At 71.6% G+C, this 56825-nt stretch carries 44 protein-coding genes (2 of these 44 only partly in view); 19 read left to right on the forward strand and 25 right to left on the reverse strand.

The window, feature by feature from the left end:
* The 4 genes from ACIOC1_RS15395 to ACIOC1_RS15410 all read left to right on the forward strand — a co-directional run.
* A protein-coding gene (locus tag ACIOC1_RS15395; RefSeq protein WP_401854572.1) for a serine hydrolase domain-containing protein crosses the window boundary here: on the forward strand, positions 1-22 show its 3' portion. The gene continues 1370 nt to the left of window position 1, outside the view; 22 of the gene's 1392 nt are visible here — the last part of the coding sequence; its start codon lies beyond the left edge, outside the window; its stop codon occupies positions 20-22.
* Between the two features lie 160 nt (positions 23-182).
* Positions 183-2501, forward strand: coding sequence for a transketolase-like TK C-terminal-containing protein (locus ACIOC1_RS15400; protein ID WP_401854573.1), 2319 nt, complete (start codon positions 183-185; stop codon positions 2499-2501).
* A gap of 155 nt (positions 2502-2656) precedes the next feature.
* On the forward strand, positions 2657-3190 hold the full coding sequence (locus ACIOC1_RS15405) for a DUF2231 domain-containing protein (protein WP_401854574.1): 534 nt from the start codon (positions 2657-2659) through the stop codon (positions 3188-3190).
* A 225-nt stretch (positions 3191-3415) separates the two neighbouring features.
* Positions 3416-3982 (forward strand): hypothetical protein, encoded by a 567-nt coding sequence (locus ACIOC1_RS15410; protein ID WP_401854575.1) that lies wholly within the window; start codon positions 3416-3418, stop codon positions 3980-3982.
* A 25-nt stretch (positions 3983-4007) separates the two neighbouring features.
* On the opposite strand, the gene ACIOC1_RS15415 is transcribed toward ACIOC1_RS15410, so the two are convergent.
* The 3 genes from ACIOC1_RS15415 to ACIOC1_RS15425 all read right to left on the reverse strand — a co-directional run bounded on the left by ACIOC1_RS15415 (position 4008) and on the right by ACIOC1_RS15425 (position 6885).
* Positions 4008-4685 carry an HAD-IA family hydrolase gene (locus tag ACIOC1_RS15415; RefSeq protein WP_355335204.1) on the reverse strand — a complete coding sequence of 226 codons (678 nt, stop codon included), beginning with the start codon at positions 4683-4685 and terminating at the stop codon, positions 4008-4010.
* Between the two features lie 10 nt (positions 4686-4695).
* Entirely contained in the window at positions 4696-5745 is a 1050-nt protein-coding gene (locus ACIOC1_RS15420) for an NAD(P)-dependent oxidoreductase (protein WP_391048041.1), read from the reverse strand.
* Between the two features lie 210 nt (positions 5746-5955).
* A complete protein-coding gene (locus tag ACIOC1_RS15425; protein WP_401854578.1) occupies positions 5956-6885 on the reverse strand; it encodes a helix-turn-helix transcriptional regulator in 930 nt (309 codons plus the stop codon).
* Positions 6886-7135: 250 nt separating this feature from the next.
* On the opposite strand from ACIOC1_RS15425, the gene ACIOC1_RS15430 reads away from it, so the two are divergent.
* The 5 genes from ACIOC1_RS15430 to ACIOC1_RS15450 all read left to right on the forward strand — a co-directional run bounded on the left by ACIOC1_RS15430 (position 7136) and on the right by ACIOC1_RS15450 (position 11200).
* Positions 7136-7465 (forward strand): carboxymuconolactone decarboxylase family protein, encoded by a 330-nt coding sequence (locus ACIOC1_RS15430; RefSeq protein ID WP_401854580.1) that lies wholly within the window; start codon positions 7136-7138, stop codon positions 7463-7465.
* Between the two features lie 185 nt (positions 7466-7650).
* The gene (locus tag ACIOC1_RS15435; protein ID WP_355335212.1) at positions 7651-8055 is read left to right on the forward strand and encodes a cupin domain-containing protein; all 405 of its coding nucleotides are present in this window, start codon (positions 7651-7653) and stop codon (positions 8053-8055) included.
* Positions 8056-8263: 208 nt separating this feature from the next.
* Positions 8264-9031 (forward strand): glucose 1-dehydrogenase, encoded by a 768-nt coding sequence (locus ACIOC1_RS15440; protein ID WP_391162780.1) that lies wholly within the window; start codon positions 8264-8266, stop codon positions 9029-9031.
* A gap of 67 nt (positions 9032-9098) precedes the next feature.
* Entirely contained in the window at positions 9099-10190 is a 1092-nt protein-coding gene (locus ACIOC1_RS15445; protein WP_401854583.1) for an aldo/keto reductase, read from the forward strand.
* 38 nt (positions 10191-10228) lie between these two features.
* Positions 10229-11200, forward strand: coding sequence for an aldo/keto reductase (locus tag ACIOC1_RS15450; RefSeq protein ID WP_401854586.1), 972 nt, complete (start codon positions 10229-10231; stop codon positions 11198-11200).
* Between the two features lie 79 nt (positions 11201-11279).
* Here the strand turns inward: ACIOC1_RS15450 and ACIOC1_RS15455 are convergent, their stop codons facing one another.
* Both ACIOC1_RS15455 and ACIOC1_RS15460 read right to left on the reverse strand, forming a co-directional pair.
* On the reverse strand, positions 11280-11642 hold the full coding sequence (locus ACIOC1_RS15455) for a hypothetical protein (protein ID WP_391048055.1): 363 nt from the start codon (positions 11640-11642) through the stop codon (positions 11280-11282).
* 153 nt (positions 11643-11795) lie between these two features.
* A complete protein-coding gene (locus tag ACIOC1_RS15460) occupies positions 11796-12452 on the reverse strand; it encodes a TetR/AcrR family transcriptional regulator (protein ID WP_401854588.1) in 657 nt (218 codons plus the stop codon).
* Between the two features lie 97 nt (positions 12453-12549).
* Between ACIOC1_RS15460 and ACIOC1_RS15465 the strand changes: the two genes are divergently transcribed.
* Entirely contained in the window at positions 12550-13200 is a 651-nt protein-coding gene (locus ACIOC1_RS15465) for a CatB-related O-acetyltransferase (RefSeq protein ID WP_401854589.1), read from the forward strand.
* A 278-nt stretch (positions 13201-13478) separates the two neighbouring features.
* Positions 13479-14612: a phosphatase PAP2 family protein gene (locus tag ACIOC1_RS15470; protein WP_355335228.1), complete on the forward strand. Its 1134-nt coding sequence runs from the start codon at positions 13479-13481 to the stop codon at positions 14610-14612.
* Positions 14613-14708: 96 nt separating this feature from the next.
* On the opposite strand, the gene ACIOC1_RS15475 is transcribed toward ACIOC1_RS15470, so the two are convergent.
* On the reverse strand, positions 14709-15953 hold the full coding sequence (locus ACIOC1_RS15475; RefSeq protein ID WP_401307732.1) for an MFS transporter: 1245 nt from the start codon (positions 15951-15953) through the stop codon (positions 14709-14711).
* A 53-nt stretch (positions 15954-16006) separates the two neighbouring features.
* On the opposite strand from ACIOC1_RS15475, the gene ACIOC1_RS15480 reads away from it, so the two are divergent.
* Complete coding sequence (locus ACIOC1_RS15480) at positions 16007-16831, forward strand: helix-turn-helix domain-containing protein (protein WP_391048064.1); 825 nt, start codon at positions 16007-16009, stop codon at positions 16829-16831.
* On the opposite strand, the gene ACIOC1_RS15485 is transcribed toward ACIOC1_RS15480, so the two are convergent.
* From ACIOC1_RS15485 to ACIOC1_RS15495, 3 genes are all read right to left on the reverse strand, one after another.
* Positions 16784-18313, reverse strand: coding sequence for a GDSL-type esterase/lipase family protein (locus ACIOC1_RS15485; protein ID WP_401854593.1), 1530 nt, complete (start codon positions 18311-18313; stop codon positions 16784-16786). The two genes, ACIOC1_RS15480 and ACIOC1_RS15485, sit on opposite strands and share 48 nt — an antisense overlap.
* 139 nt (positions 18314-18452) lie before the next feature.
* Positions 18453-19598, reverse strand: coding sequence for a permease (locus tag ACIOC1_RS15490; protein ID WP_401854595.1), 1146 nt, complete (start codon positions 19596-19598; stop codon positions 18453-18455).
* Positions 19498-20166, reverse strand: coding sequence for an STAS domain-containing protein (locus ACIOC1_RS15495; protein ID WP_401720154.1), 669 nt, complete (start codon positions 20164-20166; stop codon positions 19498-19500). Before ACIOC1_RS15495 ends, ACIOC1_RS15490 begins: the two co-directional genes overlap by 101 nt.
* Positions 20167-20296: 130 nt before the next feature.
* Between ACIOC1_RS15495 and ACIOC1_RS15500 the strand changes: the two genes are divergently transcribed.
* Complete coding sequence (locus tag ACIOC1_RS15500) at positions 20297-20683, forward strand: helix-turn-helix domain-containing protein (protein ID WP_355335244.1); 387 nt, start codon at positions 20297-20299, stop codon at positions 20681-20683.
* A gap of 167 nt (positions 20684-20850) precedes the next feature.
* Positions 20851-21753: a zinc metalloprotease HtpX gene (gene htpX / locus ACIOC1_RS15505; RefSeq protein WP_401854902.1), complete on the forward strand. Its 903-nt coding sequence runs from the start codon at positions 20851-20853 to the stop codon at positions 21751-21753.
* A 177-nt stretch (positions 21754-21930) separates the two neighbouring features.
* Here htpX and ACIOC1_RS15510 read toward each other — a convergent pair whose 3' ends face one another.
* From ACIOC1_RS15510 to ACIOC1_RS15535, 6 genes are all read right to left on the reverse strand, one after another.
* The gene (locus ACIOC1_RS15510) at positions 21931-27651 is read right to left on the reverse strand and encodes a family 78 glycoside hydrolase catalytic domain (protein ID WP_401854598.1); all 5721 of its coding nucleotides are present in this window, start codon (positions 27649-27651) and stop codon (positions 21931-21933) included.
* A gap of 351 nt (positions 27652-28002) precedes the next feature.
* Positions 28003-29370 carry a sulfatase gene (locus tag ACIOC1_RS15515; protein ID WP_401854600.1) on the reverse strand — a complete coding sequence of 456 codons (1368 nt, stop codon included), beginning with the start codon at positions 29368-29370 and terminating at the stop codon, positions 28003-28005.
* Complete coding sequence (locus ACIOC1_RS15520; protein WP_401854603.1) at positions 29367-30857, reverse strand: sulfatase; 1491 nt, start codon at positions 30855-30857, stop codon at positions 29367-29369. Before ACIOC1_RS15520 ends, ACIOC1_RS15515 begins: the two co-directional genes overlap by 4 nt.
* Positions 30854-31741, reverse strand: coding sequence for a carbohydrate ABC transporter permease (locus ACIOC1_RS15525; protein WP_401854606.1), 888 nt, complete (start codon positions 31739-31741; stop codon positions 30854-30856). Before ACIOC1_RS15525 ends, ACIOC1_RS15520 begins: the two co-directional genes overlap by 4 nt.
* Positions 31742-31755: 14 nt before the next feature.
* Positions 31756-32763 (reverse strand): ABC transporter permease subunit, encoded by a 1008-nt coding sequence (locus ACIOC1_RS15530; RefSeq protein WP_391162796.1) that lies wholly within the window; start codon positions 32761-32763, stop codon positions 31756-31758.
* Entirely contained in the window at positions 32760-34076 is a 1317-nt protein-coding gene (locus ACIOC1_RS15535; protein ID WP_401720134.1) for an ABC transporter substrate-binding protein, read from the reverse strand. The genes ACIOC1_RS15530 and ACIOC1_RS15535 overlap by 4 nt, the downstream gene beginning before the upstream one ends.
* A 246-nt stretch (positions 34077-34322) precedes the next feature.
* On the opposite strand from ACIOC1_RS15535, the gene ACIOC1_RS15540 reads away from it, so the two are divergent.
* Positions 34323-35498: a substrate-binding domain-containing protein gene (locus tag ACIOC1_RS15540; protein ID WP_355335259.1), complete on the forward strand. Its 1176-nt coding sequence runs from the start codon at positions 34323-34325 to the stop codon at positions 35496-35498.
* 21 nt (positions 35499-35519) lie between these two features.
* Complete coding sequence (locus tag ACIOC1_RS15545) at positions 35520-36509, forward strand: Gfo/Idh/MocA family oxidoreductase (protein ID WP_355335262.1); 990 nt, start codon at positions 35520-35522, stop codon at positions 36507-36509.
* 85 nt (positions 36510-36594) lie between these two features.
* On the opposite strand, the gene ACIOC1_RS15550 is transcribed toward ACIOC1_RS15545, so the two are convergent.
* The 3 genes from ACIOC1_RS15550 to ACIOC1_RS15560 all read right to left on the reverse strand — a co-directional run bounded on the left by ACIOC1_RS15550 (position 36595) and on the right by ACIOC1_RS15560 (position 42963).
* On the reverse strand, positions 36595-39813 hold the full coding sequence (locus ACIOC1_RS15550; RefSeq protein ID WP_401854610.1) for a chondroitinase family polysaccharide lyase: 3219 nt from the start codon (positions 39811-39813) through the stop codon (positions 36595-36597).
* 82 nt (positions 39814-39895) lie between these two features.
* Entirely contained in the window at positions 39896-41377 is a 1482-nt protein-coding gene (locus ACIOC1_RS15555) for a sulfatase-like hydrolase/transferase (RefSeq protein WP_401854613.1), read from the reverse strand.
* Positions 41378-41490: 113 nt separating this feature from the next.
* A complete protein-coding gene (locus ACIOC1_RS15560; protein WP_401854615.1) occupies positions 41491-42963 on the reverse strand; it encodes a sulfatase-like hydrolase/transferase in 1473 nt (490 codons plus the stop codon).
* A 249-nt stretch (positions 42964-43212) separates the two neighbouring features.
* Here ACIOC1_RS15560 and ACIOC1_RS15565 point away from each other — a divergent pair, with 249 nt between their 5' ends.
* Positions 43213-44592 carry an ROK family transcriptional regulator gene (locus tag ACIOC1_RS15565; RefSeq protein WP_401854617.1) on the forward strand — a complete coding sequence of 460 codons (1380 nt, stop codon included), beginning with the start codon at positions 43213-43215 and terminating at the stop codon, positions 44590-44592.
* Entirely contained in the window at positions 44589-45578 is a 990-nt protein-coding gene (locus ACIOC1_RS15570; RefSeq protein WP_401854620.1) for a formylglycine-generating enzyme family protein, read from the forward strand. Before ACIOC1_RS15565 ends, ACIOC1_RS15570 begins: the two co-directional genes overlap by 4 nt.
* 182 nt (positions 45579-45760) lie before the next feature.
* On the opposite strand, the gene ACIOC1_RS15575 is transcribed toward ACIOC1_RS15570, so the two are convergent.
* The 6 genes from ACIOC1_RS15575 to ACIOC1_RS15600 all read right to left on the reverse strand — a co-directional run bounded on the left by ACIOC1_RS15575 (position 45761) and on the right by ACIOC1_RS15600 (position 54971).
* Positions 45761-48307 carry a collagenase gene (locus tag ACIOC1_RS15575; protein ID WP_355335781.1) on the reverse strand — a complete coding sequence of 849 codons (2547 nt, stop codon included), beginning with the start codon at positions 48305-48307 and terminating at the stop codon, positions 45761-45763.
* A gap of 564 nt (positions 48308-48871) precedes the next feature.
* On the reverse strand, positions 48872-50011 hold the full coding sequence (locus ACIOC1_RS15580) for an ABC transporter ATP-binding protein (protein WP_401854622.1): 1140 nt from the start codon (positions 50009-50011) through the stop codon (positions 48872-48874).
* Positions 50008-51189, reverse strand: coding sequence for an ABC transporter ATP-binding protein (locus tag ACIOC1_RS15585; protein ID WP_401854624.1), 1182 nt, complete (start codon positions 51187-51189; stop codon positions 50008-50010). The genes ACIOC1_RS15580 and ACIOC1_RS15585 overlap by 4 nt, the downstream gene beginning before the upstream one ends.
* 1 nt (position 51190) lies before the next feature.
* Positions 51191-52177, reverse strand: a complete 987-nt coding sequence (locus ACIOC1_RS15590; protein ID WP_355335283.1) for an ABC transporter permease — start codon at positions 52175-52177, stop codon at positions 51191-51193.
* Positions 52174-53220 carry an ABC transporter permease gene (locus ACIOC1_RS15595; protein WP_401854627.1) on the reverse strand — a complete coding sequence of 349 codons (1047 nt, stop codon included), beginning with the start codon at positions 53218-53220 and terminating at the stop codon, positions 52174-52176. Before ACIOC1_RS15595 ends, ACIOC1_RS15590 begins: the two co-directional genes overlap by 4 nt.
* 14 nt (positions 53221-53234) lie before the next feature.
* Complete coding sequence (locus ACIOC1_RS15600; RefSeq protein ID WP_401854629.1) at positions 53235-54971, reverse strand: ABC transporter substrate-binding protein; 1737 nt, start codon at positions 54969-54971, stop codon at positions 53235-53237.
* A gap of 224 nt (positions 54972-55195) precedes the next feature.
* Here ACIOC1_RS15600 and ACIOC1_RS15605 point away from each other — a divergent pair, with 224 nt between their 5' ends.
* Entirely contained in the window at positions 55196-56650 is a 1455-nt protein-coding gene (locus ACIOC1_RS15605; protein WP_401854631.1) for an aminopeptidase P family protein, read from the forward strand.
* Between the two features lie 126 nt (positions 56651-56776).
* On the opposite strand, the gene ACIOC1_RS15610 is transcribed toward ACIOC1_RS15605, so the two are convergent.
* On the reverse strand, positions 56777-56825 hold the final stretch of the coding sequence (locus ACIOC1_RS15610; RefSeq protein ID WP_355335293.1) for a GntR family transcriptional regulator. It continues 662 nt past the right edge of the window; 49 of the gene's 711 nt are visible here — the last part of the coding sequence; the start codon falls outside the window, past its right edge — the gene reads right to left on this strand; it ends in the stop codon at positions 56777-56779.

The raw sequence follows: 56825 nt of genomic DNA on the forward strand, positions 1-56825 counted from the left end.
GTCGGAAGCCTCTCCGCGGTGACCGCCCCGGTCGGAGTCCTCTGCGCCGTGACGGCCGGCAGTACGTGGGCCGCACCGCGGCCGGGCGGTCCGGCGCGCCCCGGACGTCGTCGTCCGTGTCATCCCACCCCGTCGCGGCGCGTACACCGCGCGCGTCCACCGCATGTCTGCGAGGCAATCCGATGACCGTGACCTCCTCTTCCGTGGCATCGACGGCTCCCGCGGAGGAGGTGCTGCGAGAGATCGCCCGCAAGGTGCTCTGGATCGCCACGTCGATCGTCGACGCGGCGAACCGCGGCCGTCCCAACGCCAGTGGCGTCAAGGTCGGGGGCCATCAATCGTCCAGCGCCTCGATGGTCGACATCATGGTCTCGCTCTGGTTCGCCGAGCTGACCCGGAACGACCGGGTGTCGGTCAAACCGCACGCGTCCCCCGTACTCCACGCGATCAATTACCTCATCGGCGACCTTGACGCCAAGTACCTCACGACACTTCGCTCCAAAGGCGGGTTGCAGTCCTACCCCAGTCGGCTCAAGGATCCCGACACCGTGGATTTCTCCACCGGCTCGGTCGGCATCGGGGCGACTGCCGCGCTCTGGGCGGCCATGTCCCACCGCTATCTGACCTCGCACTTCGACTCCACGCCCGAGGCAGGCCGCTTCATCAGCCTTCTCGGGGACGCCGAGCTCGACGAGGGCGCGGTCTGGGAGGCCGTCGCGGACCCCTCCACGGCGAAGATGGGCGAATTGCTGTGGGTCGTCGACCTGAACCGCCAGTCGCTCGACCGCATCGTGCCCGACGTCCAGATCCACCGCCTCATGGGCATGTTCGAGGCAGCCGGGTGGCAGGTGATCACGCTCAAGTGGGGGCGGAAGGTCAGCGCGCTCTTCGACCGTCCCGGAGGGGACGACCTGCGTACGCGGCTGGAGACGATGCCCAACGAGGAGTACCAGCGCCTCCTGCGTGTCGACGCCGAGCAGGTCGCCGACCGGATTGTCGGCGACGACGGGTCCGAAGCGCTGCGCGAGCTGCTGCGGTCGGTACCCTCCGACCATCTCGCGGTGGCCCTGCGGGACCTGGGCGGGCACGACATCGGCCTGTTGCTCGACACCTTCGCCCACGTGGATCCGGATCGGCCGACGGTCGTCTTCGCCTACACGGTGAAGGGGCGCGGCCTGCCTACGGAAGGGCATCCGAACAACCACTCGGTCTTGCTCACCGACCTCCAGATGGTGGCGCTCGCCGAGTCGGTCGGCGCGAACCCGGCCGACCCGTGGCGACGGTTCCAGGACGGGTCCTTCGCGGCGACGCTGTGCGCGGAGCGCGGGCACGCCCTGCGGCGGCGCGCCGCTGTCACGAATCCTCGGCCCGATGCCGTTCCCGCCGCCTTGTCCCGGAAGCACCGCGCTCCGATCTCGACCCAGGCGGCTCTGGGTCGTTTTCTCACCGATCTGACCCGCGAGGCACCGGAAGTGGCGCGCCGCGTGGTGACCTGTAGTCCGGACGTCGCGTCCTCGACCAACCTCGGCGGCTGGATCAACAAGACGGGGGTCTGGTCGGTCGCGGACCGACCGGACTGGTTCGCCGATGACCCCGAACGGGTTCTCAAATGGTCCGAGGGCGCCGGTGGTCAGCACATCGAGCTCGGTATCGCCGAGGTCAACCTGGTGAGCCTGCTCAGCGAGCTCGGTTCGACCTGGTCGCGGTGGGCCGAGCGGCTGGTCCCGATCGCCACCATCTACGACCCGTTTCTCTCACGAGCCCTGGAACCCTGGTCCTACGGCATCTACGCCGGTGGTCAGTCGATCATCGTCGGCACGCCGTCGGGCGTCACCCTCGCTCCCGAGGGAGGAGCGCACCAGTCGATCACGACTCCGTCGATCGGCTTGCAGCAGCCGGGCTGCGTCGCGTGGGAGCCGGCGTTCGCCCAGGACCTCGAGTGGTGCTTCCTGGACGCGATCGACCACGTGGGTGTCCCCGGCGGGACGTCGGCGTACTTCCGGCTCTCGACCCGCCCGATGGACCAAGCGCTTGCCCGCTTGCCCGAGGACCCTCTCCTGCTGGAGCGCCGCCGACGCCATGCCGTTGCCGGCGGCTACCGCCTGACCGATCATCCCCTCGCGGACGAGCGGGTCACCCTGGTCGGGGTGGGAGCGATCATGCCTGAGGTCGTGGCGGCGGCCGATGCCCTGACCGGGCTCGGTGTGACCGCCGGAATCGTGTGCCTGACGAGCCCGGACCTCATCTTCCGGTCCGCGCAAGGCAAGGGGAGCGATATCGCCTCGGCTCTGTTTCCCTCGGAGAGCCCTGCCCCCTTGCTCACCGTCATGGACGGCCACCCCCACACGCTTGCCTTCCTGGCGGGGCTGCGCGGTGACCGGACCAAAAACCTCGGCGTCACCGAGTTCGGCCAGTCGTCCGCACTCCAAGACGCCTACAGGATTCACGGGATCGACACAGCGACGATCGTCGATGTCGCGCTCAGCCTGACCGGCCGCTGAGCCGGGGACTCCGCTGGGCGGACGGCTGCCAGCGGGCCGTATCTCAGAAGGACTTGAGAAGTTGGCGTGGAAGGCTGCGATCTCCTTCCGAGCAGCGGCGGCCGGGTTGCCCGGTGGGCCCGCTGCGCACGTCCTCGTCTGTGGAGAAGCCCCCCATGAGTCTTACGCATATCAACGGCCTTCCGGCGCACGTCCTGTTCGTGCACTTCGTGGTGGTGCTGGTGCCGCTGACGGCCCTGGCCGCGGTGGTCTGCGCGGTCCAGCCCCGGTATGCCCGCCGCATGGGGCTGTCGCTTCCGCTGCTGGGGCTGGTGACCCTGGCGCTGGTGCCGGTCACGACGCATGCCGGGGAGTGGCTCAAGGCCCGTGTGGGCGACGATCCTCTGGTGCGTAAGCACGCGGAACTGGGCGACGGTCTGCTGCCGTGGGCGATAGGGCTGTTCCTCGTGACGCTCGGGGTCTGGTGGCTGGGGCGCCGGACCGCACGGTCCGGGGACCCGGCCACCGAGAGCCTTCCGTCCGCCGGCGCGCGGCGGAGCCTGCCGACGGCTCTGCGCGCGACCGCCACCGTACTCGCGGTGGTCGTGTCCGCCGGCGCGGTCGTCGACGTGTACCGCATCGGTGATTCCGGCGCGAAGGCGTCCTGGAACGACAACTACGACAAGCACCCGTCGGGACACAACGGCTGACGGGCACTCCGCACCCCGGCGCCGAAGGACTCCGATCGGCTTCCACGGACCTGCCTGTGAGGTCAACGGGACGCCGTCGCGGCCCTTCGGTCACCCGCGCGGGTGAGGTTCGGCGTGGGGCGGTTCGACCGGGCAAGGGGGCGGTGCGCCGGTGCGTAACTTGGTGCCGCGGCCCGCCGTCGGCGCGTCGGTGTCACCACATCCCCCCAGGTCAAGGGGTCTGTCATGAAGCGCGTCATCTCCCTCGTCGTTGGCATGGCCGCCGTTGCGGCCACTGCCTCAGGATGCGGCAGCTCCAGTTCCACCACGTCCCTCACCCCCCATTCCAGCGCAGGCGCCACCACCGCGAGCGCCAGTGCCTCCGCGTCGACCGGCGGCGCCGCCATGGTGAAGACAGCGAACTCGCCGCTCGGTCAGATCCTGGTCGACGGCTCCGGCAGGACCCTGTACCTGTTCAAGGCCGACACCGGGAAGACGTCGACCTGCAACGGATCCTGCACGCGGGCCTGGCCCCCGCAGACCACGACCGGAAAGCCCCACAACAGCGGCGTGACCGCCTCAATGGTCGGAACGAGCACCCGGTCGGACCACTCGACCCAAGTGACCTACAACGGCCACCCGCTGTACTACTTCGCCAAGGACACCAAGCCCGGAGAGACCAACGGCCAGGGCCTCAACGAATTCGGCGCGCTGTGGTACGTGGTCAGCCCCAGCGGCAACGCGGTCACCACCGCGGCCTCCACGTCGGCCTCGCCGTCGACCGGCTCCGCCAGCGGCGGAGGCGGGTACTGAGGCGCGGTCCCGTCCATCACTGCGCTCACCGGCGCAGCAGGTCCGCGGCGGCGAGACTGAGTACGCCGTCGTGCCAGGCGAGGCCGCGCAGGTCGCGGACGACGACGGGGGCGTGGGTGGCCAGTGCGCGCCGCCCGACCCCGACGACGACCGCGCCTGCCGCGGCTCCGGCCGCCGCCCCCGCGGCGCTGTCCTCGAAGACGACCGTCCGGGCCGGGGCGAAGCCCAGTCTCCGGGCCGCGGCGCGGTAGCCGTCAGGGGCTGGTTTGCCGTGGCTGACGTCGTCCGCGGTGATGAGCACGGGCGGAGTGGGCAGTCCCGCCGCCGCGAGGCGGGCCCGTGCCAGGAGGGTGACTCCGGAGGTGACCACCGCCCACCGCTCGCGCGGCAGGCTCGTGAGGAGGCCGAGGGCACCGGGGAGCGCTGTGGTGGTGGCCGCGGCCTCGACCTCCATACGGTCGATCGCGGCGAGTGCCGCCGGCCGTTCGTCCGGGTCGGTCACCAGGAGGGCGACGGTGTCGGCCGACCGGCGGCCGTGCACCATGGCGGTCACCTGTTCCGGCGGCAGGCCGCGGTCACGGGCCCATTGGCTCCATGCCCGGTCGACGCCGTGATCGGAGTCGACCAGGACCCCGTCGTTGTCGAAGAGCAGGCCGTCGCAGGGGATGTCGAGCGCGGAGGCCGGGTGGGGCTGTGCGGTCATGGACGGTCCCTCAGGTCACGGGGCGGTTGCGGTAGCGGCCGACCAGTTCACGGGCGGCGGTCTGCATCCGGGCGGGCGGAAGTCCCTGGGCGATGAGGGTGAGGTCGTCGAGAACCATGTCGCCGATGGTCTCGAAGGCCGCCGGGATGCCGCCCGCGCGGTGTGCGGACAGGACGAGACCGTCGAGGGAGCGGGCCGGGTCGTCGGGGGCGACCGGTTCGTCCGGCCAGACGTCGATGCCGGCCATGAGGCGCCCGCGCGCGACGTGGGAGAGGAGCGCCGGGTAGTCGACGACCGGGGCGCGGCTGACCAGGACGAGCCGGGCGCCGTCCGGGAGCAGGTGGAGCTCGCGCTCGCCGATGAGGTGGCGGCTTTCGTCGGTGACGGTGGCCAGCACGAACACGAAGCGGCTGCGGGACAAGGTCTCGTCCAACGAGGCGGGCAGTACACCGTGTTCGCGTAGGACGCCGGGCGGCAGCCAGGGATCGTACACACGGATGGTGGGCCGGAAGGGGGCGAGGAGGCGGTTGAGGCCGCGGCCGAGGTTGCCGAAACCGACCAGGCCCACGTCGGAGCCTTGCAGCAGTACGGCGTCGGCGTTGCCGTCGGAGACGTACCGCTCCTGTCCCGCGCGGAAGGCGCGGTCCTCCCGGCTGATGCCCCGGGCGAGGTCGAGCGCGAGGGCGAGCGCGTACTCGGCGACGGCCGGGGCGTAGGCGGGGCCGCAGCCCAGGACGTGGATGCCGCGCTCGAAGCAGGTCGCGTAGTCGACGTTGGGGAAGAAGTTGCCTTCGACATTGAGCAGAGCCCGCAACCTGCCCGCGCGGGAGAGCCGTTGGGCCGGAAGGTCGGGCTGTCCGACGATCGCGAAGGCGTCGGGCAGGACCTCCTCCAGCGCTTCCTCGGAGGGCTCCTTCTCCAGGTCCACCACGGTGAAGCGGTCGCGGAGCGACCCCAGGGCGGCGGGGGTGAAGATGCGGTCCGTGCGCTGCGGGGCGGGGCGCAGGACCACAACTGGCCTGGCGGGTGCGGGGGTTGGGTCCGGGGCGGGCGTGCTCATAGGGCTCCTCGCGTACGTACGTCGGAACTTCGGACGACCAGGTCACGGCCCGCCGCCCTTGGCTTGGCGCCAGTGGCCAGGAGGCCGACCAGCGGCGGCGGCCTTGTGGGCACGGCCACGCCCGCCAGCCTGCCATCGCGGACGTCATCATGCGTTCATGAGCGGGGGCGCCGGGCCGGGTCGTCGGCCGGTGTCAGGTGGCGCCGGGGCTCACTGGTGCAGGTGGCCGCCATGCTCCGCGCCGCCGGGGGAATGGTGCTCGGCGCCGACGGAGGGCCGAGGGTCGGGTCCGGTGGGTTCGAGGGTGGCGAACCAGGTGGCGAGCAGTTTCAGCGCGTCGTGGGCGGGGCTGCCCGGCTCGGCGCTGAGCGCGGTGAGGGTGAGGCCGGGGTCCGTGGGGACGGGCAGGGCCTCGAAGGCGAGGTCGAGGTCGCCGACGACGGGGTGGTGGAAGCGTTTGACGCCGGTGTGGTGCAGGCGGACGTTGTGCGCGGCCCACAGCGTACGGAATGCCTCGCTGCGGGTGGACAACTCGCCGATCAGGTCGCTCAGTTCGCGGTTGTAGGGGTCCCTTCCCGCTTCGGTGCGGAGCAGGGCCGCGGCGGAGACGCGCTGCGTGTCGAGTTCGGTCATGTACTGGTCGGCGCCCGGATTGAGGAACTGGTAGCGGGCCATGTTGACCGGGCGGGCGGGGTCCTGGAACAGGGGCCAGTACAGGGCTTTGCCGAGGCGGTTGGTGGCGAGCATGTCGAGGCGGCCGTTGCGGATGAACGCGGGTGCGTCGGTCATCGCGTCCAGCAGTTGCCGCAGACCGGGCCGGACGGGCTGTGCGGTCCGGCGGCGTGCGGGGCGCCGGGTGGAGCTGGCGGTACGGGCCAGATCCATGAGGTGGGCACGCTCGGACTCGTCCAGTTGGAGGGCGCGGGCGAGGGCGTCCAGGACGGCTTCCGAGGTGCCGGAGAGGTTGCCGCGTTCCATGCGGGCGTAGTACTCGGCGCTGACCCCGGCGAGCAACGCGACCTCCTCGCGGCGCAGCCCGGTGACCCGGCGGTGGCCTGCGGCGGGCAGACCGGCCTGCTGGGGGGTGATCCTGGCGCGGCGGCTGGTGAGGAACTCGCGGACCTCGCTGCGGTTGTCCATGCCTTCGAGGCTACGACGATCCCGAGCGGTGAGGGGTGTACTGCCAGTACACGTATCAACGGATCCTTCCGCACGCCTGCGACCTGCCGTTTCATCGTTGGCAGGCCGGTTGACGGGCGTCCGCCGCTCCGCTGGCACCCCCGGTGAGGGCAGGGCGGAATGGAAGCGGACAGACGCCCGCGCCGTCGTTCGAGAGGGCACCCGCGCCGTCGCATGAGAAGGCGCCGGGCCCCCGTGGAAGGAGACCGTGATGCCGGAGGACCAGCAGCCCGGAGGACCGCGTCAGCAGTTCGGGGACATCGCCCCGGCACTGGCCGGATACACCGAGGACGTGCTGTTCGGGCAGGTGTGGGAAGACCCGGACCTGTCCTCGCGCGACCGCAGCCTGGTGACCGTGGCCAGTCTGATCAGCAGCGGCAGCACCGAGCAGCTCGCGTTCCACCTCGGCAGGGCGAGGGAGAACGGGCTGAGCGACAAGGAGCTGATCGCGACGGTCACGCACCTGGCGTTCTACGCCGGATGGCCCAAGGCCATGTCCGCGCTCACGGTCGCCCGGCAGGTATTCGCCGACGGTGCCTGACGCGGGGCCGCCAGGCACACGCGACACCGCGTGACCCGCCGCCCGGCAGGCACTCGCCGACACCGCCTGACGCAGGGCCCGGCAGGCACTCGCCGACACCGCCCGGCCCGGCTTCGCTCCGCGCGCGGCCGTCACCCGCCGCGCGTGAGTCGGCCGCCGCTTTACGGACACAAGGAGAGACGACCATGGAGATCATCCAGCCTCCCGCGACGGCGAAGCTGCCGCCGGAGATGTTCACCGGAGACGCGTGGGCGGACGTGATCCACCGCGGCGAGGACCCGTCCCGCGTGCGGATGAACATGGTGCGCTTCGCGCCCGGCGCCCGTACCGCCTGGCACTCGCACGGCCTGGGCCAGACCCTCTGGATCGTGGAGGGCATCGCCCTGGTCCAGTCCCGCGGCGGCGACATCGTCGAGGCCCGCCCCGGGGACGTCATCGTCACCCCCGCCGGCGAGGAGCACTGGCACGGCGCCGCGCCGGACCGCTTCATGGCGCACATCGCGCTGTGGGAGGGCGACGACGTCGACTGGCTGGAGCACGTCGGCGACGCCGAGTACACCGGCCCCCGGCGCCCCGCCCGCACCTCCTGACCAACGGCCCGCACGGTCACCGCGTACGTCCGCGTGCCCCTCGCCGACGGCGCCCCCCGTACCCGGCCCGGTCGCCGAGGCGCGTCCACGGCCCGCCGCCCTGCCCCCGGACCGCCCTGCGCCGGACGGCCCTGCTCCGCACACCGCCCTCCTCCCCCGCGCCATACGGGCCGCGAATGACACCGGCCCGGAGATTGGAAACCCTCCCGTGAACCCCCGGTACAGCTTCGAGGGGCAGGTCGCCCTGGTCACCGGCGCCGCCTCCGGCATGGGCCTGGCCACCGCCCGCGCCTTCGCCCGGTCGGGCGCCGCGGTCGTCCTGGCCGACGTCGACAAGGACGCCGTGGACAAGGCGGCCAAGGAACTCACCGACGCCGGTCACCAAGCCCTCGGCGTGGTCTGCGACGTCACCGACGAGGCCCAGGCCGCCGCCGCTGTCGACCGCGCGGTGGACGCCTACGGCCGCCTGGACATGGCCTTCAACAACGCCGGCATCCAGGCCCCTCCCACGGACGCCGCCGACGAGAGCGCCGAGAACTTCGACCGCGTCAACGCCGTCAATCTGCGCGGCGTCTGGGCCGCCCAGAAGCACGAACTGCGCCACATGCGCACCCAGGGCTCCGGCGCGATCGTCAACTGCTCCTCGCTCGGCGGCCTGGTGGGCCTGCCCGAGCGCGCCGCGTACCACGCCTCCAAGCACGGCGTCATCGGCCTCACCAAGAGCGCCGCCGTCGAATACGCGCCCCGCGGCATCCGTATCAACGCCGTCTGCCCCGGCACCATCGATACCCCGATGGTCTCCGGCATGCTCGAAAGCCAGGCGGACGCCATGGCCGAGATCCTCAAGCAGCAGCCCATCGGACGGCTCGGCCGCGCCGAGGAGATCGCGCAAGCCGTTCTGTGGCTGTGCAGCCCCGGCGCCAGCTTCGTCATCGGTGCCGCTCTGCCCGTCGACGGCGGCTTCACCACCCACTGACAACCGCCGTCCGACGCGGCGGCGCCGCGCAGCCGCCCGCCCCCGCGCCACGTAAGGAGCCCACGTCATGGAGTACCGCCGTCTCGGCACCAGCGGAACGCTGGTGTCCAACCTGTCCCTCGGCACGATGAACTTCGGCACCCCGCAGACGCCGGAGGACGAGGCGTTCGCGCAGATGGACGCCTTCCTCGACGCCGGGGGCAATCTGCTCGACACCGCCGACGTCTACAACGGCGGAGTGTCCGAGGAGACCGTCGGCCGGTGGCTCGCCGCCCGCCCGGACGAGGTCACCGACCGCGTCGTCCTCGCCACCAAGGGCCGCACGCGCACCGGCACCGACCCCAACGAGGCCGGAACCTCGCGCCGCCACCTGGACCGGGCGCTCACCACGTCCCTGCGCAGGCTGGGAGTCGACACCGTCGACCTCTACCAGCTCCACGCCTGGGACCCCCTGACACCGGTCGAGGAGACGCTGGCCTTCCTCGACTCCGCCGTCCGCGCGGGGAAGATCCGCTACGTCGGCCTGTCCAACTTCACCGGATGGCAGCTCCAGCTCGCGGTCTCCACCGCGCGGGCGCACGGCCTCCCGGTGCCGGTGACCCTCCAGGCCCAGTACAACCTCGCCACCCGCCAGACCGAGTGGGAGATGACCGCCGCCGCCCGGTACAACGGACTCGGCATCCTCGCCTGGTCCCCTCTCGCGAGCGGCTTCCTCACCGGAAAGTACGAGCGCGGCGCGCGGCGGGCCGCCGACACCAGGGCCGGTCAGGACCACGCCCTCTACCAGTACACCTCCTCCAACTATGAGCACTCCGACCGCACATGGGACGCCGTGGACGCGCTGCGCGAGGTCGCCCGGGACAACGGCGTCACGCCCGCCCAGGCCGCCCTGAGCTGGGTCGTCAACCGCCCCGGCGTCACCTCCGCCATCGTCGGCGCCCGCACCGTGCGGCAGCTCACCGGCAACCTCGCCGCCGCGGACCTGCGCCTGGACCCGGACTCCGTCACCGCGCTGGACACCGCGAGCGACCCGGACCCGGCCCCGTACCCCTACGGCCCTTTCGGCTCCGCCCAGCGCGACCGCACCGCCAACGACCCCGAAGCCCTCGGCGCCCTCATCGACCAGCACGCCGAATCCGGCGGCGCCGGGCAGCACTGATCCGTCCACGGACGTCCAGCACGAAAGGGAGCCTCACCATGGAGTACGTCCGCCTCGGCGCCACCGGCCTGAAGGTCAGCCGCCTCGCGCTGGGCTGCATGAGCTACGGCGACCCGGCCGTGCCCGGCGCCCACCCGTGGGCCCTGACCGAGGACAAGGCGGGACCGTTCTTCCGGCAGGCCGTCGACCTGGGCATCACCTTCTGGGACACCGCCAACGTCTACCAGGCGGGCACGTCCGAGGAGATCACCGGCCGCGCGATCCGCGAGTACGCGCGGCGCGAGGACATCGTGCTCGCCACCAAGGTCCGCGGCAGGATGCACGACGGTCCCGGCGGCGAGGGCCTGTCCCGCAAGGCCGTCCTCGAACGGGTCGACGCCTCCCTGACCCGGCTGGGCACCGACTACATCGACCTGTACCAGATCCACCGCTTCGACGATTACACCCCGGTCGAGGAGACGATGGAGGCGCTGCACGACATCGTGAAGGCCGGGAAGGTCCGCTACCTCGGCGCGTCGTCGATGTACGCCTGGCAGTTCGCCAAGCTCCAGCACGCCGCCGACCTCGGCGGATGGACCCGTTTTGCGTCCATGCAGAACCAGTACAACCTGCTGCGGCGCCAGGACGAACCCGAACTCATGGCCATGTGCGGCGACATGGGCGTGGGGCTCGTTCCCTACTCCCCGAACGGCAAGGGCCGCCTCGCCCGCCCCGCGGGGGAACAGAGCGCCCGTTCCCGTACCGACCACGTCGTGCGGGCCTTCGACAGCCCCCACGACGGACCCGTCATCGACGCCGTCCAGCAGGTCGCCGCATCCCGCGGCGTGCCCATGGCCCACGTCGCACTCGCCTGGGTCCTCCGCAACCCGCTCGTCTCCGCGCCCATCGTCGGCGCGACGCAACCCCACCACCTTCAACAGGCCGTGGACGCGCTCGACTTGAGCCTGTCGGACGAGGAAGCCGCCGCGCTGGAGGCCCCCTACGTCAACGCCGGACCTTCCTGGTTCTGATCACGGATCCGCGTGACGGGCGTGCGGTTCCGCCGCGTCGGACCCTTCCGCGCCCGCGCGCACCGGACATGACGCTGCGTCAGCCGGCGGCGTAGGCGCAGCCGCCCGCGGTGATCGTGGTGCCGGACACCGCTGCCAGCGAGCAGGTCGCGATGACGTTGGAGGCGTTGAAGGGCACCCAGCGCCCGGAAATGAGCACCTCCTCCACGAATTTGGCCAGGTGGAAGACGTACGTGGGACCGGAGTCCGCCCAGCCGGGGCAGGCTGTGGTCGTGGTCGTCAGCGGCGAGGTGATGTTGTTGGGGTTGCCCGCGGCCCTCACCGAACCGCCCGAACAGTTGACGGCGGTCGCGGCATCCGCCGACGGCACGGCGGCCAGGGCGAGGACGGCGGCGGATCCCACGGCCACCGCGAGGGCGGTGGCACGCTGCATGTGCTTCATGGCTTCCCCCTGCTGCGGCCGAACGCGCGTCGGCCGTCACCGACATTGTGGGAAGGCCCACCCGCCCGGTTCCAGACGCCCCCGATGGCAACTTCCTGCGCGCGTCGGCCGGAAGGCCGGACGGAAGGGTCCCCGCCGCCGGTCCCGCGCGGTTCATGGCGTGGCGGCGGGGGGCGGGTGAGGTGGCGCGGTCGGGGCTCGGCGGGTGGAGAAGGCACCTGCGGCGGCGGCCAGGGCTGCGGTGTGCGCGGCGCGTTCGGGGAGTCGGGGGTCCGGGTCGGCGCGCAGGAGTACCAGCTCGTGGTAGACGGGCGCCGTGGCGGCGATCAGCAGGCTCCGCGCGTCCGTGTGCGGGGCGGGGAGTTCGCCGCGCTCGACGGCGCGCTCGACGAGGATCTCGCACTGGGCGTACCGGTCGGCCCACAGTTGCCGCTGGGCCAGCGCGGCCTGTTCGGAGTGGAACGAGGCGGCCATCAGGGCGACGGCGAACGACGGCTGTACGACCAGGGACTCCTGGATCTCCTGGTTGAGGGCAGTCAGATCGCCGAGCAGCGAGCCGGTGTCCGGCGGCCGCCAGTCGATCTCGCCGGCGGCGCCGATGACGTCGACGAGCAGGCCGCCGACATCGCGCCACCGCCGGTAGACCGTGGCGCGGTGCACTCCGGCCCGCGTCGCGACGCCCTCGATCGTGAGTCCTTCGTGGCCGCTCTCGGCCAGTTCGGCTCGCACCGCGTCGAGAACCTGGGCGCGGACGCGGGCGGTGCGACCGCCGGGACGGCGGTCCGATGTCGTGGTCAGCGGGTCTGTCATCGGCAGTCATTATCCGGTTGATCCAGGCGGCAGGGCCGTGCCAGCATCTTAACGCGACACTCGTCGCTCTAACCGCCGGAGAGGAACCGCCTCCACGATGCCGCCCGTTCCCGCCGACCCCACCGTGCTCCATCCGATGCCCGAGCACCCCCGCGTGGTGCTGCTCAAGCCGTTGGTGAAGTCGCCGCTGATCGAGGTCGGCGACTTCTCCTACTACGACGATCCGGACGACCCGGCCGCGTTCGAGACGCGCAACGTTCTCTACCACTACGGTCCCGAGCGGCTCGTCATCGGCAAGTACTGCGCGCTGGGGACGGGCACCCGGTTCATCATGAACGGTGCCAACCACCGTATGGACGGCCCTTCCACCTTCCCGTTCCCCACCATGGGGGGCTCCTGGGCGGAGCACTTCGACCTGATCACCGACCTGCCCGGCCGGGGCGACACGGTCGTCGGCAACGACGTGTGGTTCGGGCACGGCGCCACGGTGATGCCCGGCGTACGCATCGGTCACGGCGCGATCGTCGCCGCCGGCTCCGTGGTCACCCGCGACGTCCCCGACTACGGCATCGTCGGCGGCAACCCGGCCCGGCTCATCCGCACCCGCTACGACGCCGCCGACATCGCCCGGCTCCTCGCCGTGGCGTGGTGGGACTGGCCGGTGCGGCACATCACCGGGCAGGTACGGACGATCATGTCGGGGACCGTCGCCGACCTGGAGGCCGCCGCGCCGACCGACCAGCCCTGACACCGCGCACACAGGTCACCTACGACGACGATCCGGCCGACCGTCCAGCAGCGGCAGGCCGATCCGGTCGGTGAGGGCATGCGAGGGCGTGCGAGGGCGCCATCAGGTATTCCCCGTGCTCGTCGAGGTCATCGATCTGGTAGAGCACCGGCGCGGCGGCCCGGCCGCGATACGTAGCCGCGCCGCGGCCTCACCCGGTGCCACTGAACCCGCCGACCGAGGGCAGACGAACTCGTACGCGTCACGTACGACGTCGCCACCGGGAGACAGGGGAGAACGTGTTCGGGAACGTCGCTCTGCCGATCGCGACCGTCAACCGGCCAGGGCCCGGCCGACTGGCCCGCGCGCTGCCCGAGGCGGCCCTGCTGGCGGCGGTGTACGCGGGCTACAAATACGGCCGCAAAATCGCCAACGGCCATACGGACGACGCGTTTCCCCACGCGCACTCGGTGTGGGGCCTGGAGCGCGCCCTGCACCTGCCGAGCGAACGGCTCGTCCAACGCGCCGCCATGCACTGGGAAACGGTGATCCACGCCGCGAACTACCTCTACGCGACGGTGCACTTCCCGGCGATGGCGCTCTTCCTCGGCTACATGTTCCTGCGCCGCCCGACGCATTACGTGTGGATCCGCCGCGCGATCGTCGTCCAGACCGCGCTGGCGCTCGTGGGCCACCTGCTCTACCCGCTCGCCCCGCCCCGGATGCTCACCGGCTCGGGCATGGTCGACACCGCGGCCCGCTACGGTCCCGCCGTCTACCACGGCACCCCGCAGAACCACTCCATGTCCAACCAGTTCGCGGCGATGCCGTCCCTGCACGTCGGCTGGGCCCTGGCCATCGCGGTCGGCATGATCGCCGCCCACCGCTCCAGGGCGCGCTGGCTGTGGTTGCTCCACCCCCTGATCACTCTCCTGGTGGTGGTCAGCACGGCCAACCACTACTGGCTCGACTGCGCGGTGGGCTGCGCTCTGCTGGGTCTGGCGATCCTGATCATCCCCTCGGCCACCCCGCGCCCGCGCGGAGTCGCGCTCCCCGCACCGGGTAGACGCCCCCGTATGACGCAGCCTGCCGACCACACGAGCCCTTCCCCGCTCTCCCCCGCCCCCTTCACGCCCGCCGCCGAGCCCGACCGCGGCACCCGCAGATGGGGCCAGCGCCTTTACGTGCTGGGCGCCCTCGTCTACGTCGCGGGAATCACCATCGCCCTCCTGACGGCCCACCCCACGGCCCGCGCCGCCGTGTGGACCGTCGCCTGGGCCGCCCTCGTCCTGGGCGCCGGAGGCGCGGGACTCCTCTGGATCCGCCGCCACAAGGCGACGAAAGCCCGGGCCGAAGCGCTCAGCGAACCGCCGGTGGAAGCACCGGCGGAGGCACGGACCGAACCGCGCACGGAAGTCCGCCACTTCGACTGAGCCCCGCGCGCCGCGCCGCTGACCCGCTTCCCCAGCGGTGCGGCGCGGTGCGGCTCCCTGCGGGGCAGAACAGCCGAACCCCGCTCCTGCGCTCGCCTACGCACGCTTGCGCAGGACCAGCCAGGAAGAGGCGAGGACCCCGGCCCCGGCCGCCGCGCCGAGGACGAGCAGCGTGGTCCGAGGGGTGAGGTATTGGAGCGCGATGCCGCCCGCCACCGCCGGTAGCGAGAGCCCGACGTAGCCGGCGAGGAAGAACCCGGAAAGGCTCTCGCCGAGCTTGTCGGGAGGCGAGAGGGCGACGACGCTGCCGAGGGTCCCCTTGTACAGGATCGCGGCCCCGGCGCCGATCACGCCGCCGCCGGCCAGGAACAGACCGAGGCTGGGAGTGGGCAGCCAGGCCGCCACGACGACCATCGCCAGGCCGGCGAGGTCGATCGGGACGCCGACGACGAGCAGTCGCCTGACCGGCCACGTGCCCGTGGCGACCAGGGCCACGATGCCGACGGCGCACGCGATGAAGATCGCCAGCCCCGCCATCGCCAGTGACGTGTCGCCGATCACCGTGGCCAGGAACGTCCCGGCCAGGCCCAGGAAGATGGCGACTCCGGCGTAGGCCACGAACACCTCGACCAGCAGCCCGAAGTACCGGGGCCTGGCATGGATCGGGACCGAGACCCGCTGGGGGCGGTACGGCGGCAGGGGGCGCGGCCGGTGGCGGGTCTCGGGTGACGCGATCAGGGCGATCGCCCCGACGACCAGAGCGGCGAGCAGCACCAGGTAGGGCAGGACGAGCGGGTGCGGCGCGTACTGGGCCAGCAGGCCCGCGCACAGTCCGCCGAGGCCGAGCCCGCCGAAGTTGGCGCCCGCGGCGGCCAGTTGGGGTCGCCGGACGGTCTCGGTCCCGGGGCGGTGTCCCGTGTGCAATTCGTTGAGGTAGGCGGTGGCGGTGGAGACGGTGAGACCCACGGCCACCCCGGTCAGGACGCGCGCGACGAACAGCCCGGCCAGGCCGGGCCAGAAGATGAACACCACCGCGCTGACGCTCGACAGGCACACGGCGGCGAGCAGGTGGACGCGGCGGCCGTGGACGTCGGAGAGGTGACTGGCGAGGGACAGGCTCGCGACCACGCCCACCGCGTAGGCGGCGAACACGATCGTCACCATCAGCGACGAGAAGTGATCCCGGTCGGCGTAGAGCACGTAGAGCGGGCTCGGCGCGGTGGAGAAGGCGAGCACCGCCAGGAAGACCCAGGTCGCGGCCCAGAAGCCGAAATGGTGATGGCGCGGAGAGGGCACCGGTCGTAGTGAGGCGACGGGTTGCCCGGTGGTGGAAACGGTCATGAGTCCAAGATCGTCATTCCCCGCCCGACCTACCACCGGTATAGTGCCAGGTGATGCCGGAAAGTAGCCACATCGTCGACAACGCGCTGGAGATGGGCAGCCTGCCGCTCCTGCACGGCGACCGTGTCCCGTCGCACCGCCACGGGCAGGGCCATCTCGTGTACCCCGCCACCGGTGTGCTGTCGGTCACGACCAGGGAAGGCACCTGGATCGCACCCGCGACCCGGCTGGCCTGGACGCCCGGCGGCTTCGAGCACCATCACCGGGCCTACGGGTTCACCGACATGCGGGTCATCTTCCTCCCGGCCGCCCTCGCCGCCCGCCTCCCGGACCGCCCCGCGGTGTTCGCCGTCTCGGCCCTGGTCCGCGAGGTCCTGCTCGCCCTGACCGACGACACCGACACGCCCCGGTCACCGACGGCCCTCGACCGGCTGCGCGCCGTCGTCATCGACGAGCTCGTGCCCGCCTCCGAGGAACCGTTGCACCTGCCCGAGCCACGTGACGACCGGCTCCGCGCGCTCAGCCGCCTCCTGCACGACGACCCCGCCGACAACGCCACCTTGACCGAACTCGGCACGCGGGTCGGCGCCGGCCAACGGACCCTGACCCGGCTCTTCCACGACGAGCTCGGCATGAGCTTCCGGCAGTGGCGTACCCAACTGCGCCTCCACCACGCCCTCACCCTCCTCGCCGCTGGACACACGGTCACCCACACCGCGGCGGCGTGCGGATGGGCCAACCCGACCAGCTTCATCGAGGCGTTCACCGCCGCCCTCGGAGCGACCCCCGCCCGCTACCGCCACGATCCCGACGCCCGGCGGCCGATCGCCTCACCGCACCGGAGCCGAGGGCGAGGAACTGTCCGTGGTACCGGGTGACGTGCCGTCCGTGGGCGCGTCGCTCGGTGTATTGCGGAGCTCGGCGAGTGCCTGCTGGTCGGCGAGGGCGATGGCCAGTTCACCGGCGGCGGTGGGGTGCAGCGGAGCCTGGTCGGCGGCGTTCTGGACGAAGGGCTGCTCGCTGCACAGCCGGTGGCCTTCGAAGTCCGGCTGGGCGGTGGCGAAGTGGAAGGCGTCCGCGCCCTGCTGGAGCACGGCGTTGAGGTTGGCCAGGCGGGATTTGAGGACCTTCACCTTCGCCTCGGTGAGGCCGTCCTTTTCGAGGCACCTGATGTCGGCGCCGAAGGGCTCGTAGTACTGGTTGATGAGCACGTCGGGGTGGTGAGGGAGGTCGGAGAGCTGCTGGAGCAGATCGAGGTAGTTCTGCGAGAACGTCGAGAGCTGCTCCTTGAAGTACGCCGTGGACGCCTTGTCGTCGCAGACGGGCGCTTTGGCGCACAGGCCCGTCAGCACGGCCCAGTTCATGTCGTTGGCCCCGACGCTGACGATGATCACCGACGCGCTCGACGCGCGCTGCGCCACCGCGAGCTGCGGCGGTACGGCCTGGTCGCCGCGGAGCTGTACGCCGAGGAGGCCGTCGGTCACGGTCGCGCCCTGGCAGGCGAGGTTCAGCACGTTCCAGTCGTTGACCCGGCCGAGAACGGCGGCGAACGCGTCGGAACTGCGCCCGCAGGTCTTGTCCAGCGCGCTGGGGTCCTCGACCGGCTGGTTGCCGATTCCCGCGGCGGTGGAGTCGCCCAGCACCACGGCGTGCACGCCGGTCAGCTGCGGTCCCTTGGCCGGGGCGACCGGCTCCGTCGGCGCGCGCCCCACCAGGTCGTCGAGCGTACGCACCTGCCGGAGCGCCTGAGGAGTGCCGGACGCCATGAGGTACACGCCGAGCGCGTTGACGGCGCTCACGGTCAGGACGCACACACCGACCATCGTCAGCGTGGTACGGCGCGGGGCGCGCCGGATTCCGGCCACGGCCACCGCGACGACGGCCGCGCAGCCGGCCGCGATGAGGAGCTCCCAGACGCAGTAGCGGATCCACCCGGCGGCCAGCTGCCGGCTGAGGGTCAGCTGGAGTGTGTCGTGGTCGTCGGACCGGACGATCTGGTTGACCTGCGAGTTGATGCTGATGTCCGCGAGCTTCAGGCGCGGCCGGATCGGTCCCTGGAAGTGCGGCTCGGTCGCCAGCGCTTCTCCGAACAGGTCGAGTTCGCCGGGTCCTGACAGGCTGAGGTCGGGCGCGACGGCGCCCACTTCGACGGTCTGGCCCGCCGCGGTGACGGACTGCATCGGGGTGAGACGTACCGCCAGCCAGATGGACGCGACGCAGACCGCGAGCAGCGCGACGACGGCCAGGAGGCTGTTCCGGCCGCGCCGGAGCCAGCGGCCTTTCGCGCTGCCGCGCCGGGGGCGGGCCACCGCCTCGTCGTCCCGGCGTTCTTGGAGGATCGGCAGTTCTGCTTTCGGCATGTCCCTCGCTCTCCGGCGGCGCCGGCCACTGATCGCACATCATCCGTTATATGGACGATACGACGTCCACCGCGCGGGATGTCGCGTCGGTGGGTCTGCGGAGGGTGATCCGTTCCGCCGTCAGCGGGCCGATTCGGCGTCAGCGGGCTGGTCCGCCGTCGTGTCCCCGGACGCCGCCCTGACCGTCCGGGCCCTCGGGCGCCCCTCCCATCATGCGGAGCATGGGGATTCCGCCGGTCCGCCAGAAGCGGATCACCAGCGCGGCGCCGACCAGGAGGAAGACGATGTTGAGCCAGGTCGTGTAGTCCCAGGAGATCCCGGCGGTGGGAATCCTCGCGTCGGCCTGATCGGGAATCAGGCCGAGCCCGCCGAAGACGAACTCGACGGCGTATCCGGCGACGACCATGGCCGCGTAGAAGGCGCCGAGCAGGTACAGCGCCATGCGGGCGCCGTAGTACCGGCGGTAGATGTTCAGGACGGGCAGGATCAGCAGGTCGGCGAAGAGGAAGGCCACGACCCCGCCGAAGCTGACGCCGCCCTTCCACAGCACCACCGCCAGCGGCACGTTCCCGATCGAGCAGACGAAGGACAGCAACGCCACCACGGGACCGATCAGCGGGCCCCACAGCTTGGACGCCAGCGGGTGGCCGTCGAAGAAGAACGCGCCCCAGAAGGCGTCGGGTACCCAGGCCGCGACGGCCCCCGCGACGAACAGACCGATCGCCAGGTCGCGCGCGATCGCCGCCCATTCCATGACGAAGACGTGCGCCACGGAGGTGAGGCCCGCGCCGGACAGCAGCCGCCGGGCGAAGGAGCCCTGCCGCCGCACGGACATGTCCATCGCCGCGTGCCCCTCCATCGAACCCGCCAGCCCGCGCCCGGCCTGTTCACGGGCCTGCCGCACCAGCGGCTCGCGCAGGGTGAGCCGGAAGACGACCGCGAGTACCAGGATCATGACCGGGCCGCCGGTGAATTCGGCGGCGGTGAACTGCCAGCCCATCAAGAGGGCGAGGATCACGCCGAGCTCGACCACCAGATTCGTGGAGGCGATCTCGAAGGCCATGGCCGCGGTGAAGTCCGCGCCCTTGCGGAAGAGCGAGCGTGCCAGCGCGACGGCCGCGTACGAACACGACGACGATGCCGCCCCGAGCGCCGAGGCCCGCAGGAGCGTACGCGGCCGGTCGTCACCGAGCAGTCGTACGACCGTGGACTTGCGCACGACCGCCTGGACCACCGCGGACAACGCGAATCCCAGGATCAGCGCCCACGTGATCTCCCACGTCATCGACCCGGTGATGGACAACGCGTGCAGGAGTGGGTGCATGGCCCCCATCCTCGTGGGTGGGGGCCTGCCATCCGGGCAATGACGTCTCCGCCCGCGTCATACGGAGCGGCCTTTCGCCGGCGGAACGGACCGCTTCCGGCGGGCGGCCCGGATCCGGCGGCGGCCCCTCGCCCTCGGCGTAGTCGAAGAGCCCGTCGGCGCCGGTCAGGCCCAGCACCCGCTGGACGGCCGGGCTGACGGCGGTCAGCCGGAGTACCGCTCCGGTGCACTCGGCCACGCGCCGGGCCCGGAGCAGCGCGTTGAGCCCGCCGCAGTCGAAGAAGGCGACGCCGCTCAGTTCCAGGCTCAGGCTGTCGCTCTCGCACAGCAGATGGTCGATGAGGACGCGGGCGAAGGTGTCCGCGCCGGTGAAGTCGATCTCGCCGCTGACAGTGACGACCGTGTGGCCGGCGCGCTGGCTCACCCGTACGGCCAGGGCGTCGGTCGGATGGGTGATCATCCGGGAGGTGTGGACCGCCGCGCCTGCGTCGTCGTCGTGCGCGGAGAGTCCGCGATCCCATTCGGACATGTCGAGGGCCCTCGCCTTCCCGATCCGGTGGCCACACCAAGTTTGTGGGCGGGCAGCAGAGGCGTCAAGCAAAACGTGAATCTGTGTTCATGCTTTGCGGATCGTGAATCGGAGATCCTACGATAGGGCGATGGACGATTCTGAGCCGCGCCCCGCCACCGGATGGACGTTCCTGACCAATCACGCACGTGTCCTGGCCGTCATCGCCCGCGACCCCGGGAGCCGGGTGCGGGACATAGCGGCGCGCTGCCTGCTCACCGAGCGCGCCGTACAGAAGATCATCGCCGACCTGGAGAGCGAGGGGTATCTCACGCACACCCGGGTCGGACGCTCCAACCTCTACGAGATCCCGGCCGGCACGGTGTTGCGCCACCCCGCCGACATGGGCCCGACCGTCGCGGACCTGCTGTCGATCCTCACCGTCCACCGGAACGGTTCCGAGCCCGGGCCCGCAGCCAAGCCCGAGCCCGCAGCCGGGTCCGAGTCCGCAGCCGGGTCCGGGTCCGGAGCGCGCTGACCTGCGCCGACGGGCACCCCCCGGGGCCGGGGCCCGGCTGCCCGGCACCGTCTCGCGGGCGACCTCGCGGAGCATACTGGGAGGTAGTGGACCACGGCGGCCGACCGCCGCACACGGCGGGTCGGCGGGCCGGGTCCGGCCCGCTTGAGATGAGGTGGTGAGCGGTGGTGCGCTCCCGGTTCGCGCCCGACTGGCGGCTCACGGTCCGCATGGTGACGGTGATGTTCCTGCTGGGCCTGGTGTTCGTGGCCTTCATCGCCGTGCTGGTCGCGCTGCTGAAGTCCGTGGTGGTCGTGGTGGTCATCGCGGCCGGCGTGCTGGCGGCGCAGTACTGGTTCTCCGACCGGATCGCGCTGTTCGCGATGCGGGCCCATGAGGTCACCCCGCAGGAGCAGCCCGAACTGCACGGCGCGGTCGACCGGCTGTGCGCCCTGGCCGACATGCCGAAGCCGCTGGTGGCCGTCTCCGAGATGGACCTGCCGAACGCCTTCGCCACCGGCCGCAACGCCGACCACGCCGTGATCTGCGTGACGACCGGCCTGCTGCGGCGCCTGGAACCGGGCGAGCTGGACGGCGTGCTCGCCCACGAGCTGTCCCACGTCGCCCACCGGGATGTCGCGGTGATCACCATCGCCTCCTTCCTTGGTGTGCTCGCGGGGCTGCTGGTGCGCTTCGTCTTCTACTCGGAACTGTTCGGGCGGGGCCGCCGCGACCAGAACACCGCGGCGCTGCTCGCGATGATCATGGCGGTGTCCGTGGTCGTGTACGGGCTGAGCTTCCTGCTGATCCGGGCGCTGTCCCGGTACCGCGAGCTGGCGGCCGACCGCAGCGCGGCCGAACTGACCGGACGCCCCTCCGAACTGGCGTCCGCGCTGGTCAAGGTGAGCGGCACCATCGCCCGTATCCCCACCGAGGACCTGCGCACCGTCCGGGCCTTCAACGCCTTCTTCTTCACCCCGGCCCTGAAGGAGGGCTCGGCCCTCGCCTCGGTCTTCTCCACCCACCCCAGCCTGGAACGCCGCCTGGACGCCCTGGCGAAGCTCTCCACCGAGATGGGCCTGCGCGCCTGAGCGGTCGGCGCCGCCCGTCGAGGTCGTCGGGATGAGCTGGCGCCCTGACGCCTGGCCTGGGGTCGGACCGGCGCACAAGAGTGCCCCGCGCCGACGGCCGGTGCCAGAGCTGAGGTGGCGGGCCGTGGGCGCGGGGCGGTCTTCATGGGGGTTGGTCGGCCGGTGGCCGACGGCGGGTCAGCGCACGCGGATGTGCGTCTGGGTGGAGGAGCCCTCGATCGACGAGTTGCCGACGTAGACCACCTTCAGGGTGCGCAGGCCCCGGGTGGTCATCTTCAGCGAAGCCGAGGCGGTGCCTCGGGCCGTGAGTTTGAGGGTCTTGACCCGGCGCCCGTTCTCGTAGACCACTACGTTCCCGCCGGGCGTGCCCGCCGTGGACGAGACCGTGACCTTGAGCGTCACCGACTGGTTCTTCTTCAGCGATGTCGCGGAGAGCCCGACGGCGACCCGCGACTTCGCCGCGGTGACCTTGGCGGTCTGCGGCGAGGTCGACGACGCGGATGCCTTGCCCGACTTGGACGCGGTCACCGTCACCGACAGCCGGTGCCCGATGTCGGCCTTGACCGGCCGGTAGGCCGACGCGGTCGCGCCGCCGATCAGCCGGCCGTCGCGCCGCCACTGGTAGCGGAAGGACAGGCCCGTGGTGTTCCACGAACCGGTGGTCGCGGTCAGCGCCGAACCGTACTTCGGCGTCCCGCCGATCTGGGGCGCGACCAGGGCCTTGATGGTGTCCACGTCCGCCAGGTCGACCACCACCGAGTGCACCGGCTCAGGGTTGCCGGCCACATCGGTGGAGAAGAAGTCGACCGTGTGCCGGCCGAATCCCTTGACCGAGGGGGTCTCCCCGGCCAGCACCTTCCAGGCGCTCCCGTCGATCCGGTAGGTCGTCGACGCGACGCCGCTGAGCGCGTCCTGGGCGGTGAGGCCGACCGTGGCCCGGTCCGCCTCCGCCGTCCCGGACTTGCGGGTCACCGCGACCTTGGTGACGGGAGCGGTCCCGTCGATCCACACCGACGCCGTCCGCTGACCGGTGGAGTTGCCGGCCGCGTCCTTCGCCCGGTAGGAGACCGCGTGCTTGCCGTCCCCGCTGACCAGGACGGGAGCGACGTACGCCTGCCAGCCGGCGGACCCGCCGACCTCGACCGTGGGAGCGGCGTCCCGGTTGTCGACGGCGGTGACGGCCACCGAGGCGTCGCCCCGGTACCAGCCGTTGTCGCCGGGCGCGGCGGCACTGGTCACCGTCGCGGAGGCCAGCGGAGCCAGGCTGTCGGCGGGCACCGGCAGCACCCAGCTGTCGGCGATCGACGGGTCGAAGTAGCCCGAGGCGTCGAGCGGGAACTCGTACTTGATGCGTACGGTGCCGTCGTTGGCGAGCGCGGCGGGGGTGTCGATGACCGTCTGGTAGGTCTTCGTGCCCATACCGGTCTCGGTGCGCTTGAGCGTGTACGTCTTCACCAGGGTGTCGTTGACGTAGATGTTGTACTTCTTCGTCCTGGCGCCGTCGAACGTCTCCCGGTTGCGGAGCATGAACGGCTTGCCCGGCGTCACGTGCGCCACGGCCGAGTACCACGAGCCCGGGTTGGCCGAGTTCGCGTAGCGTCGGTCGAAACCGGCTTCGGTGTTCGTCCCGCTGGCCGGTGCGGCCATGATCGCGTGGGCCTTCTCCGAGGCCGCGTTGCCGAAGTCGATGTAGTCGAGGACTTCCTGGGTCGGCGGCGCCGGGAGGTTGACCGTGATCTTCGCGGCCTTGTCGGCGAGCGTCACACCCTGGTCTACGAAGTCGACCTCGGCGGCCTGGTCACCCGCGACGGTCTCCAGTCCGGGGAACAGCGGCAGGACGACGGTCTTGGTCGCCCCGGGCTCGATCGTGACCCGGTCGGAGGCGGGCGGGGTCTTCCACCCGTCCGGCACGGCCGCCGTGAGCTGGCCCGACACCGCCGAGCCGCCGTTGTTCCTGACCGTCGCGGTCAGGGTCGCCTTCTCGTCCGAGCCGTCGACCGGACCGGCCGACGTCACGGTGGTGATCTCGACGCCCGACGTCACCGAGACCCACGGCGTCGAGTCGTTCAGGGTGAAGGTGCCGTACTGGCTGGTGAAGGTCAGCTTGACCGACGCGTTGTACGTGCCGGGCTTCTGGTGCTTCGGCACGCGGACCGTGAACGGCAGTTGGACGCGGTCGCCCGCTCCCAGCGTGTCCTTGGCCGAAGCGGTGGGGTCGACATTCCAGTCGTCGACCGTCACGACGGCCTTCAGGTCGCGGATCGCGGCCGTACCGGCGTTCGCGATCTCGACCGTTCCGGGGATGTTCGCGCCGGGGCCGCCGGGCTCGGCGACGGGCGGGACGACCACCGAGATTCCGAGATTCGCGGCGACCGCCTTGCCGAACAGCGCCTCGATCGCGTCCAGGCGCGCCGTCAGGTCGTTCTTGACCGGTCCGTCGACCGACGAGCCGGCCAGCCAGGTCCTGAGGGTACGGATCGGCGCGACGCCCTCGCTCAGACGCTGCGACGCCTGACCGGAGTCGCCCGCGACGTCCGCCGCGACGGCGTCCTCGACCTTGCCGCTCGCGGTGTCGAGCGCGGCGCCGACACGGGCGCGGTCGTCCGCGCCGAGGTCGCCCGCCGCCGCCAGGTCACCGGCGTGCGCGTCGGTCTTGTGGATCTCGGTGACGATGTCGCCGAACAGGGCGCGCTTGGCGTCGGAGTGGATCGCGTACGCACCCGAGCCGACGGTGAAGGTGACGACGCCGTCGGCCACCGAGACGTCGCTGACGCCCTCGGCCTTCGTGATCGGCGTGCCGCCCTCGGTCACGGCCTCGATGTTGCGGGCCGGGACGCTGACGCGCGAGGTCGTGTTGACCGGGACCGTGATGTCCAGGGACATTCCCTGGTCGGTCTTCTTCCAGCTCGACCCGATCGTGCCGTACACGGACTCGTAGGTGCCCTGACCGCTGGTCAGGTCGCCGCCCACGGCCGGGGCGATCCTCGACTCCTTGTAACCGGCCTTGAGCGCCGAGATGCCGCCGATGTTCTGGTACATCCAGTCACCGACCGCGCCGTAGGCGTAGTGGTTGAAGGAGTTCATGCTGACATCGCCGAAGCTGCCGTCGGGGTTGATGGAGTTCCAGCGCTCCCACATCGTGGTGGCGCCGTGCTCGATCTCGTAGCCCCACGACGGGTAGTCCTTCTTCAGGATCATCGTGTAGGCCAGGTCGGAGCGCCCGATGCTGGTGAGCGCGGGGAGCAGCCACGGCGTTCCGAGGAAGCCGGTCGTGAGGTGGTAGTCGGTGGTCTTGAGCTTGGCGACGAACTTCTCGGCGACCTTCGCGCGCAGCGCGGGATCGGTCACGAGGCTCATGCCGAGCGCCATGGCGTACGCCGTCTGGCTGCCGCCCTGGACGGTGCCGTCGGCCGCCACGAGCTTCGCGGTGAACGCGGCGCGCACATCGGCGGACAGCTTGGCGTAGGTCGCCGCGTCGGCGTCCTCACCGATCGCCTTGGCCATCTCCGAGAGCATGCGCGCGTCTTCGGCGTAGTACGCGGTGCCGAGGACGTCCGTGCCGGTGTTGTCGTCGAGGTTGAGCCAGTCGTTCCAGTTGCCGCGCGCCGAGTCGATGAGGTCGTCGCCCGCGCCCTTCTTCACGAAGCCCAGGAACTTCGCCATCGAGGCGTAGTTGGCCCGCACGATGGCGTTGTCGCCCTGCGCGTGCCACACCGCGTACGGCACCGTGACGGCCGAGTCGGACCAGCCGAGGCCGCTGCCGAGGTCGATCGTCGGCACCGACGGCGCGATGCCCGGGTAGTTGCCGTCGCTGTAGGCGGAGTCCCGCAGGTCGGTCGTCCACTTGTTGAGGAAGGCGCGGGTGTCGCGCAGATAACTCGCGGTCGGCGCGAAGACGTTGATGTCTCCGGTCCAGCCGAGGCGCTCGTCACGGGCCGGGGTGTCGGTCGGGATCGACAGGAAGTTGCCGCGCTGTCCCCACGAGATGTTGCTCTGGAGCTGGTTGAGCATCGCGTTGGAGGTCGTCAGCGTTCCGGTCGCCTTGAGGTCGGAGCCCCAGACGACGCCGGTGACGTCGCCGAGCGCGGGTGCGCTCTTGATGTGGGAGATCTCGAGGTAGCGGTAGCCGTGCTGGGTGAACTTCGGTTCGTAGACGACCGTGCCGGTCGCGCTGAACGTGTAGTAGTCGGTGACCTTCGCCGCGCGGAGGTTGGCGGTGTAGAGGCTCCCGTCCTTGTTCAGGACCTCGCCGTAGCGGATCTTGACGGTCTGTCCCGCGACACCCTGGAGGCGCATCCGGGCGACGCCGACCATGTTCTGGCCGAGGTCGTAGATGTACGTGTCGGCGGCGGGACTGGTCCGCGTCAGCGCCGGAAGCTCGCCGGTCACGCGCACGGGCTCATCGGGCTGGGCCACGAGCTTGGCGGTGTCGGAGGCGCCGATCGTGACGGGGTTCCACGCCGCGTCGTCGTAGTCGGGGCGGTCCCAGCCGGGCTGTTCGGCCCGCGCGTCGTACGTCTCGCCGTCGATGTTGTCGGCGGCCGCGTAGGGACCCGAGTGGCTCTTCCACGTGCTGTCGGTCTTGACGATCTGGTGCGTTCCGTCGGTGTAGTCGATGCGCACCTGCGCGATCAGGCCGACGGAGTTGCCGAACATGCCGGGGCCCCACATGCCGACCTTGCCGGCCCACCAGCCGTCACCGAGCTCCGCGCCGATCGCGTTCCGGCCGTTGCCGACCTGGTCGGTGATGTCATAGGTCTGGTACTGGACGCGCTTGCGGTAGTCGGTGTCGCCGGGGGCCAGGAACTGGTCGCCGACCTTCTTGCCGTTGAGCTCCAGCTCGTAGGTGCCGTGCGCCGAGGCGTACACCCGGGCCCGCGCGACCGTCTTGCCGGGTTCGGTGGTGAACTCCTTGCGCAGCAGCGGCAGATTGCTGTCGCTGGTCCGCAGGATCACGTCGAGCTTCTTCTCCACGAGCAGCCCGTCCGGCGTCAGGGCGCCGCCGGTGAACGGGTTCTCGGTCCCGGAGAAGTCGGTCCGGAACAGTACGTCACCGGCCTTCGAGGTGACCTTGACGGCGTGGATGTGCGCGGCCTCCGGTCCCTCGTTGGCGAGGTCCTGGCGGAAACCGATGAAGCCCTTGGCGAAGGTGGTGTCGGTCCGGCTGTCGATCTGGGCGCCGTCGAGCTTCGTGGTGATCGTCGGGCCGTCCACGGTGAGCGACAGGCGGTGCGTGCCGGTGAGCAGTTGGGCGGACGTCAGCGTCGTGATCGGGATGTTCCCGAGCAGGGAGAAGCCGCCGTTGACCTTCTTGTGCGGCCGGAACTTCGGGACTCCGGTCCCGTCCGCGGTGCTGATCTGCCACATGTACGCGTTGCCGGTGTCCGACGCGCGCAGGTAGACGCCCAGCGCCAGGTTGTCGAGGGTGAAGTCGATGTCCGTGGTGTAGTCGTTCCACTTGTCGATCTCACCGCCGGCGGACTTGCCGATCCAGTCGCCGGTCCACTCGGCCGCGTCGAGGATGCCGGTCTCGAACCAGCCGGGAGCGCTCCAGTCGCTGGCCCGGCCGTCTCCGTCCCAGACCCTGGCCTGCCAGTAGTAGCGGGTCTGCGAGGTCAGCTTCGGCCCGCCGTACCGCACATCGAGCTGGTCGCTCGACGCGACCTTCCCCGAGGACCACACGTCGTCGGCGGCAGCGCTGGTGCCGACCCGGACCTCGTACGCCGTCTGCACCACGCCACGGGCGCTCGACGTCGACTTCCAACTGAACGTCGGGGCGTCGCCCGCGATGCCGAGCGGGTTGGTCCGGGCATTCGTCTGAAGAGCGCCGACCGTGAGGCCGTTCCCCTGCGCCGCGGCGGCCGCCGGGTCGGCGGCCAGGAAGGCGACGGCAAGCATGACGAGCGCCGCGAGCAGAGCGATCAGGCGTCGCCCTCCGGACGCGGCGGGTGGAGCGGGAAGTCCGGCAACTGGTCTGGCAGGCGTCATGTCGACGGGCCTTTCGTGGCAAGTTCGTGGCAAGAGAAAGCCCTCGCGGCTCTCGCCACGAGGTGAAACGTTCCAAAAATGATGTGACGGCTGTCTCATGTCAAGAGTTTGGACAAGATCAGCACGCGCTTGACCGTGCCAAGGTGCGCGACCGCACCACCTGACACACGTTCATCGCCGATTGAAACGACACACAATTGAGCTGGACCAGCGGCGCGAGGCGTTTCCCGGAGGGCCGGCGGCGGATCGGGGCGCGAGGTCTCAGTAGGGAATCGCGAAGACGCGGTCGCGGGTCCGGCTCGCGACGCCGTCGGGGAGGACGAGGCGTTTGAGGAAGTCCGTGTCCCCGGTGTCCAGGCACCATTGGAGCAGCGTCGCGCGCAGCCGTTCGCGCAGGGCGTCGTGGCTCTCCTCCACCGCCAGGTTCCGGGTCTCGCCCGGATCGGCGCGCAGATCGTGGAGTTGTTCGCGCCAGCGGCCCCAGCTGTAGACCGTGTATTTGTGGCGTGCGGTGATCAGTGAGCGCCCGCGCGTCAGGGGCGGGTCCGGACGTTCGAAGAGGGTCTCGACCACGATGTGGTCGTGGCCGCAGGGTGCTTCGGGGGCGGCCAGGAGGTTCCTGCCACGCAGTCCGGGCGGGGCCGGGACGCCCGCGGCGGCGCACAGGGTGGGCAGCAGGTCCAGGCCGACGGAGACCAGCGCGTCGCTCACGCCGCCGCTGCCGCGACCGCCCGGCGGCCGGATGACGAGCGGGACCCTGACGGCTTCCTCGAAGAGCGCGGTCTTCTGGTTCCACGCGTGGGCCGCGTCGCCGTCGCCGTGGTCGCTGGTGAACACCACCAGGGTGTCGTCGGCCGCGCCCGTGGAGTGTAGCGCGTCGAGCACGGTGCCCAGTGCCGCGTCGGCCCGTTCGACCAGGCGGGCGTAGGTGTGACGGTACCGCCGCCAGTCGTCGGGGGTGTAGCCGGCGGTCCCGTACACCGCGGCCTGGACGGCCTGTTCGTGCCGGACGGCCTCGGGTTCGTAGGGATGCCGGCCGAAGTTCGACGGGAGCGGCGGGGCTCGGCGTACCGGAACCGCGGGCACGTCCCCGTACGGCATGGGCTGGTCCCTGGCGTACTCGCAGACGGTGTGCGGATCGTCGAAGGAGGCGACCAGGGCGAAGGGCCGGTCGCCGGGCACGCGGGAGGTGAGCCAGCGCGCGCAGGCGTCGGCCAGACCGGCGTCGCCGAAGGGGCGCAGCACGGTGAAGCCGTCCTCGGGCGTCGCGCTCGCAGTCCGCGCGTGCCGCTTGCCCGCGTAGAGGGTGTCGTAACCGGCGGCCCTGAGCAGGTGGCCGAGGCTGTCGGGACGACGGCCCGGATCGCTGCCGGGGGCGGAGGAGGCCGGGGCATTGCCGTTGACGCCCAGTTCGTGCGGGTACCGCCCGGTCAGCAGGCTGCCGCGCGCCGGGACGCACAGCGGGAAGGTGGTGTAGGCACGGTCGAAACGGGTGCCCTGCGCGGCGAGGCGGTCCACGTGCGGTGTCGCGACATGACCGGCGCCTGCGCAGCCGAGCATGTGGGCCGCGTGCTGGTCGGTCAGCAGCACGAGGATGTTGGGGCGTTCTGCCCCGGCGGGGGCCTTCATCGCGCGGCGCCACGGGACGCCTGACCGGGGTCCTCCGTCTGCTTCCGCGCTCGCGCCGTCCACGCCGCCAGGGCCGACCGGCCCGGCCACGGATCGCCGGTGCGGTCCAGTTCGCCGGTCAGCGCCGCCGCGAGGGCGACCGCCTGGGCGGACCGGTCCGCGACGACGTCCGTGCGCTCGTAGGGGTCCGCCGCGAGGTCGAACAGCCGTACCGCGACCGTGCCTTCGGGTGCGTACGCGGCCACCAGCTTGTGCGTGCGGGTGCGCAGGCCGCGGATGTCGGGGTCGCCGGGTCCGGCCGCGGGTCCCAGATACAGCGCGGCCCCTGGCCGTACGGCGCCCCGGTCGCCGGGCGGTGCGAGCAGCGCCCCGGACAGGTCGCGCCCCTGCGTGCCCTCGACGATCGCGTCCGCCACGCCGAGCAGGCCCAGAACGGTGGGCGCGACATCGGGCGAACTCAGCAGCAGGTCGTCCCGGCCGGGCGGGACGTGGCCGGGCCGGGAGACCAGGAACGGCACGCGCATCGACTCCTCGTAGGGCACGTTCTTGTACATCAGACCGTGGCTGCCCAGTTGCATGCCGTGGTCCGAGGTGAACACCACGAATGTGTCGCCGGTCAGCCGGTGCTCGTCCAGGGCGGCGAGCACCCGGCCGATCTGGTGGTCCACGCCGGTGACCGCGGCGTAGTAGGAGGGCGCGGCGCGTGCGGCCTCGGCGGCCTCCGGACGGTCCCAGTCGACGTTCGGCCGGGTCAGCAGTTCCCGCGCTGACCGTGTCGAGTAGCCGTCCAGGTACCGCTGCGGCACCTGGTCGAAGGGCTGGTGCGGCGGGTTGTAGGACAGCACGAGGGCGAACGGCGTGCCGCCGCGGTGGTAGTCGCGTGCCGCGCCGTCGAGGAAGGACAGGGCGACATCGGTCTCGTGCTCGGCCGACCACTGGTCGACCCTGACCGGGGCCTCGCGGGGCGCGTCGCCGGTCCAGTAATGGGGCCGGGCGTGGTCGTCGCAGCAGCCGTGGGAGTACCAGAAGCCGAAGCCGTGCCTGCGGTCGGGCGCGGTGTACGCGTCCCAGACCCGGCCGTCCTCGCGGACGCCTTCCCCGGCCGCCGCGTCCGCCGGCACCGGGGCCTCCAGATGCCACTTGCCGATGTAGCCGAGCGCGTACCCCTCGTCGGCGAGGACGTCCGACCAGCACCGTGTTTCCGGCCGCAGCCCCACGCCGAGTTCGGCGGTCGCGGAGTTGACGTTGAGGTGGACGCCGTTGCCGTACGGGTAGCGTCCGGTCATCAGCATCGCCCGACAGGGGCTGCACACCGGGTAGTTGCTCACCGCCTGCGTCAGCACCCTGGATTTTTCGGCCAGTTCGTCGAGGGCCGGGGTGCGGACCGGGTCCTCGCCCAGGAAGCCGAGGCAGCCGGCCCGCCACTGGTCGGCGATCACCAGGACGAGATTGGGGCGCCGTACGGAACCGTCCTCCCCCGGTGTCATTTGCCCATCCCCAGGGTGAGACCCTCGGTGAGCCGCCGTCCCAGCCAGATGTAGACGACCAGCATGGGCAGGACGACGATGCACAGCCCGGCGAACAGGCCGCCCCAGTCGGCGCCGCTGTACGTCTGCTGCTGCACGAAGGAGATCAGCGCGATCGGCAGCGTGTAGTTGTCGGTGGACTGGAGCAGGGTCAGGGCGAGCAGCGTCTCGTTCCAGTGCGCGATGACCTGGAGAACGAACGCGGTGACGATGCCGCCGCGGGCGACGGGCAGCATGATCCGCCAGAAGGTGGCGGCCGGGGAGACCCCGTCCAGGGCCGCGGCCTCCTCCAACTCCTTCGGCAGCGAACGGAAGAAGCCGGTCAGCAGGAAGACGGTGAAGGGCAGCGAGACGCCGATGTAGACCAGATTGAGGCCGAGCAGGCTGTCGGTGAGGTAGACGCGGTTGAGCATGACGAACAGCGGGATGAGGATCACCTGCACCGGCACACCGAGGCCGAGCACGAAGAACAGCGTGAGTCCGCGGCTCAGTCGGGTGTCCTGCCGGGACAGGTAGTACCCGGCGGGCGCGGCGACGGCGACGGTCAGCACCGAGGAGATCCCGGTGACCACCACCGAGTTGAACGCCGCCCGCCCGAATCCGCTGACCGTCCAGGCGTGCACGAGATTGTGCGCGGACAGCGAGTGCGGCAGACCCCACGGCGAGGAGAGGATGGACCGGGTGTCGCGGAACGACTGGAGCACCAACCAGACCAGTCCGGCGACGTTGGCGGCGACGAACAGCCAGGTCACCGCCACGCCCGCGGTGCGCAGCGGACTGCGTCCGCCGAGCGGTGTCCGGCCGCGCGGCCCGGCCGGCCGTCTGACCTGCAAGAGGGAACTCATGGGGTACGCGCCTTTCAGAACTCGACGGCTTCCCTGCGCATCAGGCGCCGCAACAGCACGACGAGCACGGTGACCAGCAGGAGCGAGAGGATCGCCGACGCCGTGGCCGCCCCGTAGGAGGGCACCGAGTCGCCGGAGAAGGCGGTGGCGTAGGTGTAGACGGCGGAGGTCCAGGTCTTGGTGGGCGGGATGCCGTTGCCGCTGCTGCCGCCGAAGATCCAGACGATCTCGAAGATCTTCACCGAGGAGATCGTCCACAGGACCGCGCAGACTCCGAAGACGTCCCAGGTCAGCGGGAGGACGACGTAGCGGAGCCGCTGGAGGGCGCCGGCGCCGGCCAGCGCGCAGTCCTCGTAGTAACTGACCGGGATGCGGTCGACACCGGCCATCAGGATGGTGGTGAAGTAACCGGTCGTCATCCAGGTCATCGTGACCATGATGAGCGGGAACATGTTGTCCTGGGACAGCCACTGCGGCGGGGAGTGGATGCCGAGGTGGGCGAGCAGGGAGTTGGCCAGGCCGTCGGGGTTGAAGATGAATCCGACCAGGACTCCGTAGACCAGGGCGTTGACCAGGTGCGGGAAGAAGATGATCGACCGGACGACCTTGCGGCCCGCCATGTCCCGCAGGATCAGGGTCAGGGCGAAGCTGATCGCGAAGACCGCGATGCCGACGAGGAAGAGCAGCTTGAGGGTGTTGCCGAGCGACTCCATGAACAGGTCGTCGTGGAGGAGCCGGGTGTAGTTGCGCAGTCCCGCCCAGGTCATGGGCCCGGAGCCGGCCCAGTTGTGCAGGCTGATCCAGACCGCGCCGCCGATCGGCGCCACGAAGACCACGGTGTAGAGCAGCAGGGCCGGGCCGACGAACGGCACGAAGAGCCGGCGTCGCTGCCGGGCGAGCGTTCCGCCCGCCGCGGTGCCGCCCGGACGCGCCCGCTCGGGCCGCACCGGTCCTGGCTCCTGGCCGGTCGCGGAGTCGGCGGCCGGGCCGGTGTCGGGACCGGCCGGTGCGGTCCTGATCACTGCGGCTGGTCCTTCCAGTACGTGGCCTGGGCCCCCTGCATCTGGTGCACGAACTCCTCGGCGGAGATCTTGCCGAAGAAGAGTTCGTCGTCCTTGGCCCAGAACAGCTTCTCGTTGTAGCCGGGGAAGGCCACGCCGTCGTTCTGCTGGTGGAAGGAGTCCGCCTGGTCCAGTGCCTTCTTCACGTCGGCCATCTCGGGCGAGGTGGCCGCGTCCGCGCGGACCGGGATGACCTTGGCCTGCCGGCCCATCGCGTCCTGGTACTTCTTGCCGAGCAGGAAGGCGGCGAACCGCTGCGCGTCCTTGGCGTCGTCGGCCTTCTTCGGTACGGCGAAGCCCACGAAGTCGGCGCGCATGCTGGAGTGACCGGCGGCGGTGACCGGGAAGGGGAAGGCCGCGTACGCGAAGCCCTTGGCCGCGTAGGTGGCGGATTCGGTGGGCAGCCACGAGCCGTTGAACATCAGCTCGGCCTTGCCGTTCGCCCACTTCTGCTGCTCGGCGGGCCACTTGCTCGCCTTGTAGCCGTCGATCAGGTAGCCGCCGCGGACGAGTTGCTCGACCTTCTTGGCGGCGTCCAGCACGGCCGGGTCGAGCCACGCCTTGCCGGTCCGGTCGGAGGCGACCTTCTTGAGCCCGCCGGGTCCGAGGTTGCGGACGATCAGGGTGGACAGGAACGCGGCGTTGTAGCCGGTCACGTCGCCGTCCGCGGCGAGCGGGGTCCGGCCGTCCTTCTTGATCCGGTCGAGCAGGGCGATGAACTCGTCCCAGGTGCGGGGCGGGTCGCGTCTCAGCTCGGGGTGGGCCGCGGCGTCGTACCAGACGGCGTCGGAGGTGATGCTGTACGGCACCATCCAGGGCCGGCCCGCCGCGTCGTCGATGTCGATGGTCTTGAGGTACTTGGCCGGGATCAGCTTGCCCGCGGTGGAGCCGTCGACCTCGGTGTCGAAGGCCGAGGTCAGGCCGAGCGACTGCTGGGTGGCCACCAGCGCGGGGACGAGCTTCACATAGGGACCGTCGACCAGGTCGGGCACATTGTTGGTGTTCAGCGCGGGCACCAGCTTCTGCAGGTTGTTCCGCCCCTGCCACTGGACCTTGACCTTGATCCCGGTCTGCTTCTCGAAGTCGGTGACGGCCAGGGCGAGCACCTTCTGCTGCGGCTCGCCCTCCTTCCACATCGACCAGTAGGTGAACTGCCGGGACGAGCCCGACGAGGAGGTGGCGCCCGAGCACGCCGTCGCGGCGCACAGGAGGACGCCCACGGCGCCCAGCGCGACCGGGAGCTGCCAGCGATGACCTGAGATATGCGTGCCCATACTTCCCGCCTCTGGATGAGGGCAGTGGATGACTGCTCTGTGCGGCCCACTGTCACGAGCGCGGAAGAGAGCATTCAAGACGTATTGCGTCCCGAATCCGCTTGGTAGTCGGCGGATGCTCCGCCGTCACCGGAGAAGTCCGCCGGTCCGTCATGAAGCCGTCCCTGATTAGTCCTTTATTGCTCTCCTGCCGGGCGCGACAATCGGAGCGGACCACGCTCGGCGACACTCCAGCAGAGGGACGACATGGCCGATTCATCCCGTTCCGGTGGCAGCCGCCGCAGGACCGGCTCGGTGCGGGACACCGCCGCGCGCAACCTCAAGTTCCAGTCGCTCGCGGCGGAACTGCGCCGCGGCATCCTGGCCGGCGACTGGCCCACCGGCGCGAAGCTGCCGACCGAGAGCGGGCTGTCCCAGGAGACCGGCCTGTCGCTGACCACGGTGCGGCGCGCCTTCGACCTGCTGGTCGAAGAGGGTCTGGTGGTACGACGGCAGGGCTCGGGCAGCTTCGTGGCGAGTCCCCGGCAGCAGGCGCCGCGCACCCGGCGGACCGTGGGCGTGCTCGTCCCCGACACCAAGCTGTACTACCCCCGGGTGCTCCAGGGCATCGAGGAGGCGCTGTCCGCGGCCGGTGTCGGCCTGCAACTCGCCACGTACCACTACGACCGCGCCGAGGAGGACCGCGACCTGGACTTCCTGCTGGAGTCCGGCGTCGACGGGCTGCTGCTGGTGCCCACCTTGACCGGGATCGAGGACCCCGGGGTCCGGGCCGGTGAGCTGATGTCGCTGCCGGTGCCCGCGGTCCTGCTGGAGCGGCGGCTCATCGACGCGGGTCCCGGTGACCGTACCGAGCACGTCTGCTCCGACCATCTGGGCGGCGCGTACGACGCGGTGCTGCATCTGCACCGGCTGGGGCACGAGCGGATCGCGCTGATCACCCGCAGCCGCAATCCGACCGGGGTCGCCGTCGCGCTGGGGTTCCGGCGGGCGATGGACGACCTCGGGCTGTCGGGGAGCTTCCGCCACGAAGCCGAGAAGGCGCAGTGGACCGCCGCGCTGGCGGACCGGATGATCGCCGACCTGATGGAGTCCAGGACGACCGCGGCCCTGGTCTTCGGCGACCGGGAGGCGATTTTGCTGGAGGCCGCCGCCCGACGTCACGGCACGCAGATCCCGGGGCAGTTGGCCCTGGTCTCGTACGACGACGAGACCGCGGACATAGCGGAGGTGCCGCTCACCGCGGTCTCCCCGCCGAAGTACCGGGTCGGCCGGATGGCGGCCGAGGTGCTGCTGCGCCGGCTCTCCGAGGGCGACGCCTGTCCCCTGCACCAAGTGCTGCTCCGCCCGCGGATCGTCGTGCGCGCCTCCTGCGGGGCCGCCGCGCTCCGCGCGGAGCCGCGACCGCTCCCCGAGATGTCCTGAATCCCACCGACAAGGAGTTCCATGCGTATCGGACTGATCGGCGCGGGCGCGGTCGCGGACCTGCACGCCCTGGCCGCGGACCGGATCGCGGACACCCGCCTGACGGCTGTCTGTGACCTGGAGGAATCGGCGGCCCGCCGGGTCGCCGCGCCGCACGGGGCCGCGACCTTCACCGACTACCGCGACCTGCTCGCCTGCCGCTCGGTCGACGCGGTCATCGTCAACACCCCGCACGCGCTCCACAGCCGGATGGTCCTGGACGCCGCCGCGCACGGCCTGCATGTGCTGGTGGAGAAGCCGATGGCCACCACCCTCGACGACTGCGACGCGATGGCCGCGGCCTGCGCGCAGGCCGGGGTCACCCTGGCAGTCGGGCACATCCAGCACTTCCTGCCCGACAAGTGCGCCGCCGAGCGGGCGATCGCCGACGGTGTGCTGGGCGCGCCGCTGGCCGTGCACGACTACCGCAGCACGGACTACCGGCCCGGCACCCGCTCCCCCTGGTTCTTCTCCCGTGAACTGGCGGGCGGCGGCGCGCTGATGAACATCGGCGCCCACTGCCTGGACCGGTCGGTCTGGCTGGGCGGCGCGCCCGCGGTCTCGCTGACCGCCGCCGTCACCGAGCGGTTCGGCGCGCCCGTCGAGACCGACGGCACCGTCGCGCTGCGGCTCGCCAACGGCGGGCTGGCCGGTGTCTCGGTGATCTCCGACCCGCCCCACAAGGTCGACGAGCTGACCGTGGTGTGCGAACGCGGTTCGGTGGTCGCCGACCCGCGGGCGGGAACGTTTCTGCGCATCGACGGCCGCACCCGGCAGATCCACACCCCAAGTGGTACCGACATCCCGGACGCCTTCCGCGAGCAGCTCGCCGACTTCGTCGCGGCCGTCGGCGGCGCCGCCCCCCGGGTCACCCCGGAACACGGCCGCCACATCGTGGAACTCGTCCTGGCGTCGTACGCCTCGGCCGCGACCGGAGAGCCGGTCGGAGTGGGCGCCGCGCAGAGCGTCTGACGCCGACGCCCGGAAGGGCCGGTGCCCGGGGGGAAACCCCGGCACCGGCCCTTTCCGTCGCCCGCTCATCCGCCGCCCGGCGCCTTCACGCGGACCGCAGCCGGATCTGTACCCCCAGGCCGAGGTGGCACCGGACGTCCACCGAGGTCAGGCCGCCGTGCACGGCGGTGCGGACCTCGGTGTGGGGCTCGGCGGTCCGCCAGGCGCCACGCAGGACCAGCCGCAGCCGGTGGGTGCCGCCCCGGCTGTCCCGCCAGGGCCTGGAGAAGGGGCTGAGCACGCCGACGAACGCGCCGTTCCGGTCGTACTGGTCCCGGTCCCGGCCCTCGTACAGGCGCAGGTCCGGATCGGTGACGGACAGCACGAGGCCGCCCGAGTCCGGGCGCGCGAGCAGCAGCGAGGGCGTGTCCACCGCCGCGATCGGGCCGCCCGCCGCCAGGGTGCGCTGCGGCTCGAAGACGGCGTACGCGGTGATCCCGGTGGCCCGGTCGTGCACGACGTGCGCGCCGTCGTCATGGCGCAGCACCGAGTACGGCGCGATCGTCGGGTCGGCCATCCGCGCCGCGAAGTCCCTCATGTCCTCCGGTGTGGCGTCCACGATCAGGGCGTACGCGTAACGGCCGCCGCGCGGCGCGCTCCCGTGGTCGAGCCACGCGGTGGCGAAGTCGGCGGTACCGGGTGTGCCCGTGCTCTGGTCGGGAGCGGTCTGGGAGGCGCGGGTCAGGGCGAGCCGCTGGCCCGGCGGTATCCAGTAGCCGTTGCCGACCGGGTCGATCAGCCACGTCGGGTCGGACGGCGTGCGGTCGACGGCGTAGGGGAAGTCGGCGACCGCGCCCAGGGCGCTGTGGATCACCGGTTCCGAGGGCTCGGCCAGGTGGCACTGGAAGAGCGTGGTCCGCGTCGGGTGGACGGAGTCGTCGTTGCGGATGCCGGAGCCGAGGGCGATGACCCGCTCGTCGAAGAGGAACACCGATTTGCGTGCCCGGTGCGAGGGGTTGAAGACGGGGTGTTCGCGCAGGTCGATCGCGAAGACGGCGTGCCGGTCGTCGATGGTGCCCGCGCCGCCGAACCGCGACTCGGTGAGCGGCATCTGCTCGATCGCGCCCGCGAGGTTGGACCGCAGCTCTTCGTAGGGCAGGCGGATGGCCGTGGTGCCCGGCCACTGGTTCCAGTCCCAGCCGGGCTGCCGGAATCCGCTGGCCAGGTTGTCGACCGGGTCGCCGCGGCCGAGGACCTGGATCTGGCCGTAGGTGGTGTACCGCCCGTAGAGGTTGTCGGTGGCGTAGATCTCGGTGCTCCACAGGTAGCGGCTGTGGCCGCGGACCGCGACCAGCCAGTTGTCGCGTCGGTGGAGGGCCAGCGCGCTGTGGTTCATCGCCCAACTGCCCGTCGGCGCGGCTTCCGCCGTGACGCCCGCGGCGGCCAACCGCTGAGCCAGCGCCTTCTGCACGGAACTCGGCTTGGCGGGCAGCAGGCGCAGGAACGCCGCGCCCACCTCGGGGTCCAGCTCCCGCGAGCCGTCCGGCGACCCGGCGGTGGTGAGCGACTGGTAGGGCGGCAGGGCGAGCGCGGTCAGACCGGTGGGGTGGCGGGCGGCCAGCGACAGCGGCCAGTCCGAGGCGTTGGCGTAGACGCGCATCCGCAGCAACGCGTCCTTGTAGCGGCCGTGTGCCGCCTCCCCCACCCGGAAGGGGGTGCCGCTGAGGATGTCGACGGTCGGGGCCGACCCCTTGTAGCCGTCGCGGGCGTAGTCCGGGTACATGCCCAGGTGGTGGAAGACGGAGCCGTCGGCCTTGAAGCCGTCCATGATGCCGGGCGAGACGGTCAGGGCGGCGTCCAGCCAGCGCCGCAGCGCGTGCAGGTGCGCCACTTGCCCGGCCGGGGTCGGCATGAGCAGGGCGGTGCCGAGCATGCCCTGGAGGTTGGTGTTGAGGATGTCGAAGATGCCGCCGTAGGACTCGGCGTCGCCGAAGTCCTGGAGCAGTCGGCCGAGTCCGGTGAACCAGGCCAGGTCCTCCCGGACACCGTCCAGCAGTCCCCGCTCGGCCAGGGCGTCACGGATCAGGTGGACGGAGTCGTAGAAACCGCGGAACTGGTAGCCGAGGTGGTGGATCGTGCCCTGGCAGCTCCCCGCCGCCCAGCCCTGTTCGCGGAGGTGGTCCAGGATCCGTACGTACAGATCGGTGAGCCGGGTCCGGTGCGCGTCGTGCGACGCGGCGTCGTACGCGCAGGCGATCTGGTACATCAGGTCGGTGACCTGGCGCAGCGGGCTGCCGGCGACGAACGCGTTGAGCGCGGCGGCGATCCGCGGCGGGTAGATCTCCGTCTGGTAGGAGTCGACGGCCCGGCCCGGCACCCGCTCACCGGGGTACGGCACACCGAGGCCGTCGGTCGCGGCGGCCAGCGCCGCGACCGCCGCGTCGTCCACCGTGAGGGACTTGCGCAGGACCGCGTGATAGCGCCGGGTCACCTCGGCGAGCGAGGCGCTCTCCCCCGCTGTGGGCTCGGGTTCCGGCAGCGGGTGCGCGGCGAGCCGGTCGGCGTACGAGAGCAGGGCCAGCCAATGGGCGTTGGCGGCCCGGTCGCCCTCGCGGTTGACGAACGGCACCTGCCGGTCACGGGTGGGGTGGTCGGGGCGCAGCTCGGTGTTGACGATGAGCTGGTCGAGGTGGAAGGTGCCCGCGCCGGAGCGCCGGGGCGCGACGAACCGCAGGGTGTCCATGCCCGCGCGCGGCTTTCCCGACAGGTCGTACCCGTAGCGGATCCACACGGTCCGCCAGCCGGTGAAGCCGAGGTGGATCTCGCACCACGCGTCGGCGCGCCGGCCGCGCCCGAACTCCACCCGGAGCACGTCGTCGAGGGCCCGGTCGTTGTGGATCCACACGGCGAAGGTGTCGACCGTCCCCATGGTCGCCTGGTCGTCGCCGTCGCGATACGCGTCGGGTGCGTAGCGCAGCGGGGTACGGATCTCCAGTTCGGCGCCCGGCCGGTAGTCCCAGCGCAGGGAGTGCGGGCCGATCCGGGCGGTGGCGGCGCTGATGCTCACCCGCGAACCGGGCCCGGTGCGCAGGTGCTCGGGTATCCGGGTCTCGAAGAGGAACACCGGCGGGTCGAGGGCGAGTGCCTGGTCCTCGACGCTCGGCGCGTCCGCGGCCTGCCCCGGGGGGCCGGCCGCGGTGCCGTTCGCCGCCGGGCTGTCGGCCGCCGCCGGTGCGGCCGCGACGGGCAGCGCGGCGGCGGCCGATCCGAGTGCGGCGCCGATCAGCGCCTTGCGTCGCGTGAATCCTTGGGCCTGCTCTGGCATGGTCTGTCCTCCGGTACTCCCTCGCCGGGTTCCCGTGAGGGGAGGGGTTCGCCTGCATCACAGCGGCCGGGGACAGAACGATTCAAGAAGGACTGAACGGCGGATGCGGCGGTTGCCACTCGGGGTCGTCGAAGGCGCCGAGCGGGTCCGCGTCCGGAGCGTCGGCGCCGCCCCGTCCGGCGTCCAGCGGCGCGCGCTGCCCGGCTCCGGTGACCGGCAGGCGGCTGCCGTCCCGCGCCGGGTCCCGGTGTTCCGTGAACCACGCGTCGAGCCGGCGCCGCAGGTCGCCGACGCGTTCGCGGTGCGCCGGGTCGGCGACGAGGTTGACGCGCTCGCCCGGATCGGCGGCCAGGTCGTACAGCTCGTGCGGACCGTGCGGGTACCGGTGGACGTACTTCCACTCGGCGGTCCTGATCATCCGGACGGGACCGTACTCGTCGTAGACGACCACGGGCCGGGGCGGCGGCGGCTGGCTCGGCCGGCCGGTCAGCAGCAGTGGCGCGAAGGATCTGCCGGGTCCGGTCTCGAACGGTTCCGCGTCCAGCCCGGCGCACTCCAGGAGCGTGGCGGCGAAGTCGTACGCCGACAGCAGTTCGTGGCGCACCGAGCCCGCGCTGATCCGGCCGGGCTGCGCGATGATCGCCGGGACCTTGACCGAACTGTCGTACATGTTCTGCGGAAAGGTGCCGTTGCCCTTGCCCCAGATGCCGTGGTGGCCGCAGTTGAAGCCGTTGTCGCTGGAGAACACCACCAGCGTGCTGTCGGTGAGGCCCAGGTCCCCGAGGGTCCGCAGGACCTGTCCGACGGCGGTGTCCATGGCCGTGACGGAGGCGAAGTAGCCGACGAGGGCGGCCCGGACGTCGGCCTCGCCGCCGACCGGTACGCCGTCGACCAGCGGCTGCCACGGGTGCGGTTCCTCCTGCGGGCAGGTGTCGAACGCGCAGTCCGCGTAGAGGCGTTCGACCTGCGGCGGGTGCTGGCCCTTCCAGGGCTTGTGCGGGGCGGTGAAGTGCAGCGAGAGGTAGAAGGGCTCCTCCCGTCCGGCCTCGCCGTTCAGGAAGTCCACCGAGTCGTCGGCCAGGACGTCGGTGAGATATCCGGCGGCCGGTTCCCTCGTGCCGTGCCGGTACATCGGTGCGTCGTGGTAGGCGCTGCCGCCGCTCTCGTGCGCGTACCAGTGCGTGAAGCCGGGGCGCGGCCGGTCGTTGGCGCCGAGGTGCCATTTGCCGGACAGGCCCAGCCGGTAGCCGGCGTCGGCGAACTCGTCGGTGAACAGCCGCTGTCCGGCGAGGAAGTCCTGGCCGTCCGGGCCCGCGTGGCCGCCGGAGAGCCAGTCGTGCACGCCGTGGCGGGACGGGATCTGGCCGGTGAAGAGGCTGGCCCTGGCCGGTGAGCAGACCGGGGAGGTGCAGAAGAAGTTCTCCAGCCGGGTGCCGCTCTCGGCGAGCGCGTCGAGGGACGGGGTGAGGATCTCGTCGTTGCCCGCGCAGCCGAGGGCCCAGTGGCCCTGGTCGTCGCTGAGGATGAGCAGGACGTTCGGGCGCCGCGGGTCGTGGCTTGCCATGGTGGGTCTCCCTGGTGGGCTGATGGTGAGGTGGGTCGCGGGACGCGGGCGGACGGGCCCGGCGGTCGGGGGCGGGCCGGTGCGGGACGGCCGGGCCCGGGTGACCGGCCGGTTCAGCCGAGGTCGTCGGCCACGCCGTCGAGGTCCGGTGCGCGGTGGCCGCCGATGTCGGCCGTGTAGCCCATCCAACTGTGGGCGGGGTCGCCGCGGCGCAGCAGTTCTCGGTACAGCCGCCCGGTCAGCTCCCGCCTGACGTCGGCGTACGCCGGGGACCCGTGGACATTGCGCAACTCGTGCGGATCGCGGTCCAGGTCGTACAGCTCGTGCACGCTCTCCGGGTTGTGGACGAGCTTGTACCGGCGGTCCCGGATCATGCGCTGGGAGTACGGGAAGTGGTGGCCGTGGAATTCGGCGACGACCTCGGTCCGGTCCAGGACCGCGCGCGCTCCCCCGGTGTCGCCGGTCAGCAGCGGCAACAGGCTGTCTCCGTCGCAGGGTTCGGGGGCGGGCAGGCCCGCGATGTCCAGCAGGGTGGGGTTGAGGTCGGTGAGCGTGGCGAAGGCGTCCGAGACCTGGGCGGGGCCGCCCGGCACCCGGGCGATGGCGGGGACGCGGTAGATGTCCTCGTACATCGCCGGGCCCTTGTCGTTCAGCCGGTGGCCGCCGGTGAACTCGCCGTGGTCCGCGGTGAAGAACACGGCGGTGTCGTCGCCCAGGCCGTACTCCTCCAGGGCGCGCAGAATCCGGCCGATCTGGTGGTCGATCATGGTGACGTAGCCCCAGTAGACGGCGATCAGCTTGCGCCAGGCGTCCGCGTCGAAGGCGTCGGCCGACCAGTATTCGCTGTAGCGGCGTTGTACGTCGGGCTTGCCCGCGAAGGTCTCGGCCATCGACTCGGGCAGCACGACATCGTCCGGGTCGTAGAGGTCGTAGTAGTGGTCGGGCACGAGATAGGGCAGATGCGGTCCGAACCAGTGGCAGGACAGCATGAACGGCCGCCCTGACGTACGCCGGCCGGTGGCGTACCGCTCCAGCAGCGCGAGGGTCCGGTCGGTGAGGAACGCCTCGACGGTGGCCTCGACGGGCTGCCGCAGCCGACCCGCGATGAGGTGGCCCCGGCCGACGCCGTTGGCGGCGGTGCCGAAGACGGGGTCGGTCACCGCGAACGGCGGCAGGCCGCGGTCCGCCAGCCATCGCTGGTACGACGGGTGGCGTACGGGGTTGAGCGCGCCGGGCAGGTGCTCGCCGTCCAGGCCGTGGTGCTCGGGGCCGTGCTCGCGGCCGATGTGCCACTTGCCGACGTGGCCGACCTGGTAACCGGCCGCCCGCAGTTGGGGCCAGAGCAGTGGCTGGCTCTCGTTCAGCTCGTCCTGGCCGCCGGCGGCGCGCTCGGGGTTGGCGAGCAGGCCGTGCCGGAACGGGTGCAGGCCGGTGGCCAGCGACGCGCGTGCCGGTGTGCAGATCGCCGTCGGAGTGTAGAACCGGTCGAACCGCGTCCCCCGCGCCGCGAGTCCGTCGAGGGCCGGGGTCTCGACGACGGTGTTGCCGTACGCGCCGAGGGTGTCCACCCGGTGCTGGTCGGTCATCAGAAAAAGGATGTTGTGCGGGCTCACCGGCCGCCGCCCCTCCGCTCCCACCGCTCGCGGCGCTGTCGTCGCTTGGTCGGCTCCCGTGCACCGTAAGGACGGCCCGGTATTTTGGTCAACCCTCGGGACTAATCACCGGCCGATGGTCCCCGAATCCGGCGAGCACCTCACCGCCGAAGGCACTGACCAGCGCGGATGGATTAGTCCCGAAACTTGACAGAATCCACGGCGCGGTCCGATCATGCGGACATGCCAGACCGACGCGGAGCCGCACTGCACCGACTGCGCGCCGCCCACGAGGCGGCGGTGCTCGGCGAATTGCGGCGCGCGGGAGCGCTGAGCCGCGCGGAGCTGATCGAGCGGCTGGGGCTCTCCCGCACCACCTTGTTCACGATCGTCTCGGACCTGCTCGCCCGTGAGGCCGTCGTCGAGCGGCCGATGACCGCGCCGGACGGCACCTGGGCGGCGGGCTCCGGCGGCGGTACGGGGACGGCCGCCGCGACCGCGTCCGCGGCGGACGGCGCCCCGGACCCGACCGCCGACGCGGGCGCCCGCACCGGCACCCGGCCGCCGAGGGGCCCCGGCCGCCCCGCCATGGCGGTCTCCCTCAACCCGCGCGGCGCGCAGCTCATCGGCATCGGGCTGCTTCCGACCCGCTTGCAGATCGTGATCGCCAACCACGCCCACGAGGTCGTCGCCCGGTCCAGCACCGCGCTGCGGGCGGAGGCCGGACCTGACGAGCGGGTGGCCGCGGTCGTCGCCGCCGTCGGCGAACTGGTCGCGGAGCGCGGGGTGAGCCTCGCCCCGGTGACCGGCGTCGGCCTCGGCCTGCCGGGGCCGGTGCGGCGCCCGGACGACGAACGTCCGCCGGACCCCGCGGACCGGGCGGCCTCCGCGGCCCGGATCGTCGCCGGGCTCGGCGACCACTTCGAGGCGCCGGTGGCCACGGACAACAACACGCGGCTGGCCGCGCTGGCCGAGATCACCTGGGGCGCGGCGCGCGGCCTGTCCGACATCGTGTACCTGCACTGGTCGCAGGGGGTCGGCGGCGGGCTCGTGGTGGACGGCCGACTGGTACGCGGCGCGCACGGCGCGGCGGGCGAGATCGGCCACACCAGTTGCGACCCGCGGGGAGCGGACTGCTACTGCGGGGGCCGCGGCTGCCTGGAGGGCGTGATCGGCGTCCCCGCGCTGCTGGCCGAGTGCCGCGCCAGGGGGGCGAGAGTCCGGGACGGGCGCGAACTGGTGGCGCGGGCCGCGTCCGGCGAGCGACCGGCGGCCGACGTCGTGGCCGGGGCCGCGACGGCGGCGGGCCGTGTGCTCGCCGCACTCGCCGCCCAGACGGACCCCGCGTGCGTGGTGATCGCCGGTGAACTCGCCGCCCTCGGCGCTCCGGTCCTCGACACGGTCCGCGCGCAGCTCACGGCGTTCTCCCTGCCGGCCGCCGCGCGGACCATCCCCGTCAGGGCCTCCACACTCGGCGACGACGCCGCGGCCCAGGGCGCCGTCGCGATGCTGCTGCACGCGGCGGGCGAGCGGGTCGACGTCCTCGTGGACGGCGGTGCGCCGCCGCCGGGACGCCGCGGCGATCCGGCCGGTGGCGCGGGTGACGCCGGTGGTGCCCGGTGACGGCGTGCTGCGGCCCCGGCGGTCACGGCGGAACGGCCGAGGCCGGAGCCGGGACGGGATCCGAACTCACGCCTCCGCCACGGGACTTCGCCGTTCCCGACCGCCCGCGCGCGGAGGTGCTGCGCGGCATGGTCGCCGTGCCCGCAGGCCCCTATCTGATGGGCGGCGACGACGAGGACGCGTTCCCCGACGACGGCGAGGGGCCGGTGCGCGAGGTGACGGTCAGCGCCTTCCGCATCGACGCGACATGCGTCACCAACTCCCGCTTCGCCGCGTTCGTCAAGGCCACCGGCTACCGCACCCAGGCCGAACTGAGCGGCTGGTCCTACGTCTTCGGCGGCTTCGTGCCTCCGCGGGCGCGGCACGCGGTGCTTCCCGGCCGCGTGCCGGGCGCGCCGTGGTGGCGAGCGGTCTCGGGCGCCTGCTGGCGCTCGCCCGAAGGCCCCGGCACCTCGATCGGGGAGCGCGGCAACCACCCCGTGGTGCACATCTCCTGGCACGACGCCGTCGCCTACGCGGCCTGGGCGGGCAAGCGGCTGCCCACCGAGGCGGAATGGGAGAAGGCCGCACGCGGCGGACTGGTACGGGCCCGCTTCCCCTGGGGGGACGAGCTGACCCCCAACGGGCGGCACCGCTGCAACATCTGGCGCGGCGACTTCCCGGTCCGCAACACCCGCGAGGACGGATATCTGGGCACCGCGCCCGCCAACGCCTTCACTCCCAACGGCTACGGGCTCCACAACGCCTCGGGCAATGTCTGGGAGTGGTGCGCGGACCGGTTCTCCCCCGACTGGCACGCCGCGCCCCGGCCCGAGACGCGGGTCGACCCGGTGGGTCCTCCCGACGGCGACAACCGGGTGCTGCGCGGCGGTTCGTATCTGTGCCACCACTCCTACTGCAACCGCTACCGGGTCGCCGCCCGTACCTCCAACACTCCGGACAGCACCACGGCGCACGGCGGCTTCCGGTGCGCCGTCGACGACTGACCGGCTGAACGACCGCCTTGTCGACCGACTTACCCACTGACCGACCGGCCGGAAGCGAGGGGTCGCCCCGCTTCCGGGGTACGGACGGGCCCGGAGGGCGGACAGCGGTGGTGACCGCTGTCCGCCCCTTCGGACCGTGGTGCCTCCTGTTCCGTGCGCCCGCTACCGGCAGGCGGCCGGGATCAGTAGGACGTGGTGACCGAGGCTCCGCTGAAGCCCTGGACGGCGTAGAGGCTGACGTAGACGTAACCGGCCGTCGGGTTGGTGACGGTCAGGGTGTGGGCGTTGCCGCTGCCGGTGGCCTTGCTGGTGTAGCTGGCGGTCGTGGCCCACCCGGTGCTGCTGTAGTAGAGGTCGGCGTTGCCGGTCCCGCCGGCCGAGGTGATCTTCAGGGTCGTGGTGCCCGCGGGCAGGTAGAGGTACAGGTAGGCGTAGTCGCCGGTGGGCGCCGACAGATTGCTGCGCTTGCAGTTCTTGCCGAGCTGGTTGACGTCGGCGCCGGTGCACTCGGGCGCCGTGCCGCCGCCGCTGCCGACCGTGACCGTCTGCGACGTGGTGTTGGTGGCGCCGCCGTTGTCGGTGACGGTCAGTGTCACGGTGTACGTGCCCGCGGCCGTGTACGTCCTGGACGGGTTGGCGGCGGTGGAGGTGGTGCCGTCACCGAAGTTCCAGGCGCGGGAGGCGATGGTGCCGTCGCTGTCCGTCGACCTGTCGGTGAAGGCGGCGGTCAGATTGCTGACGGCCGAGGTGAAGGCGGCCGTGGGCGCCTGGTTGCCGGGCGGGTTGCCGCCGCCGATGCTGCCGCAGTTCCCCACCGCGCACTTGGTGAGCCAGGCGTCCCAGTCACTGTTGTAGCGCGTGCCGATGGTGCTGGTGAGCAGGGTCTGCGCGGCGGCGTAGTTGCCACTGCGGTAGTCGGCGAGCAGCGCGGTGACGTCCGCCGGGTGCGACTGGAGCATGTAACGCACCGCGAGGTAGCCCCAGTTGTAGACCAGGGTCTGGCCCGAGTCGTAGGTGTTGCCGAAGATCGACCGCAGGGTGTAGCCGTGCGTCGCGGCCTGATTCTGCGCGTCGGTGTAGACCACGTTGCGGTAGGAGTAGGAGACGTACTCGGCGAAGCCCTCGATCCACCAGATGGTGGTCGGCGTGGCGGTGCTCGCGGTGAAGTCGCCGTAGGTGTCGAACCGGCCGTCGAGGTAGTGCGTGTACTCGTGGTTCAGGTTCCAGATCTGGAAGTCCGGGCGCACCCACTCGGCCTCGTAGGCGATGAAGCGCGGCTGGTTGCCGGCCGCGGCCGGGTCGCCCTCCAGGTACATGCCGCCGTTGTTGGTGTCGATGCCGTACATGGCCCCGGCGTATGTCTGGTAGTCGGTGCTGGAGTTGAAGACCACCACCTCGATGGTGGAGTTGTTGTCGTTGGCGACGGGCCCGCTGTCGTGGACGAGGCCGTGGAAGTACGCGTCCTGGGCGCGCAGGCTGGCGCAGGAGGAGCTGAGCTGAGCGGCCGTCATGTCCTGGGCGAGGATGCGGATGCTGGAACTGCACGTGTAGTTGGACGTGAGCACCGAGCTCTTGAGCCGGTCGGCGAGGTTGCACGTGTCGTAGTACGAGCAGTTGGACGCGTCGTAGTAGCTGGTCATCTCGGCCAGGCCGACCCACAGGGCCGCGGTGGGTCCGGTGATGGCGGTCCGGCTCAGCAGCGCGGCCACCAACGGGCTGGCCTTGGCGCGCAGGGCCGACTCCTGGAGGAACCGGCCCAGTTCACGCCCGGCGTTGGACGTCAGGTACGCCTGGTCGGTGCTCAGCAGCGCCAGGTGCGAGCCGGCGAAGTTGTACAGCGTGTCCAGCACGCTCGGGTCGGCCACGACGGCCGCGACGAAGTCCGGGAACTGGTGGCCGCGGAACAGCACGGTGTAGACGTTGTTGACGGCGTTGAGCATGTACCAGGACGCGTCGTACGAGCTGTTGTAGCCGTTCAGCAGCCGCTTGACGACGTACAGGTAGCGGGCGTCCTGCTCGGAGCTGTCGATCAGGGTGACGGCCTCGGCGAGGGCCTCGCCGTTGGCGTCGGTGACGTCGCCGGAGTGGGCGCTGGCGAAGAAGGCGTCCAGGGCGCTGCGGATGGCCGTGACCATGGCGGTGCCGTAACTGCCCACCGCCGAGGAGTTGTAGTACTGGACGTAGTAGCCCGCCCGCAGGTAGAGCACGAGCTGCGGCATGCCGGTGCTGCTGTCACCGGGGTAGGCGGCCGAGCCGTCGCGCATGGCGTAGGCGACGGTGGTCATCTGCGCCTCGCGGAAGGCGTTGTAGGCGTCGGTGCCGGTCAGGTTGAACAGCGTGTTGACACAGTCCGTGGTGGACGCCTTGATCTGGGCGACGAGGGCGCTGCCGGTCCGGCCGGTGAAGTCCGAGGCGTTGCATGTCGCCGCCGCGGTCAGGCCGTTGGCCCTGGCCTTGGCCCGCGCCGCGGCCTTCATGGACGGCGCGGAGTGGCTGACCACCGGCGCCGTCGGCGCGTCGTAGTCCTGCTTGAGCGCGTCCTTGGACGCGGGCAGCGGCGCCCGGTCGGCCGCGCTGAGCGAACCGGCTCCGGTGTGGTCGGACTTCGCCGCGGCGACCGTGGCGGGCTGGGCCGCCGGGCCGGGGCGGGTGGCCGCGGTCCCGGCGGGCTTCGGCTGCGCTGCCGCGGCCCGTTCCGGGTGGATCAGCATGCCGATGCCCAGGCACATGGCCAGGGCGAGTATCAGGAACCCGGTGAGACTTCGTCGTACCGGTTGGGTGTTCACGTGCCGCCTCCCAGCGGTGTGTGCCGCGCTCCGTTGCGCGGCGAGGGGGGATTCGCGGTGCACCCGTCCGGGCCCGCCCGGCACTGTGGGGAGTGGGCGGTGCGGTCCCGGACGGACCGCGAGCCGTGCCTCAGCTTTTGGCATGAGCACGGCTTTCAGGTTGTGCGCCATGTACCATTGCACATGTCACATCGCTTGGGAACCCTGGGTGGAGAACTCGCGAAAACGGCCTGGGGCCACCGGAATTCCGGTGGCCCCAGGCCGTTTCCCCGCTCCCCCGCGCCCGGGAATTCCCCGCGCCCGGACCGCGCCCGCCCGCGCGCAGGCGGACGCGGCGGAGCCGCTCGACCCCGCTGTCCGGCGCACGGAGCAGCCCTGCCGACCTGACCCGTGCCTCGGCCGGTCAGGCGGCCCCGTCAAGCGGTCCGAGCGTGCGGCTCTGTCAAGCGGCGCGGTCGACCGGCCCCGTCAGTCGGCGTGGTCGTGCGGCCCCGTCAATCGGCTCCCTCAATCGGCGTCCGGAAAGTGGCAGGCGACCTGTCGGCGCGGCGGACCGGCCAGTTCGGGGCGGGTGACGCCGCAGATCTCCTGTGCCTTGTGGCAGCGCGGGTGAAAGGCGCAGCCCGACGGCGGCGCCGCGGGACTGGGCGGATCGCCGCGCAGCACGATCCGCTGCCGCACGCGTTCCACCGCCGGGTCGGGTACCGGCACCGCCGACAGCAGCGCCGCGGTGTACGGGTGCGCGGGGCGCTCGTACACCTGGGACTTGTCACCGATCTCGACGACACGGCCGAGGTACATCACCGCCACCCGGTCGCAGACCCGCTTGACGACCGAGAGGTCGTGGGCCACGAACACGTAGGCCAGGCCGAGTTCGTCCTGGAGACGTTCCATCAGGTTGACGATCTGCGCCTGCACCGAGACGTCGAGCGCCGAGACGGGTTCGTCCGCGATGACCAGCCGCGGTTCGGTGGCCAGGGCGCGGGCGATGCCGATCCGCTGCGCCTGCCCGCCGGAGAACTCGTGCGGATACCTGTCGAGGTGTTCGGGCAACAGGCCGACGAGGTCGAGCAGTTCGGCGGCGCGGATCCTGGCCCGGCCGGCCGACGTGCCCTGCGCCAGGAGCGGGTCGGTGACGATACGGGCCACGGTCTGCCGGGGGTTGAGCGAGGAGTACGGGTCCTGGAAGACCATCTGGATGTGCCGCCGCAGCGGCCGGAGCCGCCGCTGGCCCAGATGCGTGATGTCCTGTCCCGCGAACCGGATACTGCCGGCCGTGGGTTCGAGCAGCCGCACCACCATCCGTCCGGTGGTGGACTTGCCGCATCCCGACTCGCCGACCAGCCCCAGCGTCTCACCGGCCGCCAGGTCGAAGCCGACCCCGTCCACCGCGCGCACCGGGGCCGTCGCCCTGCCCAGCCGCCGTCGTCCGGGGAAGGTCTTGACCAGGCCGCGGACCGACAGCAACGGCGGGTCGCCGCCCGGTTCCAGGGCGGGCGGCGGTCCGCCCTCCGCGGCGGCGACGGGTTCGAGGTGCCGCCTCCGGTCGGGGGCGGTCCCGGCGCGCTGTCCGTTCGTATCGGCGACGGCCGCCCCCGTACCGGGGCCTGATCCCGTCGCCGGTCGTGCTCGGTCCGTGCGCTTCATCGCGTTTCCTTGACGGTGAGGGGCGGCCCGCTCCGGGCGTCCGCGGGCGGATCGGCGGCGGACCGCGCCGCCGTCGTCAGATGACAGGCGGTCAGATGCGCGGGGCCGGGCGGGGCCGCGGCGGCCACTCCCCCGTCGCCGGGGACCCGTGGGACCGCGGCGGCCTCTCCCCCGCCGCCCTTCCCCGGCGGGGCCGACCCCGCGCCGCGCACCGCCTCCAGGGCCGGGCGCCGGGTGGCACACCGCTCCCGCTCCTGCTCGGACGCGACCGCCGCCCGGGGGCAGCGGGGCAGGAAGGCGCAGCCCTCGGACAGGCTGAGCAGCGAGGGCGGTGAGCCCGGGACGGTACGCAGCGGCGCGTCGTCCGCGTCGTCCAGCCGGGGCAGGGAGTCGAGCAGCCCTCGGGTGTACGGGTGGGCGGGCTCGGCGAACAGCGCGTCCACCGTGGCCTGTTCGGCCGCCCTGCCGCCGTACATCACCAGCACCTCGTGGGCGACGCGGGCCACCACTCCGAGGTCGTGGGTGATCATCACCACCCCCAGACCGCGTTCCTGCTGGATGCGGGCGATGAGTTCGAGGATCTGCGCCTGCACGGTGACGTCCAGCGCGGTGGTCGGCTCGTCGGCGATGAGCAGGTCCGGCTCGCAGGCCAGGGCCATGGCGATCATCACGCGCTGCCGCATGCCGCCGGAGAACTGGTGCGGGTACTCCGCGACCCGCCGGGCGGGTTCGGGGATGCCGACCTCGCCGAGCATCTCCACCGCGCGGCGCCGGGCGACCGCCCGGCCGGAGCGGAAGTGCCGCCGGTGCGCCTCGGCGATCTGCTCCCCCACCGTGTAGTAGGGGTGCAGGCTGGACAGCGGGTCCTGGAAGACCATTGCCATCCGGCGCCCGCGCAGCGCGCTCAGTCGCGCACCGCTCAGACCGGTCAGCTCCCGGCCGCCCAGCGCGATGGAACCGGTGACCTCGGCGTCCTCGTGCAGTCCCATGACCGCGAGCGAGGTGACGGACTTCCCGGAGCCCGACTCCCCGACCAGGCCGAGGGTCCGCCCCTTCTCGACGGTGAAGCCGATGCCGTCGACGGCCCGTACCGGACCGCGCTTGGTGCGGAAGGAGACGGTGAGGCCGTCCACGCGCAACAGCGGCGGCGTGGCCGCGGCGGCGGTGTCCTGATCCATCTCAGTACCTCACCCTCGGGTCGATGACGGCGTAGAGCAGGTCCACGACGAGGTTCGCGCCGACGATGAAGAAGGCCGCCAGCAGCGTGACGCCGAGGATCACCGGCTGGTCGGAACGGCGGAGCGCGTCGAAGAAGAGCTGGCCGACACCGGGAATGCCGAAGATGCTCTCGGTGATCACGGCGCCCGCCAGCAGGCCGCCGAGGTCCATGCCGAAGAGGGTCAGGACCGGCGTCATCCCGGAGCGCAGCCCGTGCTTGAGCACGACCGTGCGCTCGGGCATGCCCTTGGCCCGCGCGGTCCTGATGTACGGCTGGGCCATCGCCTCGATCATCGAACTGCGGCTCTGGCGTGCGTACATGGCCGCGTACAGCAGGGCCAGGGCGATCCAGGGCAGCAGCAGGTTGGACGCCCAGTGCACGGGGTCGCGGGTGAGGGCCACGTAGGACGGATAGGGCAGCACCCCGGCGATGCGGACCGCTCCCCAGATCAGCACCATGGCGGTGAAGTAGACGGGAAGCGAGGCGGTGGCGACCGCGCCGACCATCAGTCCGCGGTCGGTGAGCGACCCCTTCTTCAGGGCGGCGGTGACTCCCGCGCCCAGCCCGAGGACGAGCCACAGCACGGCCGAGCCGACCGCGAGCGAGACGGACACCGGGAGCCGGTCGGTGAGCAGGCTCCACACCGGCAGCGAGTTCTCGTAGGAGTAGCCGAAGCAGGGGAAGCCGCAGTGCACGGCGTGCGGGCCGCTGCCCAGGTCGCGGCCCGCGAAGATACCGGTGAGGTAGTCCGCGAACTGCCGCCAGACCGGCCGGTCGAGACCCATCATGTGGCGGACCTGCTCGACGCGTTCGGTGCTGCAGGACTTTCCGCAGGCCGCCGCGGCCGGGTCGGCGGGCAGCAGATAGAAGATGGTGAAGGTGATGGCGCAGACGGCGAGCAGCACGCCCGTCACGCCGATCAGCCGGCGGATCACGTAGAGCGTCACGACCGCCCTCCCCGCGGGTCGAGGATGTCGCGCAGGGCGTCGCCCAGGACGGTGAAGGCGAGTACCGCCAGGAAGAGGAAGACGCTGGGGATCACGAAGAACATCGGGTCCGTGTCGTAGTAGACGACGGCCTGGGAGATCATCTGCCCCCAGGACGAGGTGGGGGGCCGCACACCCACGCCCAGGAAACTGAGCGCCGCCTCGGTGCTGATCATGCCGGGGACGAGCAGGGTGGTGTACGCGATGACCGGCCCCGACACGTTGGGCAGAACCTCGCGGGCCAGGATGCGCGGCGCCGTGGAGCCGCCGACCCGTGCCGCGTCGACGTACTCGCGGTGCCGGAGCGACAGCGTCTCGCCGCGGACGATGCGCGCGATACCGGGCCAGCCGAACAGGCCGATGACGCCGGTCATCAGCGCGACGCGGTTGACGTCCTGGGCCACCGACATCATGGCGATCATGAAGATGAGGGAGGGGAAGGACATGGTCAGGTCCATCAGCCTGCTCAGGACGCTGTCCACCCGCCCGCCGAAGTAACCGGCGGTGATGCCCGCGGCGGTGCCGACGACCACCACGATGGCCGTGGCGGCGAAGGCGATCATCAGCGACACCTGGGCGCCGTACACGACGCGGGCGAACAGGTCGCGTCCGGTGGCGGGTTCGACGCCCAGCCAGTGGTCGGCGCTCATGCCGCCGAACGAACCGCGGGGCATGCCGCCGAGGTAGGGGTCGATGGCGCTCTCGTCGAACTCGTCGGGGCGCCAACCGCCCAGTCGGGCCAGGAGCGGCGCCGCGACGGACACGACGATCAGCACGACGACCGCGACGAGGGAGCAGCGGGCGGCGGGCTCGTGCCACAACTGCCGCCAGGCACGCCGCCACGGGCCGCCGCTGGTGTCAACTAGGCCGCCGGACAGGTGATGTGATGGTTCGTCAGATACATTCGGATCGGTCGGACGCATCGGATTCGGCAGGTCGGTGGAGCCGCTGGGCCGCGACCGCCCGGCGCGCCGCCGCCGGGCGGTCTTCCGCTCTGTGGTCATGCCGGTGGCGCCCTTCACCCCTGGCTCTTAGCGGGGTCCTTGAGACCGATCACCGCGAAGTCGAACTGCCCGGTCCACGCCGAGTGGCCGAACGCGCCCGCCACGTTGGTGCCGACCAGCAGCGGCTTGCGCTGCCACAGCAGCGGTACGGCGGGCGACTTGTGCATGATCGTCGCGTCGAGGCCGATCCAGGCGACCTTGGTCTGGTTGGCGTTGGACATCGCGGCGATCTGGTCCATCCGCTGCTCCACCGCGCTGTCGCGGAACTGCGAGAAGTTGCCCTGGTTGCCCTTGGCCTTGATGGTGCGACCGTCGAAGACGAAGGGCAGGAAGGTCGAACCCGAGGGGTAGTCGGGACACCAGCCGCTGAGCGTCATGTCGGGTGCGTGGGCGGTGTCACCGACCGTGTCGTAGAAGACGGACGGGTCCACGACGTCGATCCTCACCTTCACCCCGGCCTTGGACAGCGACGCCTGAAGCGCTTCGGCCCTGGTCTTGTCCCCGGTGGCGACGGTGAGCGTGGCGTCCAAGGACGGCTTGCCCGCCTTGGCCAGCAGTTCCTTGGCGCGCGCCGGGTCGCCGGACGGCGGCACGTTGTACACCGGGGCGACGAACCCGCCGGTCAGCAGCGGCGGCAGGTAGTGCGTGGCGATGTCGTTGAGCGCCGGTCCGCCGTCCGCGGTGACCTGCGCCGACCTGTCGACGGCGTACTGCATGGCCTCGCGCACGGTGGGATCGGTGAACGGCCCGCGCGCGGTGTTGAGATAGAGCATGTCCGTGCAGCCGGTCGGCTCGGCGGACAGCCGCTCCCGTACCGACCGGTTCGGCAGCACCTTGGCGACGCTGGCCGCACTGAGATTGGCCCATTCGACGGCCGAGGCGTCCGCGCCCGAGCTCGCGATCAGCCGGTCGTCGATCTGTCCGCCCTGTAGACCCATCGTGACCACGATGCGGTCCGGGTACGCCTTGCGCACCTGGTCGGTCCCGGGGCTCCACCGCGCGTTGCGGACCAGCACCATCTCCTTGCCCCGCTTGTAGCTCTCGATCTTGTACGGGCCGGAGGAGAACGGCCGCAGGTCGTACCGCACCCCGGTCTCGCGGGCCTTCGGGACCGGCGAGAAGGTCGGCAGGGTGACGGTGTACGAGAACTCGGCGACCGGCCGCTTGAGGTGGAAGACGATGGTCCGGTCGTCCGGCGTCCGGATGGAGTCCAACTCCTTGCCGGTCAGCGGCCCGGTGTAGCCGTCGGTGTCCGCCAGATACTGCCGGGCGTAGTCGGGGCCACCGGTCAGGTCCGGCGAGAACGACCTCTCGACGTTGTACTTCACGTCCTGCGCCCTGATCGGGGTGCCGTCCTCGTACGTCAGGCCGGGTTTGAGGGTGAAGGTCCACACCCGCCCGTACTCCGAGGAGCGTCCGAGGTCGGTCGCGAGGTCCGGCACGATCGTGCCGCCGGCGGTTCCGGGCGCGGCCTGGAAGGTGGTGAGCGTCCGGTAGAGCAGCCGGGTGCCGAAGTCCATGGTCGGCATGACCCAGTTGCGGGCGGGGTCCAGGTGGTCGAAGTCCTGATTGGACAGCACGGTGAGGGTGCCGCCGCGCTCGGGAGTACCGCCGATGACGGTGCCGGTGGCCACTCCCGGGGCCTTGTGCTCTCCGTCCCTGCTCTTGGTGTCGGCCGAGCAGGACGTCGCGGCGAGGGCCAGCGAGGTCGTTATGCCGATCGCCAACGCGACGCTGATGCGCTTGGTCATGGTGTGTCACTCCGTTGTGAGTTCCCGGCACCGCGACCGCCTTCAAGGGGTGAGAAAAGGGCGGCCGCCAGGACACCTGTGCGATGTGACTCGTAACATAGTAATGTGACATTGCATTGACAAGCCGTCAGCTCTCTCGTTACCGATCCGTGCCTCACCCTCCTCGTTCGCCCTGTTCGGCCGCTTTCCTCGTTCGCGCACCGACCCGAAGGAGTCGCGCACCGATGACCGAACCCACCACCCCACCGCACACCGGCAGCCACGATCTGCCGGTGTCCTCCGCTCTGGGCGACTTCATGGCCACCGCCTGGGCGCCCAGCCCTCTCCCGCCGGAAACCCGTTTGCCCGCAGAGGAGTTGACGACCGGTCGCCGCGCCAGGCTCTCCGCCCGGTTCCCCGGCGAGCGGCTGATCATTCCGGCGGGACGGCTCGCCGTACGGTCCAACGACACCGACTACCGCTTCCGCCCGCACACGGCGTACGCCTGGCTGACCGGCTTCACCGGCGAGGACCAGCCGGGGAACGTCCTGCTGATGGAGCCGGCGGGCAGCGGCCATCAGGCCGTGCTGTACCTGCGGCCCCGCTCGCCCCGTACCGGCCAGGAGTTCTACCGGGACCGCCGTTACGGCGAGTTCTGGGTCGGCCGACGTCCCGACCTCGACGAGGCCGCCGCGCTCAGCGGGCTGCGCTGCGAGCACCTGGACGACCTGGTCAAGCCGCTGACCGGAGCCTCCCCTCCGGTCCGGCTGCTGACCGGAGTGGACCCGGCCGTCGAGGAGTTGGTCGGCTCCGGGAACCACCAGCCCAGCGGTGACGCGGAGTTGGCGACCGTCCTCGCCGAACTCCGGCTGGTCAAGGACCCCTGGGAAGTCAGCCAACTGCAACTCGCCGTCCACCACACGACGAGCGGCTTCGAGGACGTGGTCAGGGCGCTGCCCCAGGCGATGCGGCACCCGCGCGGCGAGCGCTGGATCGAGGGCGTGTTCGCCCTGCGGGCGCGCGCCGAGGGCAACGGGGTCGGCTACGAGACCATCGCCGCCTCCGGCGCGCACGCCTGCGTCCTGCACTGGATACGCAACGACGGCCCGCTGGACCCCGCGGGACTGCTGCTCCTGGACGCGGGAGTGGAGACCGACACCCTCTACACCGCCGACATCACCCGCACCCTGCCGCTGTCCGGCCGCTACTCACCGGCCCAGCGCACCGCGTACGAACTGGTGCTGGCGGCGCAGGAGGCGGGCATCGCCGCGCTGCGCCCGGGGGCGCGCTTCCGCGACTTCCACCTGGCCGCAATGCGGGTCATCGCCGAGGGGCTGTACGACTGGGGCGTCCTGAAGATCCCGCCGGAACAGGCGCTGAGCCCCGACAGCGGCGTGTACCGCCGCTGGACGCTGTGCAGCAGTGGTCACATGCTCGGCATGGACGTGCACGACTGCGCGCGCGCACGGGCCGAGACGTATCTCGACGGGGTTCTGGAGGAGGGGCAGGTGCTCACCGTCGAGCCCGGACTGTATCTCCAGCCGGACGACGAGACGCTGCCGCGCGAACTGCGCGGCATGGGCCTGCGAATCGAGGACGACCTGGTGATCACCGCCGACGGCGCGAGGCTCATGTCCGGTGCGCTGCCACGGACCCCCGACGCGATCGAGGAGTGGATGGGCGGCCTCCTCAACCCCTGAGCGGTCGGGGTCGGCGTCCGGCGGCGACGCCCGCCGGACGCTCCCGTCGGTGACGGCCTCGTCCGCTGCCGGGCGACGCCCCGGACCGTACGTCAGGCGGTCCCGTACGTCAGGCGGTCCCGTACGTCAGGCGGTCCCGAGCTGGAGTCCGTTGGGCGCGGTCGCCGCCCCCTCG

The organism is Streptomyces sp. NPDC088197 (genome assembly GCF_044741185.1).
Classification (GTDB): Bacteria; Actinomycetota; Actinomycetes; order Streptomycetales; family Streptomycetaceae; genus Actinacidiphila.

Excerpts from the sequence above, each read along its gene's own strand:
- ACIOC1_RS15400 (WP_401854573.1), top strand. The coding sequence starts at position 183 with ATGACCGTGACCTCCTCTTCCGTGGCATCGACGGCTCCCGCGGAGGAG.
- ACIOC1_RS15405 (WP_401854574.1), top strand. The coding sequence starts at position 2,657 with ATGAGTCTTACGCATATCAACGGCCTTCCGGCGCACGTCCTGTTCGTG.
- ACIOC1_RS15410 (WP_401854575.1), top strand. The coding sequence starts at position 3,416 with ATGAAGCGCGTCATCTCCCTCGTCGTTGGCATGGCCGCCGTTGCGGCC.
- ACIOC1_RS15415 (WP_355335204.1), bottom strand. The coding sequence starts at position 4,685 with ATGACCGCACAGCCCCACCCGGCCTCCGCGCTCGACATCCCCTGCGAC.
- ACIOC1_RS15420 (WP_391048041.1), bottom strand. The coding sequence starts at position 5,745 with ATGAGCACGCCCGCCCCGGACCCAACCCCCGCACCCGCCAGGCCAGTT.
- ACIOC1_RS15425 (WP_401854578.1), bottom strand. The coding sequence starts at position 6,885 with ATGGACAACCGCAGCGAGGTCCGCGAGTTCCTCACCAGCCGCCGCGCC.
- ACIOC1_RS15430 (WP_401854580.1), top strand. The coding sequence starts at position 7,136 with ATGCCGGAGGACCAGCAGCCCGGAGGACCGCGTCAGCAGTTCGGGGAC.
- ACIOC1_RS15435 (WP_355335212.1), top strand. The coding sequence starts at position 7,651 with ATGGAGATCATCCAGCCTCCCGCGACGGCGAAGCTGCCGCCGGAGATG.
- ACIOC1_RS15445 (WP_401854583.1), top strand. The coding sequence starts at position 9,099 with ATGGAGTACCGCCGTCTCGGCACCAGCGGAACGCTGGTGTCCAACCTG.
- ACIOC1_RS15450 (WP_401854586.1), top strand. The coding sequence starts at position 10,229 with ATGGAGTACGTCCGCCTCGGCGCCACCGGCCTGAAGGTCAGCCGCCTC.
- ACIOC1_RS15455 (WP_391048055.1), bottom strand. The coding sequence starts at position 11,642 with ATGAAGCACATGCAGCGTGCCACCGCCCTCGCGGTGGCCGTGGGATCC.
- ACIOC1_RS15460 (WP_401854588.1), bottom strand. The coding sequence starts at position 12,452 with ATGACAGACCCGCTGACCACGACATCGGACCGCCGTCCCGGCGGTCGC.
- ACIOC1_RS15465 (WP_401854589.1), top strand. The coding sequence starts at position 12,550 with ATGCCGCCCGTTCCCGCCGACCCCACCGTGCTCCATCCGATGCCCGAG.
- ACIOC1_RS15475 (WP_401307732.1), bottom strand. The coding sequence starts at position 15,953 with ATGACCGTTTCCACCACCGGGCAACCCGTCGCCTCACTACGACCGGTG.
- ACIOC1_RS15480 (WP_391048064.1), top strand. The coding sequence starts at position 16,007 with ATGCCGGAAAGTAGCCACATCGTCGACAACGCGCTGGAGATGGGCAGC.
- ACIOC1_RS15485 (WP_401854593.1), bottom strand. The coding sequence starts at position 18,313 with ATGCCGAAAGCAGAACTGCCGATCCTCCAAGAACGCCGGGACGACGAG.
- ACIOC1_RS15490 (WP_401854595.1), bottom strand. The coding sequence starts at position 19,598 with ATGACGTGGGAGATCACGTGGGCGCTGATCCTGGGATTCGCGTTGTCC.
- ACIOC1_RS15495 (WP_401720154.1), bottom strand. The coding sequence starts at position 20,166 with ATGTCCGAATGGGATCGCGGACTCTCCGCGCACGACGACGACGCAGGC.
- ACIOC1_RS15500 (WP_355335244.1), top strand. The coding sequence starts at position 20,297 with ATGGACGATTCTGAGCCGCGCCCCGCCACCGGATGGACGTTCCTGACC.
- ACIOC1_RS15510 (WP_401854598.1), bottom strand. The coding sequence starts at position 27,651 with ATGCTTGCCGTCGCCTTCCTGGCCGCCGACCCGGCGGCCGCCGCGGCG.
- ACIOC1_RS15515 (WP_401854600.1), bottom strand. The coding sequence starts at position 29,370 with ATGAAGGCCCCCGCCGGGGCAGAACGCCCCAACATCCTCGTGCTGCTG.
- ACIOC1_RS15520 (WP_401854603.1), bottom strand. The coding sequence starts at position 30,857 with ATGACACCGGGGGAGGACGGTTCCGTACGGCGCCCCAATCTCGTCCTG.
- ACIOC1_RS15525 (WP_401854606.1), bottom strand. The coding sequence starts at position 31,741 with ATGAGTTCCCTCTTGCAGGTCAGACGGCCGGCCGGGCCGCGCGGCCGG.
- ACIOC1_RS15535 (WP_401720134.1), bottom strand. The coding sequence starts at position 34,076 with ATGGGCACGCATATCTCAGGTCATCGCTGGCAGCTCCCGGTCGCGCTG.
- ACIOC1_RS15540 (WP_355335259.1), top strand. The coding sequence starts at position 34,323 with ATGGCCGATTCATCCCGTTCCGGTGGCAGCCGCCGCAGGACCGGCTCG.
- ACIOC1_RS15545 (WP_355335262.1), top strand. The coding sequence starts at position 35,520 with ATGCGTATCGGACTGATCGGCGCGGGCGCGGTCGCGGACCTGCACGCC.
- ACIOC1_RS15550 (WP_401854610.1), bottom strand. The coding sequence starts at position 39,813 with ATGCCAGAGCAGGCCCAAGGATTCACGCGACGCAAGGCGCTGATCGGC.
- ACIOC1_RS15555 (WP_401854613.1), bottom strand. The coding sequence starts at position 41,377 with ATGGCAAGCCACGACCCGCGGCGCCCGAACGTCCTGCTCATCCTCAGC.
- ACIOC1_RS15560 (WP_401854615.1), bottom strand. The coding sequence starts at position 42,963 with ATGACCGACCAGCACCGGGTGGACACCCTCGGCGCGTACGGCAACACC.
- ACIOC1_RS15565 (WP_401854617.1), top strand. The coding sequence starts at position 43,213 with ATGCCAGACCGACGCGGAGCCGCACTGCACCGACTGCGCGCCGCCCAC.
- ACIOC1_RS15575 (WP_355335781.1), bottom strand. The coding sequence starts at position 48,307 with ATGTGCCTGGGCATCGGCATGCTGATCCACCCGGAACGGGCCGCGGCA.
- ACIOC1_RS15580 (WP_401854622.1), bottom strand. The coding sequence starts at position 50,011 with ATGAAGCGCACGGACCGAGCACGACCGGCGACGGGATCAGGCCCCGGT.
- ACIOC1_RS15585 (WP_401854624.1), bottom strand. The coding sequence starts at position 51,189 with ATGGATCAGGACACCGCCGCCGCGGCCACGCCGCCGCTGTTGCGCGTG.
- ACIOC1_RS15595 (WP_401854627.1), bottom strand. The coding sequence starts at position 53,220 with ATGACCACAGAGCGGAAGACCGCCCGGCGGCGGCGCGCCGGGCGGTCG.
- ACIOC1_RS15600 (WP_401854629.1), bottom strand. The coding sequence starts at position 54,971 with ATGACCAAGCGCATCAGCGTCGCGTTGGCGATCGGCATAACGACCTCG.
- ACIOC1_RS15605 (WP_401854631.1), top strand. The coding sequence starts at position 55,196 with ATGACCGAACCCACCACCCCACCGCACACCGGCAGCCACGATCTGCCG.